The sequence below is a fragment of the Actinomadura sp. 6N118 genome (assembly GCF_044326415.1).
GTDB lineage: Bacteria > Actinomycetota > Actinomycetes > Streptosporangiales > Streptosporangiaceae > Spirillospora.
The window spans coordinates 114,413-170,424 of sequence record NZ_JBIRAZ010000011.1; the positions used below are offsets into that span (position 1 = coordinate 114,413).

A 56,012-nucleotide genomic window follows, 5' to 3' on the forward strand; every position below is an offset into this window, starting at 1 on the left:
GGTCACGAGTCTGCCACGCGCCCTGCAGGCTGGTTAGACGACGGCGTGCAGGTAGCTGGCCATGTGCTCGCACTGAGCTAGCACTCGTTCGGCTGGGTAGGTGTCGGGGTCGCGGAGGTGCAGGCGGAGCAGCTCGTCACCGACCATGTGCAGCAGATGGATGGTCAGCTCGGGGTCGGGCCCGGTGGGTACGGCGTTCCCGTCGTCCGCGCCCTTGACGAGCTCGATGATCCGGGCACGGCCGACCGCGCGGCCTTGCTCGATGCGTTCGTACAGCTCGGGCGGGCCGCCTTCGGAGGGCATGAGGAACATCCGCCAGGTCGCCGGGTCGGCCGAGGCGGCTTCGATGAGCCCGGCGAGCGCGGCGGTGAACGGGTCGCGGTCGCCGGACGGGCGTTGCGTGATCACCTTGATCAGTCCCGCCATGGCGCGTTCGGCCTCGCGGTCGACCAGTGCGGTGAGCAGGCCGGACAGTCCCTGGAACTGGTGGTAGACCAGGGTGCGGGTGATCCCGGCGGCCTCGGCCACGCGACCGATGGTGACCGCGGCGAACCCCTCCGCGTCCACGATCGCCCTGGTGGCGTCCAGGATCTGGTCCCGCCGCCGTTCGGCGCTCATCCTTGCCATGAGGTCAGTGCACCACAGGCTCAGCCGCCCGACGACCTGGGGCGTACGTCGCGCAGCACCTCGACGGCGCGGGCCGCACTTTGCGCCGCGCCCTCCATCGTGGTCGGCCAGTCGTTGCGGGTCCAGTCGCCAGCGAGCGCCAGCCCCTCGACCTCGGTGCGCTGGCCCGGCCGGATCGTGCCGGTGCCGGGACGGGAGGAGAAGGTGGCGCGTCGCCAGGGCACCACGTGCGCGTGGACGACGTTCGCCTCCCGCGCCTCCGGATAGACCGAACGGAGCGAGGCCATGCAGCGTTCGACCACCTCGGGACTGCGGAGTTCGATCAGGTCGTACGAGGCGCACGTGGTCAGCGCGTAGAGCCAGCCCGCCTCGCTGCGCCGACCGTGCATGAGCGTCCGGTCGAAGACCCAGTGCACGTCGGTGTCGAGCAGGGTCTCCCAGGGATGCTCGGTGCCGATCGGACGGTCGAGATAGAGGTTGACCGACATGATCGGGATCGGTACCAGCTCGCGGGTGGCGGCGACGATCGGCTCCGCGCCCGGCACGTCGTCGAGCAGCCCGCCGACATCCCAGGCCGGGACCGCCATCACGACGGCGTCCGCTTCGATCAGCTCCCCGTCGGCCATCCGCACTCCGTGCACGCGCTGGCCTGTCACTTCGCGGAGGTGCTGGCCGGTCACCTCGCGGACGTGCCCGCCCGTCACCTCGCGGACGTGCTGGCCGGTCACCTCGATGCGGGTGGCCTTCGCGCGGAGCCGCACGTCCACGCCGTGCTTGGCGAACACTTTCTCCGCACCCGCGAGATACAGGGTGTGGAGATCGACCGTAGGCCAACCGATGCTCATGGCACGCCGCCGATACTTCCGGGCGTTACGCGATCCCGTCTGGATGGCAGAGGCGAGCGCGTGGGCTGAGGCGAGGTGTGGGAGTTCGTTGAGGACGCCGATGGTGACCGGGTGCCAGAGGATCCGGCGCACGGAGGGCGGCATGCCGACACGGTCGAGCCATTCGTCGACGGTGATCTGGTCGAGTTCGTCGTCCGGGCGGCGGGACGCGGCGAACAGCTTCGCCTGCGCGGGGATGCTCTTGAACGCGTCGCGGACGCTGATCCCGGGAGCCTTGCCCGCGAGGACCTTCAGCTGGTCGCGGGCACGGATGCCGAGGCTGCCCGCCGTGCCGTCCGGCGCTCGCACACCCCACTGATCGGGGAACCGGACGAACTCCCGGGTGCCCACCGAGTCGAGGTACCGGAAGATGTACGTGTACGAACCCGCGATCACGTGCTGCCCGTTGTCGACCATCTCGCCGCCGACCGCGTCGAGCGGGAAGCCGAGCGTCCGGCCGCCGAGGCGCCCGCGCCGTTCCAGCAGCGTCACCTGGTCGCCCGCCTCGGCCAGCCAGACCGCCGAGGCCAGCCCTGCCAGGCCACCGCCGATCACGACCACCTTGCGTCCGCTGCGCTCGGCCATGTCGCTGCTCCCTGGGCGCTCGAAGTTACACCTTGTAAGTTTCATACTGTAACTTCGACGGCGAACTGGGCAAGAGGGTCAGGCAGACTTCTCCTGGCCACCCTGGCCACCCTGGCCACCCTGGCTGCCCCGGCCACCCCGGCCGCCCTGGCCGTCGCGATCGGTGGGGCGTCCGCGGGGCACGAGGGTGGGATTGACGTTGTCGAGGACGGTCTCCCGGGTGATCACTACGCGGGCGACGTCGTTCCGGCTCGGTACCTCGTACATCATCTGGAGCAGGACCTCTTCGAGGATCGCGCGGGTGGCGCGGGCTCCGGTCAGTCGCAGCAGTGCCTGGTCGGCGATCGCCTCGATCGCGGCGGCCGTGAACTCCAGCTCGACGCCGTCCAGCGCGAAGAGCCTCTGGTATTGCTTGATCAGCGCGTTCCGGGGTTCGGTGAGGATCCGCGCCAGCGCCGTCCGGTCCAGTTGCCGGAAGGTCGTCACCACCGGGAGCCGGCCGATCAGCTCGGGGATCAGCCCGAACGTCCGCAGGTCCGCGGGCATGACCGCGGCGAGCACGTCCGCGTCCTTGGTGGTCGGGAAGGTGGCACCGAAACCGGCGCCAAAGTCAGCGCCGAGGCTTGCGCCAAAGCCGACGCCGCGCCGGTCGGTCCGTTCCTCGATGATCCGCTCCAGGCCACTGAACGCGCCGCCGACGATGAAGAGCACGTTGGTGGTGTCGAGCTGGATGAACTCCTGGCCGGGATGCTTGCGCCCGCCCTGCGGCGGCACGTTGGCGACGGTGCCTTCAAGGATCTTCAGCAGCGCCTGCTGGACGCCCTCGCCGGAGACATCGCGGGTGATCGACGTGTTCTCGCCCTTGCGGCCGACCTTGTCGATCTCGTCGATGTAGACGATGCCGGTCTCGGCTCTCGCCACGTCGTACTCGGCGACTTGGAGCAGTTTGAGCAGAACGTTCTCCACGTCCTCCCCGACGTAACCGGCCTCGGTAAGGGCGGTCGCGTCGGCGATGGCGAACGGGACGTCCAGCATCCGGGCGAGTGTCTGGACGAGGTAGGTCTTGCCGGAGCCGGTCGGGCCGATGAGCAGGATGTTGGACTTGCCCAGCTCGACTTCTCCCCCAGTCCCTTTCAAACTTGCGGCGGCACGGAGGCGTTTGTAGTGGTTGTAGACGGCGACCGAAAGCGTCCGCTTGGCGTGCTCCTGGCCCACGACGTACTGATCGAGATAGCTGCGGATCTCTCTCGGCTTGGGGAGATCGTGCGGGGTGGCGCCGGACGTGTGGTCGCTCAGCTCTTCCTCAAGGAGCTCCTTGCAGAGCCCCACGCACTCGTCACAGATGAAGAGCTGGTCGGGGCCTGCGATGAGACGCCTTACCTGTTCCTGGCTCTTGCCGCAGAACGTGCACCTCAACAGACCGCTCCCGCCGGCATTCGTACGCGCCACTCCGAAGCCACTCCTTTATGAAACGTGGTCAGAACGACACGGGGAGCGCGGTCACGCGCCAGGTGCCCGGATCGAGGGCACGCAGCTCTACCGGATCGGTGCCGGAGGCGAGCGCGAGATCGGGGAAGCGTCGCAGGAGTGAGCCGAGGGCCACCTGCGTTTGCACGCGTCCGATGGACGCGCCGAGACAGAAGTGCGGGCCGTGCGCGAAGCCCAAGTGCGCCGGTGTCCCCTGAGGCCGCGTGATGTCCAGACGTTCCGGATCGGTGAAGACGCGGGGATCCCGATTGGCGGCGGCCACCGAGACGGTCACCGCGTCGCCCTTGCGTACCGGCACGCCGGAGATCTCGGTGTCCTCGTTCGCGTACCGAGGGACGGTCAGGAGCGTCGAGCCGCACCAGCGCGTCAGTTCTTCGACGGCGAGTGGCATGAGGCTCTCGGAGTCCGCCCGCAACGCGGCGAGCTGCTCGGGATGGGCGAGCAAAGCCGTCATGGCGTTGGCGATGAGGTTGATAGGTGTCTGGCCTGCCATCACGAGATGCCAGATCAGCGTGACGAGCTCGGTGTCGGTGAGCCGGTCGCCGTCTTCGACCTGGGTGTTGATGAGGTCGGAGACCAGGTCGTCGGCGGGCTCGTCGCGGCGCCGCGCGATGGCGGCTTTGGCGCCTTCCATGATCCCGGGGATGGCCCTGGCGAAGTCCTCCCCGGCTGCCGCGGCGACGGTCGCCCCGTACGCCCGCCACATCAGCCGATCGGATTCGGGGATGCCGACCAGGTCGCAGATCACGTCCATCGGCAATGGGCGGGCGAAGTGCGGCAGGAGGTCGAGGACGCCGTCCTGGGCATGCTCCATCGCCTCGTCGAGGAGCCTCTCGACGATCACCTCGATCCGCGGCCGGAACGCGGCGGCACGGCGCGGGCTGAAGGCCGGTGAGACGAGTTTGCGCAGCCGGGCATGCTCGTGCCCGTTCATCTCGGACATCGTGCGCATGTAGGGCACGCAGTCGTCGGGCACGTCGGGGCGCATGAAGCTGGCCTCGTTGATTTCGAACCGCGGGTCGCTCAGCATCTCCCGCGCCTGCTCGTACCGCGTCACCACCCACCACGGCCCCTGCCCCGGCACCTGGAGGCGCGCGAGTGGCGAGCGTTCCCGGGCACGTCCGTACGCGGCGAACGGATCGCGGATCACCTCGACGTCGGTGAGGTCGATCTCGGGAATCTCAGGAAGCTCGGAAACGTCCGTGCCGGTCATATGCCCTCCTCGCAGATTCGGATGATGACACCATATGATCTCGTCATCTGGATGGCGACGTTATCTTGGATCGCACAGTGCGGCAAACAAGTGCGGCAAACGGTCCGGCAACCAGCGGCAATCTGAGCGGGGGATGATGGGACGGCTGACGCGGGCGGAGACGCAGGAGCGCAACCGCGCCAAGGTGCTGGAGGCCGCCCGCGAGGAGTTCGCCGAACGGGGATTCCGCGACGCCAAGATCGACAGCATCGCCGATCGTGCGGGACTGACCCGGGGCGCCGTGTACTCCAACTTCCCGGGCAAGCGGGCCCTCTACTTCGCCGTGCTCGCCGACCTCGCCCACCAGGTCCAGCCACCGCTCTCCACCCCGGCAGCCCGGGACACCCTGGAGGCCCCGCCGAAAGCCCCGGCGGCCCCGAATGGCCCGGCCACCCCGGCGGCTCCGGGCCCGGATCGCACGGCACGCGAGGCGTTGGGGGCCTTCGCTCGCGCCTGGGTCGCCCGTCTGCCGCTCACCACGGACGATCCGCACGGGAACGCCCGGCTCGGCAAGGACCTCATGCCGGAGATCGCCGCCGAAGAACGCCTGCAGTTGCCGTTCGCACAGTTCATGAGGCTGAACGCGATCCTGCTCGGGCTCTCCTTGGAGGCACTCGCTCGCACCGACCAGCGCATGGTCAAGGTCGCCGAGACCGTCCTGACGACCCTGCACGGGGTGAGCCAGATGGTCGCCACCGCACCCGGTTTCGTCGAGCCGTTCGACGCGATCAGCGTGTGCGAGCAGCTGGCGGACCTTGAGCTGAGCGGCGGATGGCCGCCTCCGCACATGCCCTGGATCGCTCCGGCACGCCCCGTGGACGAGCCACTGCCATGGGCCCCCCAGCCCGCCACGACCGCAGTGGACGCCGTCCGGGCTGAGCCTGCGCGGCTTGCCGGTGACGGTGTGGTGGCGGTTCTTGGGCTTCACCGTCTGGAGGCGATCGAGGAGGCGGTACGCGCCGTACCGCCCGGCGGGGAAGTCACGGCCGTCCTGGTGACAAGCGATCCCGACGAGCTTGGACCACTCGCCCGACTGGCCATTGCCGACCTCCGCAGCTGCCTGTGGCAGGCGTTCCCGCCCTCAGCCTGGCCTCGGCTCCAGATCGTGCACGACCCGTCCGGGTCCTTGGCTGCCGCTGCCGGGGTGGCCGCCGTCAGCGACGCGACCGAGGTCGCCGTGCGCGTCGAATCGGGCCGGATCATCGCCCGGGCGGACGGCCGGGGCGCCTGCCATGCCGCCGCTTCGTTCGTTCAAGAAAATCGCAGGTCACCCCGCCTTTCGACGCCTCCGCCACGGCGGTGACAATGGACCATGGCCCCGTGGGTGCTCCACGTCGACCTCGACCAGTTCGTCGCCGCGGTCGAGATCCTGCGGCGCCCGGAGCTGCGCGGCCTGCCCGTCGTGGTGGGCGGTGACGGTGATCCGACCGCGCGGCGGGCGGTGGTCAGCACGGCGTCGTACGAGGCGCGCGCGTACGGCGTCCATTCCGGCCTGCCACTCCGGATGGCCGCCAGGCGATGCCCCGAAGCGGTGTTTCTGCCTGTCGACGCCCCCGCGTATGAGGCCGCTTCGGCACAGGTGATGGACGCCCTCCGGACGTTCGACGCGGTGGTCGAGGTCTGGGGCTGGGACGAGGCGTTCCTCGCCGCCGAGACCGACGACCCGGAGGCCATGGCCCGCGAGATCCAGCGCCGCGTACGCGATGCCACCGATCTTGAATGCACGGTCGGCATCGGCCAGAACAAGCTGCAAGCCAAAATCGCCGTCGGCTACGGCAAGCCCGCGGGCGTCTTCCGGCTGACCGGCGAGACGTGGTTCGAGCTGCTCGGGGACCGGCCCGTGGACGCTCTCTGGGGCATCGGCGGCAAGACCGCCAAGCGGCTCGCCGAACTGGGCATCACCACCGTCCGGGAACTCGCCGGCACCGACCCCCAAGTGCTCGCCGCCGCGTTCGGCCCTACCAACGGACCTCGGCTCGTCCAGGTCGGCCAGGGCCGCGACGACTCCGCCGTAGTCGGCGAACCTTACGTTCCGCGCTCCCGGGGTCGCGAAACGACGTTCCAGAACGATCTGGACGACTGGGCAGACGTGCGGCGTGAGGTGGCCAGGCTGGCGCGTGAACTGGCCACCGAAGTCGCAGCCGAGCAACGCGTCACTCAGCGGGTCGCCGTCAAGGTGCGCTTCGTCCCGTTCAACACCTACACCCGGCAGTACAAGCTGAAGGCGCCCACCACCGACCCGGCCGAGATCGAACGCGCCGCCCTGGCCGCCCTCGACCGCTTCACCGAGCCTCGAGCGGTGCGCCTTCTCGGCGTTCGGACCGAGTTCGTACGCGATCCGGAACCGAAACCGAAACCGAAATCGGAACCGAAACCGAAACCGAACCCGGAACCGGCACCGAAACCGGAGCAACCGTGACTCCACGACGGATCAGATAGGCGCGCCAGACCATGTAGACGAGGAAGGCCAGCCCCGCCACCAGATAACAGTTGGCGACCAGCGTCATCAGCCCATGGAAGCCGTACTCCCGCGGGCCGCCATCGTGCGGCGTCCACCAGAACGGCGCCAGCACAAAGATGATGTAGGCGGCACCGGCGGCGCCCTGGACGGCATCACCGACCGCGAACACGAGGTCCTCACCCTGGTCGGACGCGGCCTGGCCAACGCCGAGATCGCCGCCGAATTCTCCATCAGCATGGCCACCGTCAAGGCCCATGTGGCCCGGCTCTTCACCAAGCTGGACGCCCGCGACCGCGTCCACCTGGTCATCATCGCCTACGAATCTGGCTTGGTCTCCCCACCTCGCCCTTGACGTACAAGATCAGGCAGGCACACTGATTCAGTGGTCAAGACGCTGCACCCCACGACCTACAACGAGGTCTATTACGTCGGGCACTTCTTCCGGCAGGGCATCGCCGTGATCATGGACCTGACCGCGATGACCGACGCCGACGCCCAGCCTCTCGTCGACTTCGCCGCCGGCCTGATCATCGGCCGAGGCGGCGCGATGGAACGTGTAACCCCGAAAGTCTTCCTCCTGACCCCCGTCCGCTCCTCACCTCTGACTCCGCCCACCACTGACTCTGATTGACGGCCCACCACTGACTCTGATTGACGGGCGACTCTGATTGACGGGCGCTGGCGGACGGCACGCTCAGGAGGGATGAGGCTCGCCGCCGCCTTTGGCGGCCCACCACTCCGACGCCCGTGCGTCTGACCAGGTGAGGACGTCGCGGGCCGCTTCGGTGATGCCTTGGGCCGTCATGTCCAGGGCGCGTTCGTCGCAGCGGCGGGCAAGGAGGCGGAGGACGACTTGGGACTCGATGGACGGCCACGGTGAGCGTAGGAGCCAGATGCGCCCTGGGGGCGGGGCGGGCAGACCGCACTCGGCTGCGAGCCCGGCGGTAAAGGCGCCCACGTCCTGGTGGGTTTTGTCGTCCCAAGGCTCCAGCCATGATTGCTCGCCGCAGTACGCCCGGCTGAACTTCGGCAGGCGGTCAGCGACCCAGCAGCGGTGAGAGACGGGCCATACGGCTGGGAGGCAGCAGTACAACGGCGCGTCGTCCAGCGGCTGCCACTCCTCGCCTGCCAGTGCCTGCACTTCCGGGAGCTCCTCGGGCTTGGCGAAAGGCCAGCGCTCACCTGGCTCAATGAACCGTTTGCCATTCAGGGCGGCCAGCTCGGCAAGGCGCGGCGGCAGCGGCTCGACGGCTTCACCGTCGTTCGCTGCTGGTGTCGCCACGCCCCAGGGATCGTTCATAGCTGACACCCTTCCATCCTCTCCGGCCCATCCTCTCCGGCCTCCGCTGCCCGCCGGTTCCTCGGAATTGGGGGTTTTGGTCAGGCCTTTCGTCCGCGACAGGGCTGGTCTAGCCTGTCCACCAGGCCAAACGGGAGGATTGTGGATGAACAAGAGCGAACTGATCGAGGCAGTGGCGGCCCGCGCCGGTAGCGACCCCGCCGCCGCCCGCCGTCATGTGGACGCGATCTTCGAGACCATCATGGAGAACGTGGCGGCCGGCGAACGGGTGCTGGTCACGGGATTCGGCACGTTCGACAGCCTTGACCGGCCCGCACGCCAGGCGCGCAATCCCCGTACAGGCCTGCCGGTCGAGGTGGCGGCCGCGCAGGTGCCGCGGTTCCGCATCGGGCAGACGTTCAAGAACCGAGTCGCCAACGGCTCCGTGGCCGAGGCCGAGGCCGAAGAGGTCGCCGAAGCCGCCGAGGCCGAGGTGGTCGCCGAGCCCAAGAGCTCCAAGCCGAAGAAGAACAAGACTGAGAAGGCGAAGGAGAAGGAGAAGGCGAAGAAGGTTAAGGACTCCGACAGCAAGAAGGCTTCCGCTAAGAAGGACGCGGACGCCAAGGCGGACGTCAAGGCGGACGTCAAGGCGGGCACTAAGGCTGACGCCAAGGCGGACGCCAAGAAGGCTTCCGCTAAGAAGTCGAAGAAGGCCAAGAAGGCATAGGTCCGCAGGTGGAACGCCCGGGGACGAGTGCGGTCGCACTCGCCCGCCGAGCGCGGCCAGGTCCTCAGAGTTCGTTCAGGTCTACGGCGGTCGCGATGGCCTTGGCTCCGGCGTCGTTCGGGTGGATGTGGTCGCCCGAGTCGTAGGCGGGACGCAGGGCGTCGGGGTCATCCGGGTTCGAGAGTGCCTATCCGGTCCATCTCTCCGCGGCGGCGGCTGATTCCGCCGGGAGAGCGAACGTCGCGAACAAGATTGTCGCAGCGACCGAAGTTGCCAGAGCCTTCATGGTGGCCTCCCATGCTCAGCCCGCTTCGGTCTCCGCGGGCTTCCCTACCGCTGTTGCGGTTCATGGGGTCAGACCGGGCACGGCGAAAAAGGCCATCGACCGGCGGCCGGACGCGAGCGGCGGATGCCGGATGCCAGCGGCCGGATGTCGGATGCCAGCTGTCGGATGCCAGCTGTCGGATGCCAGCTGTCGGATGCCAGCTGTCGGATGCCAGCTGTCGGATGTCGGATGCCGACGGCCGGATGCCGGATCTCACAGGTGATTCGTTGACGATCAAGGATTGACCTTTCGGCGCCCACGATTCACGCTGGGCTCAGCCGACCGGTTGGCTTTCCTGTTCCTCTCGTTCCCCTCATCTCCCCTCAATCACCCTCCGCATCACAGGAGACCGGATGCTGCCGCGGCGTACCGCCCGCGCGCTGGCCGCCGTGTTGACCATCGGAGTGCTCGTCGGCGTGCCCTTGCACGCTGACGCGTCCCGAGCGGTCGGTACGGCTGTGCGCACGGCGCAGGGCAAGACGATTCCCGCTCCCAAGGACTACTTCGGCTTCGCGATGGGCACGACCGGCAGGCTCGCCGGATTCAACAAGATCAAGCAGTACTTCCGGCTGATCGGTGAACGGTCAGACCGGGTCGACTACCAGATCGCCGACCGGACCACCCTGGGCAACGAATATCCGGTGATGTTCGTCAGCTCTCCCAAGAACCTCCGGAACCTCGGCCAGATCGTGCGCGACAACCAGCGACTGGCCGAGCCGCGCGGGATCTCCGAGCAGGAGGCACGCAGGCTGGCGCACCGGAGCAAGCCGATCTACCTGATCGAGGGCACGCTGCACTCGACCGAGGTCGGCAACACGCAGGCGCTCGTCGACATCGTGCACCGGTTCGCGACGGAAGACTCCGACTACACCGACGCCGTGCTCGACAACGCCGTGCTGATGGTGATCCCGTCGGCGAATCCGGACGGCCAGCACCTGGTGGTCGACCACTTCGACAAGACGGCAGGCACCGCGTACAACCGCGTCTATCCGGACCTCTACCACCGGTACGCCGGGCACGACAACAACCGCGACTGGTTCATGTTCACGCAGCGGGAGACGCGGACGCGCGTCAGGCTGGAGCAGACATACCGGCCGGTCGTCGGGCACTACATGCACCAGGCCGGAACGGGCGGACCGCGATTGTGGGCCCCTCCGTACGACGAGCCGCTGGGTCACGGGGTCGACCCGATCACGCTGCAGTCGGCGACGCTTCAGGGAGGGCATGCCGTCCGTGCGCTGACGGCCGAGGGCAAGAAGGGCGTCGGGACGGACGACGCGTACGGGATCTTCTGGAACGCCGACGTCATGGGCTTCTCGACGTTCCTCGGCACGTCGTTGTTCCTGACGGAGATCGCCTCCGCGAAGGACCTCGCGTACCCGTTCACCAGCCCGGACGGCAAGCCGCTCGGCCCGCAGAACATGACGGTGCGCATGATGCAGCCGTACGACCAGTCGACGTGGACGCTCGAGCAGATCGTGGCGTACGCGAAGACCGCCGCGTACGCGGGCATCGAGAACGTGGCGAAGAACGGCGAGTCGTGGCTGTTCAACAACCTGTACCAGGTCGCGCGCAATGGCGTGGCGCTGCCGGACGTGGTGCCGGGCACTCCGTACGCGTACGTCGTGCCGGCGGGTCAGCGTGACCCCTTCGCGGTGCTGGAGATGATGCGGCTGTTCGAGTTCGGGCGGGTCGAGATCGAGCAGGCGGCGGCGCCGTTCACGGCGGGCGGCAAGAGCTATGCGGCCGGGTCGTACGTGCTGCGGACGCGGCAGCCGCTGGGCCGGTGGATCGACCAGTTGCTCAAGATCGACAAGTATCCGGAGAAGGCGGCGCGCAAGTGCGCCGACTGCCCGCTGATCATGCCGTACAGCGAGACGACCGACAACGTCGGGCTGCTGCTCGGCGTGGACGTCGACGCGGTGGACAAGGCGTTCACGGCGCAACTGCGACGGGTGCAGCGGGTCGTCCCGCAGGCTGTGCGGATGCCGAACGTGCCGCGCGGGGCCTATCTGGTCCCGCCCGAGTCGTACGGCGTGGCGCATGTGTTGCCGCGGCTGCAAAAGGCGAACGTGCCGGTCTTCCGGACGGCCGAGAAGTTCGAGGCCGGTGGGCGTACGTTCGCGCCGGGGACCGTGATGGTCCCGCCGTCGGCAGCGGCGCGCCAGACGCTGGAGGCGATCTCGGCCACGACCGGCCTCCAGGTGTACGGGACCGACGCGCTGCCCAAGGTGGAGGGCTTCAAGCTGAAGGCCGGCACGCGGGTCGGGCTCGTCCGCGGCGCGAACAACATGCCCGGCGGCTGGATGATGTGGATGCTCGACCAGTACGGCATCAACTACAAGGTCGTGAGCGCCGACGACTACGCGGACCTGCCGGGGCGGTACGACACGATCGTGCTGGCCGACGGGGTCTCCAAGACCACGATCGTCGACGGGCTCGATCCGGCCAAGAACCCGCCGGAGTTCGCGTGGGCGCGCGGTGTGGGCGAGAAGGGCTGGTCCGCGCTGGCGGACTTCGTCTCCGGCGGCGGCAACCTGGTCGCGATCGGCAGCTCCTCGCTGACCGCGCGCGAACTGCTCAAACTGCCGGTCGAGAACGCCGCGCCCGGGTCGGTCAACGCCCCGGGCGCCCTGTTGCGCGCCTCGTACAAGCCGACGGTCCCGGCCGCCTGGGGCATGCCGGAGAGCTGGCCGGTCTGGTTCAACCGGGACGCCGCGTTCAGGATCCAGGGTGACGCCGACGTCGCCTCCACCTATCCGGGCGATGGCGATCTGCTGGCCAGCGGGTATGCCGCTGGGACATCGGCGCTGGGCGGCCTGGCCAACATCGCGACCTTCGAGGTCGGCAAGGGCCACGCCACCATCGCCGGAAGCGAGATCACCTTCCGCAGCTGGCCCCGTGTGACCTGGCCGATCGTCATCAACTCCATCTACCACGGCCCATCCACGCCTGGTCGGCCGTAACTAGACAGTCGGTCTAATTGTGATGGAGCCCACATACATGCAGGCTTGCTTGCATGTATGTGGGCTTCGTAGCGTCGAGGTGTCTCCGGACCTCACTGGAGGGCACCATGAGCAAGGCTGCCTCCCGTCCACGACCTGCGGTAAGGCGCGAGGCCGTGCTCCGCCGTGCGATCACCCCTCGCAACGTGCGGACGCGCCGGATCGCGTTCGAGTATCCGCCCGAGAAGCTGCCCCGCCACTACGTGAACGGTGACCTGGTGATGAGCCACATCGTCACGGTCCTGTCCTCGCTCTTTCCCGAAGGCGAGGACTACTTCGTCCGTACGGTGCGCAACTACCGCGACCGGATCGACGACCCCGAGCTCAAGCGCCAGGTGGCCGGCTTCATCGGCCAGGAGGTGACGCACGGGCGCGAACACCGCCAGTTCAACGAGCGGCTCGCCTCGTACGGCTATCCGACCCGGCTCATCGACCGCATGACCAAGTACGGCCTCGGCTTCAACGAGAAAGTCCTGCCCAAGAGCGTGCAACTCGCCATCACCGCGGCGCTGGAGCACTACACCGCGACGCTGGCGGAGGTCCTGCTCAAGGATCCCGAGGCGCAGGCGATGTTCGACGTGGACGAGGTCCGCTCGATGTTCCAGTGGCACGCACTGGAGGAGAACGAGCACAAATCCGTGGCGTTCGACGTGTACGAGACCGTCAGCGGCAACCACCGGATCCGAACGTGGGTCATGCACTTCACGACCCTCGGCCTGCTGGGCGCGATCATCGCCGGCACCGTCCTGTCGCTGCTGCTCGACCGCTCGACCTACAACCCGCTCCGTCTCTTCCCGAGCCTGCGCAAGCTGCCGCGGTCACCGTGGCTCCGTCGCGAGGTCATCCGGCATCTGCGCGACTACCACCGGCGTGGCTTCCACCCCGACGACCATGACACCTCCGAACTGATCGCCGAATGGAAGACCCGGCTCTTCGGAACGGACGGAGCCCTGGCCGACCGCATGAAGGGACCCGGACCCGGCCAGCTCGCGGACGAACCCGGACCCGGCCAGCTCGCGGGCGAGCCCGGACCCGGCCCCGGCAGCGCGGCAGCCGTCTGACCTGTGCTTTCCTCAAATTCCAAGAAATTCGCCGTCGAGCGATGAGTTCACGCGGGGTGCTGTCTCTCTTCCTACTGACAGACACGACCTCCGAACGGGAGTTGAGGAAGATGCGCAAGCTGATCGTCTGCAACCTGATGTCGCTCGACGGCTGCTTCACGGGCCCGGGCGACGACGTCATGGTGATGCCGTTCGACGATGGATTCAGCGAATACAACGCCGAACGCCTCCGCGCCGCCGACACGATGTTGCTGGGCCGCACGAGCTTCGAGGGTTTCCGGGACTACTGGCCGCCGGTCGCCGACTCCGACGCCCCGCCGGTGGAACGTGAGATCTCGCGCCTCACCATGGACATCGACAAGGTCGTCGTGTCCGACACCCTGACCGCCGACCAGACCGGCGCATGGCGCAACACCCAGATCGTTCCTCGCGCCGACGCCCACAAGCAGATCGCCGAGCTCAAGAACGGGCCGGGCCGCGACATCCTGGTCTTCGGCAGCCACATCCTGTGGAACGACCTCCTGGCCCACGGTCTGGTCGACGAACTCCATCTGCTGATCGGCCCCGGCATCGTGGGCGACGGCGTCCGCTCGTTCGAGACCCGCTCGACCGCCTCGTTCCAGCTCGTCGAGACCCGCACCTGGGAGGGCTCCAGTCTCCTCCTCACCCGCTACGCCATTTCCTCCTGACGGGCCGTCGTTGTCCCGGCTGCCAGGTCGTCGGCCAGCACGCCCTGGCCGACGGCCTGGCCCGGCCAGCACGCCCTGGCCGACGGCCTGGCCCAGCCAGCACGCTCCGGCCCGGCCAGCACGACCTGGCCCGGGCAATGCGATCAGCCCGCAGCAATGACAGCGCGCCTACCTTGGTGGCGCCTGCTGACCCGCCGAAAGCACCGTCCAGAACGAACTCCGGTGCACGATCACCCATGTCCGACGCCAGTCGTTCCAGCACAGAAACAAAGACCGACGACAAGCTCCGCTGACGGCTCCCCGAGACCGTCTCTGCCCTTCCAGGGACACCCCCGGCAGGCCCCGCCCTACGACCAAGATCGACCTCGGCGGCCCCGGCGGCCTTGTCCGGCGGGGGGCTGCCAGGGAGTGGCCGATCGGCCTTCAAGCGCTACGCCCGGCGAACGCATCGACGCGATCCAGCCCGGCTCCACACCCGCCATCCGGGGGCCGGGTGAACTAGGCACCCACCACTATGTGAGGTCGCGGACCGCCGCTATCACCCAAGGGAACGAGCCGCAGATTGGCTGCTGCCCTTTGGCTGGCTCGACTCTCGCAACACTCTGACCTGCACAGTGCCCCGCAGTGCCCCCGCAAGCGGAGCTAGGAACCCTTGGAGTCCCTGGCCAGGCCACGCTCACGGAGCTCGGCCAGGGAGTCGACGTACTTGAGCATCAGGCGGGCGAACTCCAGCCGTTCCTTCTCGGGCCAGTCGGCCGTGATGTATTCGAACGCCGAACGCTGGTGCCGGCGGAAGCGGTCCATGAGTTCGGCGCCCTGGGGGCTGAGCTGGAGGACCGTACGCCGACCGTCCTGCTGGGATGCGGCACGGATGAGGTAACCGGCCTTGATGTTGTCGGTGACCATGCGACTGGCGACCGAGGGGTCCACAGCCAGGAGATCTGCCACCGCACCGACGGTGATCTCCTGGTCCGAGTCCCTGGTGTGCTCAAGAACGAGGTTGAGGACGAGGGTCCGGCTGAGGTCCTTGGCCGAGATCGGATTCTCTACCTCCAGCAGCGAGGTGCGCCGGAGCTTGGAGAACGCCGGGCCGACGGCGTCCAGCAGTTCGTCTGACGTCCTTGGCTCACTCGTCATGTCCTCATCGTATGTCCATGACCTTCAGAAGACATGTGTTGACACGAAAATATGTGCATGTAAGCATGCACATGTCTAACCATCCACATGGAGACCTACATGACCATCCTCATCACCGGTGCCCGTGGCAAGGTCGGCCAAGGTGTGGCCGGCCGCCTCAAGTCCGCCGGACACCCCGTTCGCGTCGCGAGTGCCGAGCCTTCCGGCGACGACGTCATCGAGCTCAAGCTCAACCGGCCCGAGACCTTCGATGCCGCGCTGGACGGAGTCGACCAGGTATTCCTCTATCCCGAGCCAGACGGCATCGACGCCTTCGTCAAGACTGCCGAGGCCGCGGGCGTCAGCCACATCGTCCTTCTGTCGTCCTCCTCGGTGCTCGGCCCCAACGCCGACAACGACCCGTTGGCCTCGCACAGCCTCGCCGTAGAGCGCGCCCTGACTGCGTCCAACCTCACCTGCACGTTCCTGCGTCCCGACGCATTCGCCAGCAATGCCCTCGGCTGGGCCTACTTCATCGGCCAGAACATGCCGATCCAGCTCGCCTACCCGGACGCGAACATCGCGCCCATCCACCCCGACGACATCGCCGACATCGCCGCCGAGGCGCTGACCGGCGAAGCGCTCAAGGGCCGTTCCATCACCCTCACCGGCGCCCACCCGCTCACCTTCCGGGAGCAGCTCGCCGTCATCTCCAACGTCCTCGACCGCGAGATCCCTGTCGAGAAGATCAGCCACGCGGAGGCCGAGCGGCAGATGAGCCGCTACATGCCCGCCCCGGCAGTCAGCTCCCTGCTCGCCCTCTGGGCCGCTGCCTCCGCCGAGCCCGCCGTCATCGCCGACACCACCGAGACCCTCCTCCGCAAGCCTGCCCGCACCTTCGAACAATGGGCTCGCGAGAACGCCGCCGCCTTCTCAGGATGAAGCCCATCGGATACTGGCTCAACCGCACCGACAGCGCGATCACCCACTACATGGACGACATGCTGGACGGCTTCGGCCTCACCCGGGTCGTCTGGCAGGTCCTCAACGTCATCAAGGACGAGAGCTCCGACACCGAAGTCTTTTCGCTCCTCCAAGCGAACGCAGACGTCCCGACCCTGCGGGCAGCCATCGAGACCGCGCTGACCAATCATTGGGCGACGCGTCCCCACCCTGGCTGGCTGAGCCTCACCCCAGAAGGCCGCACGCACATGGCCCAGGTAGCCGAACGTGTCGAAGCGTTCCGTGAACGCTCCATGGCGGGCATCTCTCAAGCCGACTACCGCACCACGATCAGCGTCCTCGAACGAATGACGCACAACCTCGAATCAGGAGCCGCCCAATGAACTCGCACCCGTGATCCTGCCGGCGAGCATCCAGACGGATCCGCATAGCTCGCCCCACGATCACCAGGAGGCTCCTTTTCACCCCTGGCGATGTCACTTCCAGCCGCTCCAGGTTTGTTTGGTCTTGAGGCCAACGTCCACCCAGAGCTTTGGTGTGTGGTCGCCGACCTACTGAAGCCTCCAGACAAAAATTGCGCGACTTACCGACCGGCTTGAGGAGGAAGTCATGCCGCTGGCCGTGCACTATGGACTCCTGGAACCAGCCAGGAAGCCGTCGGGTGTCCTACGAATGCCCCAGGACCGCCTGCGAGTGCAATCATGCCACGCAGCACCCCGAACCTTGGCGAGCTCTTCCTTGCCCCGCAACCGCGTCCACCTTCCGCGACGCTCCTCCGGGCCCTGCCGTAAGCACCGTTCCATTGGCGACCGCCACCACCCAAGCGCACATTGTAAGCGTCTTCATATCATTCATCCATTCCGTCCGTAGACCGTCGTGGATGGAACTAGTGGGTACGAAGGATCGCGAGCCAGGGCCAACGACCCAATAGAGGGCCCTGGCTTGGCATCACGGCTGTTCCGAAATCATGATGCGAGGGCGGGTGTTGAGTCTGTTTGGGAACGTGTGCGGGCTCGGATGAACCAGTGCGCGGCGACCAATGGAATGACGCCGACGGGGTACCAGGCAACATCAATGAGGTCGAACTGGGCGCCTAGCAGTTGGCGCGCGAGCCAGCTGCGTTCGGAGAGTGCCCCGGGTATGGGGGTGAGCTGTGCAAACTCGATGAACCAGCAGTATGCGATCGCGGTGCTGCCGACGGCTAGTGGGGAAATCAGCGGCCTTATGAAGATCACTAGCGTGTAGACGATAGCCCCAGACAAGGCGGCGCCTGAGTACTGTTCGATGGGCCCGTCCATCGTGGCGCGGATTGCGTAGGCCGCGCCTGCAAAGCCGGCTGCCAATACCACCATCAGCAGTCGAGTCCAGCGCACTGTGAGCGACATCGCGCAATCATAGGTGGTAGCGCAGCTAAGGTGGCGGCCGGTCTGCTGAGCTGGACGGGCCGCAGCTTCACCGCTGCCACGCGGTGGACTTCCAGCTCTTCAGCGAGTCGCGCTGACGCTGGTCATCGAGGCAGCATCTGCATATAGAGCGACTCGGACACCAGTCGGCAGCGCAGGAATCCGGGATCCCGCAATGGTCACCGAGACCCCGCCCGGCGGCCGTTGCTGGCAGTTCATCCACCATGCCGGAGGCGACCGCGCTACAAGGCACGGTGAGCAGTGACGGCCACGGTCCTCCCTTAGCTGGCGCAGTCATCCGACTACAGATTGGCGCATCGCCGCTTCAAACTTGGCGGCGAAGAAAGAAGATTGCTGGGGCTTGCGGCTTGCGCCCACCTGCGAGTTGGCGCCTCCGTAGGTTCCTGCTTTGCCGCTTCGCGGTTGCGGCAGCGGTCACCTTCCCCTCAACTCCACACCGGGCCACCAGCTTGGATACCCCCTGGGACCCCTGGTTCTGCGGACGGGAAGTGGCTCCACCTCCAGGGCGCGCGAGTTGCGGCCCCACTTGTTGATCTTCAGCTCTTGGTCACCAGTGAGACCTGGCTCTACCTCGGCGCCGAGGATGGCCGCCGCTCCCCGCCCGGCATCGTCGTACTCGCGTCGCTCCGGGCGCTCCAGGTTGACCTGCGACTCGACGTCGGCAGGTTAGTGCCGACGAGGCAAGGCTGGGATGCTCAGTCTTACCGATACACCGGCTACTCCCGGAGAGAGATCTTGGCGGCTATCTCGGGGACCGGCTTCCAGTGCGGGCCCCGTCGCTTCTCCCAAGTCTCACGGAGGACGCGGACCTCCTTCTCGGCGTCGACCTCGCTGCCGTTCAGGTGCGGTAGAACGATTTCCCGGCCTCGATGGTCGTAGGTCGCAACGTAGGTCCGTGCCCCCGGCAGAAACTCGATGCCTTGGATTCCCTGCCATGGGATCGCGACGGTCCGGAAAACCCCGCGCTTGACGATGCGGTCCCGCGAGACGAACGTTCGCCTCCAGATCTCGCACCCCACGTACAGAACCAATGCCCCGACCAACAGCCCAGGCACGAGCACGTCGACCGCGGAACGGTCATCACGTGCCGCCGAGATGACCAGCAGGCACAGGAAAAGGAAACCGAACACGTAGGCCAGGGCGAACGTCCCGAGGTCTGCCCGGTACTCGCGTTCGTACGGGTCAGCAGCCATCCTCACCTCTGAGGCCAACGCACACCACCCGAAGACCGCAGGGCAGATGGTGATCCACGATCGACTCTAGCGATCGTTCGTGGGCCGAACCAGACAAAGCAAGCAGGGGATTCCGCGCGTATCCGCGCCGGCGAGACCCCGATGGCGAGCTGACGACGACGGCCGGTCGGTTGGGGCTGAAGACCTAAAAGCGGCAGCGACAAGAAGGGAAGCGGCAGGCGCGGCACGTGCGTACGCACCGGTTTTCCGGACGGCATACCTTCGTGCCGCTTCGCGGTTGGCGGCAGCGGTCACCCCTTTAGCTCCGCACTCCGCCCGGCCACCGGGCGGTTGGGACTGAAGACCTAAAGCGCAGCGACAAGAAGGCAGACGGCGGGCGCGGCACGTGCATACGCACCGGTTTCCGGGCGGCAGCCTACTTCGTGCCGCTGCGCGGTTGGCGGCAGCGGTCACCCCTCTAGCTCCGCACCCCGCCCGGCAGGCGGGTGGGGCGGGGCTGAAGACCCAAAAGCGGCGGCGACAAGAAGGCAGGCGGCGGTCGCGGCACGTGCATACGCACCGGTTTCCGAGCGGCAGCCTACTTCGTGCCGCTGCGCGGTTGGCGGCAGCGGTCACCCCTCTGGCTCCGCACCCGTCCGGCCAGCGGGTAGGCGGGGCTAAAGACCCAAAAAGCAGCAGCGACAAGAAGGCAGGCGGCGGTCGCGGCAAGTGCGTACGCACCGGTTTCCGAGCGGCAGGCTACTTCGTGCCGCTGCGCGGTTGGCGGCAGCGGTCTCCCCTTTGGCTTCGCGCTCCGTCCGGCTGTCGGGTAGTGCGAGGTGAAGGTCTAAAAGCGCGGCGACAAGAAGGCAGTGGGCAGGGCGGCAGGTGCGTAGGCACAGGATTCCGGGCGGCAGCTTTCTTCGTGCCGCTGCGCGGTTGGCGGCAGCGGTCTCCCCTTTGGCTCGCGCCCCGCCCGGCAGGCGGGTGAGGCGGGCTAATGACCCAAAAGCGGCGGCGACGAGAAGGTAGGCGGCGGGTGCGGCTGGTTGGTGATGTGCGGGTTTGCTGGTGGCTGATGCTCGACCTTAGCCGCGCGAAGCGCGGGATGTGCCACAACCCCAGATAGCGGCCCGCCATTACCTTGTGCGCAGACCAGAATCCCGCAACCGCAACCAACGTGACCGCACCCACGACAAAGCCGCACCAACCCGCAAACGGTCATTTCGGCACCGCTCAACCACCCACCCAAACCAGCCGACCTAATCCCCAATCCACCCGCCCGCAACCGACAACGACCGTGGGACGACACCCCCACCCCAGCCACCCATAAAAACGGCCACAAACCTACACGCTGATCCTGCCGAATGGCGTCGATATAACCTTCCGGCTCGCTGCTCCTGATCAACAGAAATCGTAGGACGGTCACCTGTCGCACCGGTCACAAAAAGGTGGCCGGATACCGCTGGCAATCGGCACTCAACACCTTGCGATATCACCGAATGTGACGATAGAATAACAGCATGGATTCGATCGTGGCGGGACTAGATTCCGCTTCCACCGCTGACTTGGTGGAAGCGGCCGCCGCGATCACCACCCAACTCGCCCAACGGTCGGCGCCCGACTCCGGGACCGCCTGCATGGAGTTGGCCGAGCGGTTCGCTGCCGCGTTGGATCAGGGTGAGCAGGTGCTGGCGGGGTTGGTCGCGGTGGTGGACCGGACCGGGGAACCCAAGCGGTGGGGGTTGGCGTCGACTCAGGCGTGGTTGCGGTGCCGGCTGGGCATGCGCGAGGGCCGCGCCCAAGAACGCCTCACCCTGGCCCGCCAACTCCCCCGCCTGCAGCACGTGAACCAGCAACTGGCCACCGGCGCCCTGTCCTACGGCTACGCCGCCACCATCGCCGACGCCGTACAACGCCTCAACGATGACGACTGTACGGCCGCCGAAGGCATTTTGCTGGAGGCGGTGGCGGGCGGGGTGTCGGCGCGGAACCTGGCGCGGCTGGGCCGCAGAGTCCATGACCTGGTCGCCGAACTCACCGGCGAAGACCAGCCGCCCGCCGACGCGCAGCGGGGGTATCAGCGGTCGTGGATGACCGTCAGCCGGTCGCTGGATGGCGGCTGTTACCTGCACGGGTGGCTCAACCCCGAAGACACCGCCATCCTGGACGGCACCCTGGCACCGCTCGCCAAACCCGCGGGCACCGACGACCGCCGCGATCTGGCCGAGCGGACGGCGGCGGCGTTGTCGACGGTGCTGGCGGGCGGGCACCGGGACACCCGGGTCACCGTCATCGCCGACCTGCAGACCCTGACCGGCGACGACACCCCCGGGCGGCTGCGGGATGGCACTCCGATTCCGGCGGCGCAGGTGCGGCGCATCGCCCTCAACGCCGCAATCTCCCCACTGATTATGAGCGCCGATCATGTGCCGCTGTATTTGGGGCATGCGGTGCGGATCGCCACCGCGGGCCAGCGTCGGGTGCTGGAGACCCTGTATGACACGTGTGCGGTGCAGGGGTGTGAGGTGCCGGGGCTGTTGTGCGAGGTCGATCATGTCGATGGGTGGGCGCTGGGCAACAGCCCCACCGACATCGACAAACTCGCCCTGTGCTGCGGCTGGCACAACCGCTGGAAACACACCCACCCCCACCAGATACACATCACCACCACCGACGACGGCCGCTTTGTCTACCGGGCGCTTCCTCCCGACGGGGTCGCCAGATCCAGACGCGGCAGACCTGTCGATCAGGCCGACAATCCCTGGCACGACCACGCGGCCTGACCACTCACACACCCCAGCCCTGTAGTAGCCCGGCGCCTTCCTGCACCGGGCCTACAGGCACGCCCCCACCCCGGCCCAACCGCCTTCCTCCAGCCGGTCCCGCTCGGCGGGGTCGCCGCACAGGAGCGGGCAACGGACGCAGGCGTGTTCGTGCTGGCAGCTGGTGCCATAGGCGCGTCCGCACTCACCCAGGGCGACCTTTCGCCGCTCGGAGTTTCTCTGCACTTGTCAACCGGGCTTCCCACTTCCTTGGAGCGAGGAGCCTGGGATCTACTGGTTGTGCGGTTGTTCAATGGCTCGCCTGACCTGGTGCGTGCGAACTCCGGGGCGTTCGAGATTCAGCAGAATGCCCTTGTGCATGTCGAGTGGGAAGAGGCCTGGCTGGGGTTGGCCAAGCGGTCTCTGCGGGTGATGGATAGTCAGTCGGGCTGGTCGGAGGTGTATGAGCAGCTTGCGTCGGCGCTGCGTCCTGCTCTGGGCGCTCTGGCGATAGCCATTGAGCACGTCGGATCGACTTCGGTGCCAGGACTTCCGGCCAAGCCGATCGTGGACATCGCGGTCGGCCTAGCGGCCGATGCGCAACTGGTCGACGTTGTGGACGCAGTGACCGCGCTCGGTTATGAGTTCCGTGGCGATAAGGGAGAAGAGATCGGGTGGTTGTTCGTTCTGGAGACCCGCCCGCTCTATCGTGTCGCGCACGTTCATGCGGTGCGGCATGGTGGTCTGCAGTGGCGCGAGTATCTCGCGTTCCGGGACCGGCTTCGTGCCGACCCGGCTGCGCATCACGCCTATGCCCAACTCAAGCGTCAGCTCGCCGTGAGCTATGGCGATGATCGTCAAGCCTATACGGCGGCGAAGACGTCCCTGGTCAGAGAGTTGTTGTCCGGCGCGTAGTTGTCACCTGATCGATCATGCTCGCCCTCCAGCGGCGTGGGCATGCCGAGGTCGAGCGACGCGGCGGGGCTGGTCCCGCTTATGGGGCAGGAAAGTGGGGGAGGTCGATTCCTTCGATCTCACCGGGCCGGTTCTCGGGCCCGGCGGACTCGGAGGTCGGCCTCGATCTCGTCCAGGCGGGGCAGCATTTATGTTTATCATGTCTCACGCAGGCTTTTTATGCGGGGCGGGGTTTCCCGTGAGGCTGAGCGCATCTTCCCAGTTCGACTTTGCGCTGGTCGAAGTGTTCTTCGAACCCGAGCCATTCGGTCTCGGTGACCGGACGTTACTCATCAGCGGGACGCGCCTGGTGGACGATGTCCTCGTTGAACTCGCGTACGTCCTTGAGGAAAAAGCATCCCGTTCGAAGAACGATCTGATGAGCAGAACACTCGCTGCTTCTTCGGGGCCGAATCGAGCGGAAACTCCGGAGCTTCGTCCGCGCCGCACCGTGATGCTTACAGAACGTGTCCGAATGGTGGAACTGGGCTGAGTCGGGTCTCCCGATAAAATAGCCGTGTGATCTTGAGTCTTCCCCCCGGCGAGTTCGACGCCTACCTCTTCGACTGCGACGGGACCATCGCTGATTCCATGCCGCTGCGCTTTCTCGCTTGGCAGCAGGCGTTGAGCGAGTGGGGATGTGAGCTCTCCGAGGAACTGTTCTACGCGTGGGGCGGTCGGACGGTGGTCGACATCATCACCGACCTCAATGCACGCCAGGGGCTGGCCATGCCGGTGCTGGCCGTCGCTCGCCGTGGTGAGGAGCTCTGCCAGGAGATGCTGCCCAAGCTCACCGCAGTGCCCGGCGTGCTCGAGCACATCGAGGCTGAATACGGACGCATCCCGTTCGCTGTCGTATCTGGCAGCAGTCGTGAGTCAGTGACGGCTTCGCTAACCGCCCTGGCACTGCTCGACAAGTTCGAGGTGATGGTCTGCGCCGGCGAGTATCCGCGGCCTAAGCCCGCACCGGACCCATTTCTGCTGGCAGCCCAGCAGTTGGGCGTCGACCCGAAGCACTGCTTGGTCTTTGAGGACGCCGACAACGGGATCCAGGCTGCTCAGGCCGCTGGCATGGCCTGGGTTCGTGTTCCGACGCTGAGCCGATGATCATATCCGACGGGAAGCAGCGCCTTAGCAATCCTTAGTACGGCGCGCACTGCTGTCTGGACCCGCCCAATTAAGCGCGTGCGCTGGCTGGCGGCGGGGCAGCGGTACGGTCGTCATCATGGCCGCTTGCGATCGGCGACGGTTTCTGGCTGGGGCGGCGCTTGTCGGAGTTCCGGCTAGGGGCTCGGCTTTGAAGGCTCCGGAGTTGGTCAGTGCGCACAGGCTCTTTCGCTGGGTCGAAGAGATGTCTGGCGTCGGGCCGCGTTTCACTGGGAGCCAGTCCCACCGCCGCTATCTGCGCCAGGTTGAGCGGCAGTTGGAGTCGTACGGGTTGAACGTGCGACGCCATCCCGTTCCCCTTGATCAGTGGGAAGCCCGTTCGTGGTCCCTCGAGGTGACGGGGGCCGGTGGCACTCACAAGATCCCTGTGGCCTACTACCGCCCGTACTCCGGGGAGACGCCGTCACGGGGTGTGCGGGGCGTGCTTGTCGATGTCAAGGGCGGTCAGGCGGCCGATTATCAGGGGAAAGATGTTCGCGGCCGGATTGTGGTGGCCGACTATCCGATCAGGCCGGGCGCGATCTCTGCTTTTGCCGACTACATCCCGCCGGAGCTCGGCGAGGAGAACTACACGCGCGTCTGGCAGGCGGTGCCGGCGCAGCTCAGTCTCGAGCTCGCCAAGCGGAACGGCGCGATCGCGATGGTCGACATCATGGATCTGGCGCCCGAACACGCCCGTGGGCAGTACTCGCCGCATCAGCAGCCGCAGGCCGGCTTGCCCACGCTTCACCTCGACCGTGTCCAGGGGCGCCGCCTCCGCGATCTGATGAACGCCGGGTCGGTCACGGCGACTCTGACGCTTACCGCTTCGAAGCGGAGGAGCACGATCGACTACCTGACCGCCGAGCTCAAGGGTGGTGGTGCGCTGCCCGGGGCCGTCATGGTCGGCACGCACACCGACGGGCAGAACGCGATCGAGGAGAACGGCGTACCCGCCATCCTGGCGCTCGCGCAGTACTTCACGCGTGTGGCCGATCGTCCGCGCGACATCATCTTTGTCTTCTCGCCCAACCACATGAACTCGCCCGACCTGGGCGCGTGGCTGGAGCGGAACGCGGCGATCCGGAGCCGGGTCGTGGCGGCCCTCGTGCCCGAGCACCTCGGCGCGCTCGGCTGGGTGGAGGATCCGGCGACCGGGGAGTACGGCCCGACGGGACGCTCCGAGCCCGCCGTCATCGGGACCGGCAACAGCGCCGCCCTGACGTCTCTCGTCATCGACCAGGTCAAGCGGGATGATTTGGAGCGGACGGCGGTGCTCAGGCCCTTCAACAACGGCCTCTACGGTGAGGCCACCTACCCGTACCGGCTCGGCATCCCCACCGCGACGCTGATCAGCGGGCCGGCCTACCTCGTCCAGGTCGCCCGCGACGGCCATCTCGACAAGATCGATCCCGCCCTCATGCACCGCCAGACGGTCTTCCTCTCGCACCTGCTGGCCCGGATGCTCGCACTCCCCGCCTACTGAGCGCCGGTGAGTTCGGGAATGCGGTGCCGGTAGCGCTCCAGCAGGCCGCGGTTGACCGCGTCACCGCCCGGGACGTTGGCGCTCACCCAGCGAGGCGGCTCGACGCCGCGTTCTGTGGCGAGGTCGTCGAGGTCGGCCAGCAGCCGCGACCAGGCGTACGACGCCAGGATCGTGGAGACCGCGGCGGTCCGCGGGGCGCCGGCGGGATGGACGACATCGCCCGGCGGCACGGTCGTGTCGATCACGACTGTGGCGTGGTCGGCCAGCATGGTCTCCGTACGCGCGGCGGCTTGGACGGACGCCTGGAGCGATGTCACCGCGATCACTGGCACGCCCAGCGCCGCGCATTCCTGGGCGATCTCGACCGGGTAGGGGTTGCGGCCGCTCGTCGAGAAGACCACGGCCACGTCCGGCGGGGCGAGGGCCGCGGCCTGGACGACCGTGCGGCCGAGCCCCTCCTGCCGTTCGGCCCGGGTGCTGCGCAGGGCGTCCAGCAGCGGGAGCACCGCCGGATCCCACATCGGGCGCACCGGGGCCAGCCCGCCCGCCCGGTAGAACGTCTCGAAGACGAGCGCGAGTGAATGCCCGGCGCCGGCCACGTGCACGATGCCGTCGGCCTCGATGGTGTCGAGGAGCAGGGCCGCCGCCGTGGAGATCGCCTTCGCGGACCGCGCGTCGAGCTCGTCGAGCAGCGTGCGTACCCGCTCAGGGAAGATCTCAGGCATCAGGAAGGGCCTCCTTCAGCTCGGTGGCCAGGGCGTCGTGGTCGGCCGCCTCGCGGAGCCGGTCGGCCAGCCCGGACGAAAGCGCCCGGGCCAGCCGGGACAGCGAGGCGACGTGCGCGTCAGGATCGGGGGTGCAGAACGCAAGCAGCAGATCGACCGGGTCGTTGTCCGGGTGGCCGAACTCAACCGGTGTGACCAAACGTGTCACCGCGACGCCCACTGCTAGCCCGCCGTCCTCGGGACGGGCGTGCACCAGCGCCAGCCCCTTGGTGAGGACGATGTACGGGCCGTTCTGCTCGACGACCTTGACGCACGCGTCCGGATAGCCCGGTCCCGCGACGCCGAGCTCGACCAGCGCCACGGCCGCCTCGCGGACCGCCGCCTGCCAGTCGGCGGCCACCACGGCGTCGCGTGCACCGACCTCCGTCATCCCAGCCATCCCTTCTCGCTGAGCGCCACCCGCAGTTGCTCCTCCAGGCCCTCCTTGTCGAGGAAGTCGCTGATCGTGATGACGATGGGGGCCAGGTCGGTGATGTCGCTGGTGTGCATGCCCTGGCCGATGATGACGTCGGCGGTCATGCCGCGCGCGCTCGAGACGTCGGTGTTCTCCACGCGGGCATCCACGCCGAGCGCGCTCAGCGCGTCCTCCGCCGTCATCTTCAGCATGAGGCTGGACCCCATGCCGACGCCACAGACGGCGAGTACGTCGAGTCTCCGGTCCAGTGCCATTCTTCACTCCTCGCTGTACGGATGGGCCAGGCGGAGACGGCGAATGGTAAATACCTCTTCGGGCGGCAAGAGGGACCCAGATGCCGACGGCTGCGAGGGTACGTGGCGCTTCCCAAACTGGTCAATACCACTTGCATGCATGGTCGATTACTCCAAACCGCCGACCTCGGACACCCCCTGATCAGATCAGCGATCATCGGGTAGACCGGTATACGTGGTGAACGTCCTATGAGCATTTTGAGCGCCTGATGGGTTCATGGAGCGCGCTCAGTCCCCGGCGACGCGTGCTCGTGGGGGGGGTGGCGCTCACGGTGCTCGTGGTCGCGGTCGTGATGGGCGTCCGGGCTCTGCTCCCCGGGGCCGACGACCGCGAGGTCGCCCAGGACAGGCCGGGCCCTGTGCTGCTCATTCCCGGCTACGGCGGCGGCGTGGGCGGCATGCGGATCCTTGCCGAGCGGCTGCGCCAGGCGGGACGCCAAGCCGAGCTCGTGCAGCTTCCCGGGGACGCACGCGGCGATCTGCGGGAGCAGGCTCGGACGGTCGATTCTTATGTCGCGGACGCACTGCGCAGAGGGGCCCCCTCCGTTGATCTGGTGGGGCACTCCGCGGGCGGAGTCGTGGCGCGGCTCTGGGCCCGGGAGCACGGCGGTGCGGGGAAGGCCCGCCGCATCATCACGCTGGGGTCGCCACACCACGGGGCCGAGCTGGCCACGGCCGGGTCCGCGTTGGGAGTGGCGTGTCCGGCGGCCTGCCAGCAACTCGTGCCGGGAAGCTCGTTGCTGCAGAGGCTCGGCGACGAGGCACCCGAACGGCCCGCGCTCATGTCCCTCTGGACGACACAGGACGAGACCGTGACACCCCCTGAGTCATCGCGGCTGAACGGCGACGCCGTCAACGTGGAGCTCCAGGCGATATGTCCCAGTGCGCGAACCGACCACGGCCAGCTGCCGTCGGACCCTCAGGTCGTTGGGATCGTGTTGCGCGCGCTCGGCTCCGGCCCGTTCGAGGCCCCGAAGAGCTGCGGCACCCTCAACTCGTAACGCGGCATCCTCGGCTCGTCACGCGGCACCCTCAGCTCGTGATGCGGCACCCTCGGCTCGTGACGCGGCACCCTCGGCTCGTGATGCGGCACCCTCAGCTCGTGACGTCGCGGGTCGCGAAGTTGGCCCAGGCGGCCGCCAGCAGGACGCCCACATAGACCGCCTGCAGCGCCAGGCCACGTTCGATGTCCCGCCACAGGATCGGGTCGCGGAAGAAGTCGACCCAGGCCAGCCAGTAGCGAGTCAGAAGATACGGCTGAACGGACGCCGCCGCGTCCAGGGTGACGAGGACCTGGCTGGTCACCAGGGCGGCGAGCGAGCCCAGGGCGGCTGCCAGAGGCGAGTCGGTGAACGTGGAGAGGAAGAGGGCCAGGGCACCGACGCCGAGCATGGAGACCCCGATGTAGAGCACGGCGTAGGTGATGCGGAGGGCCACCTGAACGTCCGAGAGCCCCGTCCCCGAGACCGAGGTGATCAGTTCGGACCCGGCGAGCGCGGACGCCGGCTCGGTGCCGAAGATCGCGACGCCGATGACGTACGAGGTGGCGGCGACGGCCACGACCGCGAGCATCACGTACGCGGTGAGCGCGACGAGCTTGGCCACCAGCAGCCGGGTGCGCCCCACCGGCCGCAGCAGCAGGTAGCGCAGCATGCCGGAGCCCGCTTCACCTGCGATGGAGTCGCCGCCGACCACCGCGACCGACACCGGGAGGAACAGCGGCAGCACCATGGCGAGCGCGGCCGCCGGATAGAGCGAGCCGTTCGACAGGACGGCGGACAGGAAGGTCGGCCCCTCCCCCGGCGGCGGCGCGACCTCGGTGACGCCGAGGAAGATCGCGACGATGGCCGGCAGGCCGCACAGCAGGGCCAGCGACACCCAGGTACGCGGGCGGCGCACGAGCTTGGCCAGTTCGGTGACGATCATTCAAGGAACTCCCGCGACGTGCCCTGCCAGGCGTCCGGTTCCGAGCCCGGGCTGAGGCTCGTACTCGCGCTCGGGCTCGTGCTGTTGTTCGTGCCGGGGCTCGGGCGGGCCTCGACCTTGCGCACCCCGTCCACGCGCACGCCGGGCTCGTCCAGCTCGGCGGGCTCCGAGTCCAGCCGGTCGGAGCCGGGGCCGGTGGCCTCCAGCACGACGTCTTCGAGTGATCTGCGCTGTACGTGGATCTCGTCGATCCGCAGGCCCTCACGGACGAGGCGGGCGTTGAGCTCGGCGGCGTCGGCAGTCCGGACCAGCAGCCGCGCGCCGTCCCGGTGCTCCACCCCGCCATCGAGCAGCGCCACCGCCCGGTCCGCGTCCGGGGTGTGGACGACGACCCGGCCGGTCGGCGACCGGATCTCGCTCATCTTCTCTTCGAGCACCAGGTGGCCGCGGTCCATCACCCCGACGCGGGTGCACAGCTGCTCGACCTCGCTGAGGAGATGGCTGCACAGGAAGATCGTCGTGCCGTTCGCGTTGAGTTCCTCCAGCAGGTCGCGTATTTCACGGATGCCCTGCGGGTCGAGGCCGTTGGTGGGCTCGTCCAGCACGAGCAGCCGGGGTTGGTGCAGGAGCGCGGCGGCGAGGCCGAGGCGTTGCCGCATCCCGAGCGAGTACGTCTTGACCGGCCGGTCATCAACGCCGGAGAGCCCGACCCGGGTCAACGCCTCCTCGACCCGGATCCGCCGGGCCTTGCGCGATCCGCCGCCCCCGGGCCCGGCGGCGTCGAGGAAGGTGAGGTTGGCGCGACCGGAGAGATGCCCGTACGCACCAGGTCCCTCGACCAGCGCGCCGACTTCGCGCAGCACCTCGTTGGTCCGGCGCGGGATGGGCCGTCCCATCACCTCGATCTCCCCGGACGTCGCGTACACCAGTCCGAGGATCATCCGCACGAGCGTCGTCTTGCCCGAGCCGTTCGGACCGAGCAGCCCGTAGCGGTCGCCCTCCCGCACGTTCAGGTCGACCTCGTTCACGGCGGTGATGCGGCCGAACCTCTTGGTCAGCGTCCGTGTGACGATCATGAGATCAGCTCGTTGGCGGCGGTGCGCAGCAGGTCCGGCCGTACCGGCCCGGCCAGCAGGAACGTCCGTCCGATCGCCTCATCGCGGACCAGGACGGCGGTCAGGACCGAGGTCTGCAGCGCGAGCGCCTCGCCTCGCGACACCGCGAGCGAGCCCGCGCCGGCCGTGCGCGCCGCCTCGAAGACCCGGCGCCCGTAGCGGCCGGGCAGCGGCGCCACGACGAACGACGAGAAGCCGCCCGAGTAGGCGCGCACGCTGGCGATGGACGGCGTGGAGTCCAGCGCGGGACGGCCGGCCAGCGAAGCCGGCATGCGCTCCGTCGTCCGCGAGGCCAGCCGCGCGAGCAGGTCGAAGGTGTCGACCTCCGACGTCCGCACCCCGGCCGAGAACCGCGGCGCCACGGCGGACGCGGCGGGCCGCGCGAAGCGCACGTCGAGGAGCCGGGTGGTCAGCACAGGCCGGCTCCCTCCGCGCGGAACGATCCGTACTTCAAGCGGAACCCCCGTCTCAGGGTCGGCCCAGATGTCCACTGAGCCGATCGTCGTCGCGGAATCGGCGGGCGTCACGCGCAGCCCGGCGGCCGAACGGCCCGCGACGCGGCGCGTGTCCAGGCCGGTCAGGCGGTCGGCCGGGCTGCTCAGGCGCAGCAGCCTGCGGCCGAGATCGGGCGGCATGAGATCGGCGGCGTTCGGCAGCCGGACCGTCTGCGCCCCCTGGATCTTGGTCAGCTGCTCGCTCTCGTAGTCCCAGATCGCCAGGCCGGTCTTCGACCGCAGGAAGTCCCGTTCACCGGTGGCGGTGATGAGGGCGACCCGCCAGTTCTCCGGCGCGTCGTACCAGACCCGCATGCGCGACGTGCCGCCCAGCAGGCCGGTCGCGTCGTCCAGGCCCGGCAGGTCGGGTATGCCCAGCGAGCCGCTGCTCTCCGCGAGGCCCTGGTAGGGCCGCTCGGCCGAGCCGAGGATCATCCCGCGCAGCCGCTGCGGATCGACGTCCGCCCCGGCGACCGGGAACGCGGCGATCGCGAACGGGATCGAGCACAGCGCGGCCACGAGCGCCGTGACCAGAAGCCACCGGCGCCGCGCCTCACCGCGAACCACGCTCATCTTTGCCACCGTACGTCGAGGTTCCCGAAATGCACCGATCTGCGAAGTACTTCCATAGAAGCACCCCCGGAGCACTGATCCCGTCTTGCACCTAACGAGGCGAGGCCTAAAAGCAGCCTAAAGAGCCGCCTGGCCACTGGACGAGCGGAGACTGAACGAGCGGAGGACGTCGAGCAGTGCGGCACGGAGTTCGGCGGCGGTGAGGTCGAGGGCGCCGGCACCCGCGAGGTGGTCGAAGATGAGGCCGTCGAGGTAGGCGACCAGCACCGGCGCCTGCCGGGACGGGTCAGGCACGCCGATGGCAGCGAGCATGTGCTCGGCGAGCAGGCGGGGCCGGGAGCCGGCCGTCACGAAGACCGACCGGAGCTCCGGCCTGCGGGTCGCCTCCAGCGCCAGCTCGTAGCGGGCGAGCATCCGGGCACGTCCGTTGGTCGTCCAGTACTCGACCAGCCCGGCCGCCGCCTCCGCGACATCGGCGAGATCAGCCTTGCCGGAGAGCTCGGGCCGGTCGGCGAGGTCGGTGAGATCGGCGAGATCCACCTCGACGAGCCGGTCGATCGCCGCCCGCAACAGCGCCTGACGGGTCCGGAAGTAGTACGAGCAGGAGCCCTCAGGCAGACCCGCCACCCGGTCGACCGCCCGGTGGGTCAGCCCGCGCATTCCCGCCTCGGCCAGCGTCGTGATCGCCGCATCGGCGAGTTCCTGGCGCCTCGACATGGCCTCGGTCACAGCCCCACATCCCCTCTTGCCTTCGAGCTCTACAACTGTAGAGTACAAGTGTCTACTACAGATGTAGAGGGAGCTCGACGATGAGCGACGACCGGCGGCAAGACGAGCGGCAGGGTGAACAGCAGAGCAGGCGGCAGGGCGGCGAACGGCAGGCTGAGCGGCAAGGCGGCGAGCGAGAGGTTGAGCTGCAAGGCGAGCGGCAGGGCGGCGAGCGGCGGCGTACCGCGATCGTGGCCGGCGGCGGGATCGGCGGGCTGGCCACCGCGATCGCCCTGATCAGCCGGGGCTGGCAGGTTGACGTCTTGGAGAAGGCACCTGCGTTCGGCGAGGTCGGGGCCGGGTTGTCGCTCTGGCCCAACGGCGTGCGGGCCCTGGACGCGCTCGGACTCGGCGACCAGGTCCGGGCTCGGGCGCTGGTCGAGACACAAGGCGGCATACGCAACCCCACGGGCCGCTGGCTGTCGCGCACCGACGTTGAGGAGCTCAACCGCCGCTTCGGCCCGCTCGTGATGATGCACCGCGCCGACCTGCTGGAAGTCCTCCGCAACGCGGTGCCGGCAGGCGCCCTGCATGTGGATACCGAACTCAAGGACATCCGGGTGGACGGCAAGCAGGTCGAGGTCGTGCACAGCAACGGCGTCGCGCGGGCCGATCTCCTGGTCGGCGCCGACGGCATCCACAGCCGGGTACGGCGCTCGGTCTGGCGCGACGCGCCCGAGCCCGCCTACGCCGGCTACACCGCCTGGCGGCTTGTCGCCGACCCGGACCAGAAGATCGACTCCGGCGGCGAGACCTGGGGGCGTGGCCTGCGGGTGGGATTCGCACCCCTGCCGGACGGCCGCGTCTACATGTTCGGAGTGGCGACCGCCCCTGCGGGAGGGCACAGCGCCGACGGCGAGCTCGCCGAACTGCGCCGCATCTTCGCGACATGGCACGACCCGATCCCGGCGCTTCTGCAGGCCGCGGACGCGGATGCCGTCATGCGGCACGACATCTACGAACTACCGCCGCTCGCGTCCTTCGTCTCCGGCCGCGTCGCCCTGGTCGGCGACGCCGCGCACGCGATGACCCCCAACATGGGCCAGGGCGCCAACCAGGCCCTCGAAGACGCCGTCACGCTCGCCGCGTTCCTCGACCGGAACGCCACCGTCGAGGCCGCGCTCACCGCGTACGACGCGAACCGCCGTCCGCGCGCCCAGATGATCGCCAAGCGCTCGCACCTCATCGGCGCGGTCGCCCAATGGAGCTGGGGCCCGGCGGTGAAGCTGCGCGAAACCGCCCTCAGGCTCACTCCGGCGAGCTCCATGTTCCGCGCCCTGACACCCGTCCTCAACTGGCAGCCGCCCACCTGACCATCCGCACACCTGACCGTCCGTCGCAACACCGTCCGTCTCATCCAGAATTTGAGCGGCGTTCACGTTTGGGCCTGGCCGGGTGCGGGGGCCGCTGGGACGCTGGCGCACATGATCTGTTGCAGGCCCAGCCGGCGGGAGTTGTTGCGCTGGAGCGCGGTGGTCGCGGGCGCCTCTCTCCTGCCCGTTGTCGACCCCGAGCGGGTGTACGCGGCGGCGGCGCTGTCCGGGACGGTACGGGCCGTCGACCTGGAACTCGTCACGCTCACCGAGACCAGCGCGATCCTGACCTGGTACACCGGCGTCCCGGGTACCGACGACGGTCTGGGGCGGATGAAGCCCGCCCCTGCCGACGGCGAGGTGGAGTACGGGACGCACCCGGACCGGCTCACCCAACGAGCCGCCGGCCCAGCGGATACGCCGTACCACTATGTGGAAATCACCGGGCTGGAGCCGGGCCGCACCTACTACTACCGGGCTCGTTCCCAAGGCAAGGCCGCGAGCGCCACACCGCTGGCCTTCGGGCAGGCCGCCGGAACGCCCCTCGCGGACGGCGTCTACAGCTTCACGACTCCGCAGCCGCCGCCCGGCTCGTTCCTCTTCTCGGTGGCACTCTGCAACGACCTGCACGTCGGCGAGACCGTGGCGGGCCTTGTGGGCCAGCTGCCCTGGATCAAGGGAATCGAGCAGGTGCCCGGCCACCCGCCGTACCCGGAGGTCATGGCCAGGGCGCTGGTCGAGGACGCACGACGGCGCGGAGCGAGCTATCTGCTGGCCGCCGGTGACGTCACGAGCGAAGCGGTGCCGGTCGATGTCGGGCGAGCCAAGGCCCTGCTCGACGGCTTCGGGTCGTACGGACGGGACTACCTCGTCGCGCGAGGCAACCATGACAGGGCTCACGAAGGCGCCGCCCACGCCTCCTGCAGTCCCGGGCAATGGCAAGGCCGCGACTGTTTCCGCGACGGCTTCTTCCTGGACGACGGGCCGACGTACTTCACGCACGACCTGCATGGCCTGCGGGTCATCGGGTTCGACACGTACGACAAGGCGGGCAACGGCGGGGATGCAGGCGGCCTGGGCAAGGAGCAGTACGCCTGGCTCGAGAGCAGGCTGAAGGAAAGTCCCGACCAGCCCACCATCGTCTTCGGGCACCACCCGCTCTTCGTGGAGAACGCACCGCTGGCCATCACCGGCGGCCAGTCGATCGAGGCCGGTCAGGCGATCTCGATCCTGCGCGCCTACGACCGCTCGCCCGGTGTCTTCCTGCACCACGCCGGGCACACGCACCGCAACCAGCGTTCGGTCTTCCCGCTCGCGCCACGGGTCGTGCAACAGGAGGTCGGCGCGGTCAAGGAGTACCCGGGCGGCTTCACCTTGCTGCGCGTCCACACCGGCGGCTACGCGTTGAACTTCTACAAGACGCGCGGCGACCTCGCCCGGGCGTGGAGTGAACGCAGCAGGCAGGAACTGTCCGGGTTGTGGCCGCAACTCTCGCTGGGGAACCGTGTAACCGACCGCAACAGCGTCGCCCACCGCGACCTCTCCGGAATCACCCGCCCCCTAAAGCCTGCCTCGCACTCTCAAGTCGGCAGATGAATAAAGCACCCTAAAAATGACACGATCACGTGAGGGCGTCGTCAAAGGGAGACCTTCGTGATCGAGTTCTATTCGTCGCAGAGCAAAATCACCGATCCCGGCGAGCTGGGTCCGTGGATCGACGGCGTCCCAGGTGATCTGGAGGGTGTCCGCCGGGCCGCGGCACAGCTGGTCTTCCACTACTGGGCGCACGGCGACATCACCGAGCACGGCTTCACCCCCGAACGCCGAGGGGAGATCAATCTGCGGTACGCCGACGTGATGTTGCGCCGCGCCCGCGAGCTCAACCCGGCCCGGCCGCCCGCCGACCGGTCCCCGACCGAGCAGCTGGTGGGGTGCTGCCGGGACAACACCGTGCTGTTTCTCACGCTCGCCCGCCACCACGGCATCTCGGCCCGCGGCCGGGTCGGCTTCGCCGACTACCTCGTCCCGGACCTGTTCATCGACCACGTGATCCCGGAGGTGTGGGACGCCGCGGAGGCACGCTGGCGGCTGGTCGAGCCGGAGTTCCCGGACGGCTACACGCCGCCCGGCGAGGACGCGCCGCTCGACCTGACGGACATTCCCCGGGATCGTTTCCTGGTCGGGCCGGAGGCGTGGGAGTTGTGCCGGGCGGGCAAGGTCGATCCGGAGCGCGTCTCGGTCGGCCCGGGGTTCGACCTGCCGTTCCTGAAGTCATGGCCGTATCTGGTCCACAACCTCGTCTTCGACCTCGCCGCGCTCAACAAGGACGAGATGCTCCTGTGGGACAGCTGGGGCATGATCGACACGACCGACGCACCGGACGATCCCACGTTCGAGCGGATGGACAGGCTCGCCGCGCTCGTCAACGACCCCGCCGTGACGCTCGACCGCATCCAGGCCGCCTACGCAGACCCCGATCTGCGGGTGCCCCCGGTGGTCGCCAGCCACCCGCCGCCCGACAACCAGCGGATCCAAGTAGAGCTGCGCTGAGCTGGCGCGCACCGCGATCATTCGAACGCATGTTTGACTGACCCGGATATATTGGGAGGCATGGACGGAGCCATCCAGGGCCTTCTGCTCGACTGCACCGAGGAGACGGCTGTCGGCGTGCTCGGCACGTCCGTTCGGCGGACCAGCCTTGAGCACGGTGCCTGGATCGACGTCCGGCCCGGCTGGATCTCCGGTTCGGATGCCCTCTTCGAGCGGCTGCTGACGGAGGTGCCATGGCGTGGCGAGCAGCGGCGGATGTACGACCGGGTGGTCGACGTCCCCCGGCTGCTGAGCTTCTACGACGAGGACGCCCCGCTCCCCGATCCGGTGCTCGACGAGGCCAAGGCCGCCCTCAGCGCCCACTACGCGGACGAGCTCGGCGAGCCGTTCCGGACGGCGGGGCTTTGCCTCTATCGCGACGAGCACGACAGCGTCGCCTGGCACGGCGACCGGACCGGGCGCGGCCGGGCCGAGGACACCATGGTCGCGATCATCTCGTTCGGCGCGCCGCGTTCGTTGTCGCTGCGGCCGCGCGGCGGAGGCGCGGCGCGGCGATTTGGCATGGGCCCGGGCGATCTGCTGGTGATGGGCGGCAGTTGTCAGCGGACTTGGGAGCACGCGATCCCCAAGAGCACAAAGGCGACCGGGCCACGGATCAGCGTGCAGTTCCGCCCGCGCGGCGTACGTTGAACGGCGGCGAATGGGTCACGCTTACCCCAAGCGCTACTTGTGTGATCTAAGGTGCCCTTGGGTCAATTGACAATTCCAAGGACAGGGGGCCGGTAGGCATGCGCCTGAAGATCGCCGGACTTGCGTTGGTCGCCGGGGCCGTGATGGCACCGTTCATCTCATCACCGGCCGAGGCCGCCGCATTCTCCGCGAGCGCTCCGAGCACCGCGGCCGCGGCGGCGGCGAGAGCCGCTGCGCCGCCCACGCTCTACTACGGCTCCAAGGGCAAGTACGTCACCTACCTGCAGAAGCGCCTGCGGGCACTCCGCTACGACCCGGGTTCGATCAACGGGAAGTACGGCAAGGACACGCTCTACGCCGTCTGGGCGTTCCAGAAGGTGAACGGCCTCAAGCCCGGCAGCAAGGGCACTGTCGGCAGGGGGACCTGGGCGGCGCTGGCGAAGCCCAAGTCGCCCGTGCGGATCGTCAAGAAGCCGGCCGCCAGCCGCGTGGAGATCTCCAAGAAGCGCCAGCTCATCGTGGTCTACAAGAACAACAAGGTCTACCTGATCACGCACACCTCGACCGGCAACAACAAGCGCTACTGCTACAAGGGCGAGTGCGACGTCGCGCGCACACCGGTCGGCAACTTCAAGGTCACCCGCAAGATCAACGGCTGGCGCCACGCCAAGCTCGGCGACCTCTACAAGCCGATCTACTTCTACCAGGGCTACGCGCTGCACGGCTCGCCGAGCGTGCCGCTCTACCCGGCCTCGCACGGTTGCGCGCGCCTGCCGATGAAGCACACCGCCGACCTGATGTTCAAGATCCTCCCGGTCGGCTTCCGCGTCTACGTGCGCTGACCCGGGACACGACGAACAGAGTCCCGAACAGAGCCATGACAAAGGCCCGTGACCGTCCCACCGGACGGCCACGGGCCTTTCGCGTGGGCCACGGCTACTGGCCCTCCTGCCCCTCTTGCGCCATGGCGGCCATGTCCATGTACATGACCTCCCAGTGGTGGCCGTCGGGGTCCTGGAAGCTGCGCCCGTACATCGGCCCCATGTCCATGGTGTCGCCGGCGGCCGAGCCGCCCGACGCCAGCGCGGTGTCGACGAGCCGGTCGACCTCCTCGCGGCTGTCCGCGGACAGAGCGATCATGGTTTCGGTGGTCGTCGCGGCGTCGGCGGTCGCCTTTCCCTTGGACAGGAACCCGGCGAAGAACTGCTCGGTGAGCAGCATGGCGTAGTTGTGCCCCTCGGCGAGCACCAGACAGGCCGCGTTGTCGTCGGTGAACATCGGGTCGAACGAGTAGCCGAGCTTGCCCCAGAAGGCTTTGGTCTGCTCGAGGTCTCGTACGGCGAGGTTCACGAAAATCATGTTGCCGGCCATGGTCATCTCCTTCGCGGCTGCGCTGAGCCGAACGTGGAACGTGGTGTCGTGGGAGTAGACCACGGCCGTTTCGAAAACTCATCGGGGATCTGGCGTCAGATCTGGCGTCGGATCGGTTTCGCGCGGCAGCGCGCGTTCGACGGCGGCGGCCACCAGTGCGTCGATCTCCTTCTCCGGAAAGACGTCCGGCAGCGTGAGCCGCTCCAAGATCAGCCAGTTCAGCGCCAGGTGCAACAGGACGACCATGGTCTCGTCACCTGGCAGGCCCGAGTCGCGGTGATGCGAGATGTTGGCCTCGACGTCGCGCCGGATCGTTCGCGTGAGGACCTCGCGCAACCCTGGCCGGCGGGTGGCCTCAAGGCGAAGCTCCAGTAGCGCGATATATCCGGAGCGGAACGCGGCGACGTTCTCCACGGTCGTGCGCATGACCTCGATGAGACGTTCCCTGGTCCGCGGACCCGCCAGTTGCCGGGCGACCGTGGCCTCATCCGGCTGGTAGAGCTCGTAGATGCGGCCGCCGACCTGGTTGAACAGGTCGTCCCGGTTGGCGAAGTAGTTCGAGGCCGTACCGATCGGGCAGCCCGCCTCGGCGTCGATGGCCCGGAACGTCAGGCCGCGCGCACCTTCCCTGGCCAGGACCTCGATGGCCGCGTCGATCAGCACCGCACGCCGCTCCGGATTCTGCCGCATTGAACCCTCCACAACATTCGGGGTTGACACCACTACGCATATAGTACTACGTTCAGACCACTACATTCGAAGCACTTCGAACGGAGTAGCCAGATGCGAAGGCTGACCTACTACGTGGCGAGCACGATCGACGGCTTCATCGGGGGGCCGGACGGGACGTCGGGCTTCTTCCCCTGGTCGGCGGACATGATGGAGTACCTCAACAACCGCATGCCGGAGACCCTCCCGACCGCCTTCCGTTCGCAGGCGGGCTTGGACGACGCGGCGAACCAGACCTTCGACACGGTCCTGATGGGCGCCGGCACCTACCGCATGGGCCTGAAGGACGGGATCACCAGCCCCTGGCAGCACCTGCGGCAGTATGTGGTCTCCACCAGCATCACGGCGATCGACGAACCCGGGGTCACACTCGTTCCGGGCGACCCCGCCGGACTGGTACGGCGGCTGAAGAACGAGGCGGACGGGCTCGGCATCTGGCTGTCAGGCGGCGGGAAACTCGCGGGCTCCCTGCTCCCGGAGATCGACGAGCTCATCATCAAGCGCTACCCGGTCGTCATCGGCACGGGCATCCCGGTCTTCGCCACGACGGAGCTCCAGGCCACCCACTTCGACCTGACCGGCACGCGTACGTTCGGCAACGGAGCGGCCGTTCTCACCTACACCCGGAAGTGAGAAAGCCTTCATGCGAAAGCTCGTCTACTTCATCGGGTCAACCATCGACGGTTTCATCGCCGCCCCGGACGGCGACCTGGCCTTCTTCCCGATCACCGAGGACGTCATCGCGTTCCTGAGCTCGGACTATCCGGAGACACTGCCCGTCCAGGTCCGCGAGCAACTCGGGATCGGCGACGCCGCGAACCGGCGCTTCGACACCGTCATCCAGGGCCGCGCCACGTACGCCCCGGCGATCGAGGCCGGGCTGACCAGCCCGTACCCGCACCTGCGCCAATACGTGGTCTCGGAGACGCTCACCGCGAGTCCCGACCCGGCCGTGGACATCATCTCCGGCGACGTCACCGGCAAGGTCCGGGCGTTGAAGGCCGAGGAAGGCATGGACATCTTCCTGCTCGGCGGCGCGCGGCTCGCGGGATCGTTGCTGCCCGAGATCGACGAGCTCGTGGTCAAGGTCTACCCGGTCGTCGCCGGTGCCGGGATCCCGCTGTTCGGCATGGGATTCTCGCCGCTCTCGTTCCGGCTCACCGGCACGCACACGCTCGACGGCGGCATGGCCGTCCTCTCGTACGAACGCTGACCACCCGGAACCCCCGGCGGCAGTGCGAGAGTTGATCAGACCGGGGGGAAGTTGATCGGATAGGGAGAGATCGATCGAGCAGGGCGAGGCGGAGGCTGCGACCATGTCGGACGACGGTTATGGATGGAACGGCGGCGAGCTCGACCTCGACGCGTATCTCGCCCGGATCGGGTTCGGCGGTGAACGGGCCCCCACACTGGAGACACTGCGGGCCCTGCAGCGCGGGCACACCACGGCGTTCCCGTTCGAGAACCTGGAGATCATGCTGGGCCGCCCGATCCTCCTGGACCTGGAGGCCCTCCAGGACAAACTGGTCAGGCGCCGGCGCGGCGGCTACTGCTACGAGCACACCATCCTGTTCGCCGCCGCGCTGGAACGGCTCGGCTACGGGCTGACCGCACTGTCGGCTCGCACGACCTTGGGTGCGGAAGGGATCCGGCCCGCGACCCACGCCATTCTGCGGGTGACGACGGCCGATGACGACCGGGCGTGGTTGTGCGACGTCGGTTTCGGACGAGGCCCGCTGGAGCCGATCGAGTTCGCGGACGGCGCCGAAGCGGTGCAGGACGGCTGGCGCTTCCGGCTGGAACGGAGGACCGGTGCGTTGGACACCGATCTGTGGGGGCTCCACCAGTACGGCGCGGAAGGCTGGGTCGAACGCCACACCTTCACGCTCAATCCGCAGTACAGGCTGGACTACGCGGTGGGCAACCACTACGTCTCCACGAGCCCGCGCTCACCGTTCACCACCCGGGTGTTCGCCCAGTGGTTCAGCGCGGAGATCCTCCACGTGCTGGACGGGACCACCTGGACGACCACCCGGCCGGACGGCTCAACGGAGACTCGCGAGGTCGAGCAGTCCGAGGTCCCGAAGCTGCTCGACGAGGTCTTCGGCGTGACCCTCGACCCCGCCGACGCGGCGAAGCTCGGTCAGCCGTCCTTGCAGGCCCGGTAGCGGGCCCAGACGACCTTGCCGCCCATGGGCTCCTGCCGGGTCCCCCACTCCTCGACGAGCAGGTCCACGATCTCCAGTCCCCGGCCGCCGATCTCCTCGGGGGCCGCGGGCCGGAGCGCCGGCAGGTCCGAGGCCGGATCCTCCACTTCGATGCCGACCACACCCTCTTCCTCGGTCCACAACCGCAGATCGATCTGCGCGCCCGGGGCCGCGTTCACCGCGTTGGTCGCCAGCTCGCTGACGATCAGCACGAGATCGAGGGTGTGCGCCGCCATCCCCCACATCGACAGATGAAACTCGGTGAGGTCACGCAGCAGGCCGACCGCAGCCGGCACCGCACGCACCCGCTGCTCGAACCGCTGTCCGTCGAGCCCCCGCCGTCCGGTCATGATCGCCATCTCTCCGCCCTCGCGGTCGAGATCGAGAGGCCACGTCGCTCTCGGCGCCTCCCCAACGAGGTGTTGTGACGCGATCGGCCCCGATGGTCTGTTCAGTCCGCAGTACGGACACCACCACGGCCAGGGTTCAACGATTCCGGGACTCGCCGATGACCTCGGACGACGACCATCGGCCCGCCGACGGCGAAGTGCCCCCCGGCTGGGCGGACGGCTCCGTGTGGACAGACGCCTCCACACGGAGCGACGGCTGGGTGACAGACGAGGTGACGACGGGCGGCGGCGGACCGGACGGCGGCCTCATCGGGAACGACGGAAGCTGAACATGCAGGACGAGGCCGCCCTCGGGGCGGGGCGAAGCGGTCACGGTGCCGCCGTGGGCGGTGGCGGTGGCACGGACGATGGACAGGCCGAGGCCGGTGCCGCGGTCGGAGCGCACCCGGTCGTTGCCCAGCCGGCGGAACGGCTCGAAGATCGTCTCTGTCTCGTACGGCGGGACCACGGGGCCGGTGTTGGCCACGGTCAGCTCGACCTCGCCGTTGTTGCGCGCGGTCGTGACCCACAACTCGCCGCCCTCGGTGTTGTGCCGGACGGCGTTCTCCACCAGGTTCTGGACGAGCCGTTCGACCAGGACGGGATCACCGGCGGTGGGCGCGGGGCCGAGGCGGCGGTGGGTGGTCACACCGCGTTCGGTTGCCTCGGCGGAGGCCTGGTCCAGGACGTGCCCGGCCACCACGGCCAGGTCGAGCGGCAACCTGTCGACCACGGCGTTCTCCGTGCCCGCGAGCGTGAGGAGGCCGTCGATGAGCCGTTCGTGCCTGGTGTTGACGACCAGCAGCGACTCGCCCAGCCGTTTGACGTCGTCGGTCGCGTCCGAGCGGCGCACCGCCACGTCCACCAGCGTCCGGTTGATCGCCAGCGGGGTGCGCAGCTCGTGCGAGGCGTTGGCGACGAACCTGCGCTGGCCGTCGAACGCCCGCGCCAGCCGTTCCAGCATCGCGTCGAAGGTGTCGGCCAGCTCCTTCACGTCGTCGTGCGGGCCCGTGTAGGCGATGCGTTCGCCCAGATGCTGGCTGCGCGTCACGCGCCGCGCGGTCTCGGTGATCGAGTGCAGCGGGCGCAGTGCCCGGTCCGCGAAGATCCAGCCCAGCCCCAGAGCGACCGCACCGACCAGGCCGAGGGCGATGGAGCCGTAGGTGAGCAACGCGTTCAGCGTCGCCTGCTGGGTCTTGCCCCGGGTCTCGACCAGGAGCTCGCCGACCTGTTCGGATCGGAACACGGTTCCCGGTGGCGCCTCCCTGAATTCCCTGACGAACGCGCCTTCGGGTGGGGGAACCCCCGAGTCGGTCACCCGGGAGGTGCTGCCGGAGGCGACCTTCTCGGATCCTCCAGGAAGGCTGCCCCTGACCAGGAAGTAGGTCAGGGCGAGCAGGACGATGCCGCCGACCAGGAACAGGCCGCCGTACACCAGTGCCAGCCGGACCCTGATCGTGGGCCGGAGTGCCGCGGTGAGCGTCGTCATGGAATTCGGTACCCCACTCCCGGAACGGTCTCGATGACAGGCGGGTCACCGAGCTTGCGGCGCAGCTTCATCAGCGTCACCCGGACGGTGTTGGTGAACGGGTCGGTGTGCGCGTCCCAGACCTTCTCAAGGAGGTGTTCGGCCGAGACGACCTCGCCGTCGGCGCGCATCAGCTCAGTGAGCAGCCCGAACTCCTTGCGCGCGAGCTGTACGTACCGGCCCTCCCGGTAGACCTCGCGACGGGCCGGATCGAGCTTGATGCCCGCCCGCTCCAGCGTGGGCGGCGCCGCCGGGCGGGCGCGGCGGCCGAGGGCGTGGACGCGGGCGACCAGTTCCTCGAACGCGAACGGCTTGGTCAGGTAGTCGTCGGCGCCCAGTCGGAGCCCCTCGACCCGGGCGGGCACCGTGACGGACGCGGTCAGCATGATCACCCGGACGTGCGCGCCGGACTCCACCACCGCCCGGCACACGTCGTCGCCGTGGACCACGGGCAGGTCCCGGTCGAGCACCAGCACGTCGTAGTCGTTGACGCCGAGGTATTCGAGCGCGGCGTCCCCGTCGTACACCACGTCCACGGCCAGTGCCTCAGCCCGCAGGCCCTCGGCTATCGAATCCGCGAGCATGCGCTCGTCCTCGGCGATCAGTACACGCACGGTCCCCGTCCCTCATGCCACCGGTGTCCGCAGCACAGCCTGCGGCAATGGGCGTAACGCGGGCATAACGCGAAATGGTTACGAGGGGTTTAACGGCCGCCCGCTGAACTTCGATTCGTCCGTCCGTCCATGAAAGTCGACAAGGAGACGAATCGATGCGGCGACAACTGTTCGCGATACCGGCCCTGTTGCCGGTACTCGCACTTGGCCTGGCGGCCTGCGGAGGCGACGGCAAGGGCGCGAGCACCTCGCCCACCGCCAAGCAGACCGACGAACTGTCGGCGATGCGGAACTTCGCCAAATGCATGCGCGACAACGGCATCAACATGGCGGACCCGCAGCAGGGCTCGGGCGGCGGCATGGTCACCAAGGTGGAGGGCAAGAAGGGCGACGACAACCCCGAGAAGATGAAGGCCGCCGAGGCCAAGTGCAAGCACCTCATGCCGAACGGCGGGAAGCCTCCCAAGCTCAGCCCGGAGGAGGTCACCAAGATGCGGGCCTTCGCCAAGTGCATGCGCCAGCACGGCATCAACATGCCCGATCCGGGTGAAGACGGCAGGATCGAGCACAAGGGCACCACCAAGGGCGGCGCCGGCGCTCCCAAGCAGGAGTCGATCGGCGAGAACCCGGAGAGCCCGAAGTTCCAGGCTGCCGACAAGGCCTGTGGTCACCTGCGTCCGGAGCGTCCCGGTAAGAAGGGGAACTGACCTTGAACGGGAAGCGGACGGCCTTCCTGAGCGCCGCCTGCGTCATCGTGATCGCCGGCGCCGGCCTCGCGACGGTCGGGCTGGGCGGAGGCGGCGGAACCCCTGTGGCGCACAGCGGGCTGCCGCCCGCGACCGCCGAGATCGAACGCACCACCCTCACCGAGACCGAGTCGGTGGGCGGGACTCTCTCGTACGGCGCCACGAGCACCGCCTCCACCGCGGGCGGCGGGACGCTGACGTGGCTGCCCTCGCCCGGCTCGTTGATCACCAGGGGCCGGACCGTCTACCGGATCGACAACAAGCCGGTACCGCTGCTGTACGGGAAGCTGCCGATCTACCGGACGCTGGGCACCGGTTCCGAAGGCCCCGACGTGACGCAGCTCGAACGCAACCTGAGCGCCCTCGGCTACAGCGGCTTCACGGTGGACGACGAGTTCAGCTCCGCCACCGCCACCGCGGTGAAGGAATGGCAGGAGGACCTCGGGCTGAAGGAGACGGGCAAGATCGCCCCCGGCTCGGCGATGGTCGCCCGGAACTCGATCCGGGTGGCCGAGCGCAAGGCGAACGTCGGCGACCGGGCGGGCGGCCCGGCGTTCACCTACACCGGCACGACCCGGGTGGTGACCGTGGACCTGGACCTGAAGTACCAGCGGCTCGTCAAGAAGGGCGCGCCGGTGACGATCGAGCTGACCGAGGAGGAGACCACCAAGGGCAGGGTCTCCAAGATCGGCAAGGTCGCCAAGGAGGGCAGCGGGGAGAACCCGCCGACGATTGAGATCACCATCGCGGTGTCGAAGCAGAAGGCGCTCGGTTCCTACGACAAGGCCCCGGTGGACGTCGCGTTCACCTCCGCCGAGCACGACGACGTGCTCGTCGTGCCGGTCGGCGCGCTCGTCGCGCAGCCCGGCGGCGGCTACGGCGTCCAGGTCGTTCAGGGCTCGACCGTCCGCACGGTGAAGGTCGAGACCCAGGCGTTCGCCGAGGGCCGGGTCGCGATCACCGGCCCGGGCCTCGCCGAGGGCATGAAGGTGGGGATCCCGAAATGACCCCGGTCGTGGAACTGCGGGAGGTCACCAAGACCTATCCGGGCGACGTCACCGCGCTGGACCACGTCTCGGTGGCGATCGAGTCCGGCGAGCTCGTGGCGGTCGTGGGCCCGTCGGGCTCGGGCAAGTCGACCATGCTCCACCTGCTCGGCACACTCGACCGACCCAGTTCGGGCACCGTGCTGATCCAGGGCCGCGACGTCTCCCGGCTCACCGACAGGAAGTTGTCGGCGCTGCGCTCACGGCGGATCGGGTTCGTGTTCCAGCAGTTCCACCTGGCTGCCGGGGTGAGCGCGCTCGACAACGTCGCCGACGGCCTGCTGTACGGGGGCGTCCCGCCGGCGGAGCGGCGCCGGCGGGCGCGCAGGGCGCTGGAACGCGTCGGGCTCGGGCACCGCCTCGGGCACCGGCCGCATCAGCTCTCCGGCGGAGAGAAACAGCGGGTCGCGATCGCGCGGGCGGTGGTCGGCGAACCGGCGATGTTGCTCGCCGACGAGCCGACGGGCGCGCTGGACTCCGCCACGGGGACCGGGGTGATCGACCTGCTGCGGGAACTGGCGGCGGGTGGGACCACCGTCATCCTGATCACCCACGACCGCGACATCGCCGACCTCCTGCCCCGGCAGGTGCGGATGCGGGACGGGCGGATCGAACGGGACGACGCCTGGGCGGAGGTGGCGCGATGAGCCGCAGACGGTCCAGACGCGCCTCCAAGGAAGGGGGCGTCACCATCGAGGGTGGCCGCGACAAGGTGGAGGGAAGCCGCATCAAGGTCGAGGGCGACGACGTCCCGGCCCGTCTCGGCCCCCGGGACGTGCTCAAGGTCGGCGGTGCCGGCCTGCGCGCCCGGCCGCTGCGGGTGTTCCTCTCCGCACTCGGCATCGCGATCGGCATCGCGGCCATGATCGGCGTGGTCGGCATCTCGACGTCCAGCCGGGCCCAACTCCAGGACATGCTGGACAAGCTCGGGACCAACCTGCTGACGGTGGGGCCGGGCAACGACTTCTTCGGCGACGCCGCCAAGCTGCCCAAGGAGTCGGACGGCATGATCGCACGGATCCCCGACGTGCTGTCCGCGTCCGCGACCGGCAAGATCGACAACACCAAGGTCTATCGCAACGATCACATCGACGAGGGCGAGAGCGGCGGCATCAGCGTGCAGGCGGCCCGCCTCGGCCTGCCGTCCACGATCGGGCTGAAGCTGGCCGCCGGCAACTGGCTGAACGAGGGCACGAGCCGGTACCCGGCCGTCGTGCTGGGCTCCGCGGCGGCCGAACGTCTCGGGGTCGGCTCGCCCAACCAGCAGGTCTGGCTCGGCGCCAAGTGGTTCACGGTCGTGGGGATCCTGAGCCCGAACCAGCTCGCGCCCGAACTGGACAGCGCGGCGCTGGTCGGCTGGGAGGCGGCGCAGACCCATCTCGGCTTCGACGGCCACCCGACCAACATCTACACGCGGGTGGAGAAGAAGTCGATCGAGACCGTGGGAGGCCTGCTGGCCCAGACCGCCAACCCCGAGTCGCCGAACGAGATCAAGGTGGCCCGGCCGTCGGACGCGCTGGCGGCCGAGCAGGCCACCGACAAGGCGTTCACCGGACTGCTCCTCGGGCTGGGCGGGGTCGCGTTGCTGGTCGGCGGCGTCGGTATCGCCAACACCATGGTCATCTCGGTGCTGGAACGCCGGGCGGAGATCGGCTTGCGGCGGTCGCTGGGCGCCACCCGGGGTCAGATCAGGCTGCAGTTCCTCACCGAATCGCAGCTGCTCGCCGCCCTGGGCGGAGTGGGCGGAGTGGCGCTCGGCATCGTCGTCACGGCGATCTACGCGCTGAGCCAGGGCTGGCCGACCGTGGTACCGACCTGGGCCATGGCCGGCGGCATCGCCGCGACCCTGCTGATCGGCGGGATCGCCGGTCTCTACCCGGCGATCCGCGCCGCCCGCCTCGCCCCGACCGAGGCGCTCGCCACTCCCTGAAACCACGTGCGAGAACCACGGGCACGAGAACCACATGCACGAGAACCACGTGCACCCGGCCCGCCCACGCCGGGTGCGCCCGGCGCCCGATGTCCGGCGAACACCCTCCCCGCCGGCATCAGGCGCCCCAGCACCCCGGTCCCGCCGGCTGGACACGCGGCGGGACCGGGGCGGCTGAGTCACGAGACCACGTCTCCAGGGCACGTCTCTACGGCACGTCTCTAGGACACGGCTGGGCAGTGGGTGCCTCGGGCGGGCACCTTCAGGTCGGTCAGGTAGCCGTCGACGGCCTTCTCCATACAGGGAGTGTCGTTGGCGCTGCCATGCCCCCAGCCGTCGTACGTGACAAGCACGCCCTTGCGGCCGAACTGCCGGGTGACCGACACGGCCCACTTGTGCGGCGTGGCCGGGTCGTGCGCCGAGTTCACCAGCAGGACCGTCGGGGCCTTGCGCGCCGTCGGCTTGAGCCGGTGCTGCGGGTTGGCCGTGGGAGCACCGAGGCACGCGGCCGCCAGACGGAGGGGCAGCAGGTACGGCATGTCAGGCGCGGTCCTGTTCATCGTCCGCACCAACGACGCGTACTCCCGGTAGTTGCGCACCGGCAACTGCCAATCCGCGCAGAACACCGGCACGGCAGGCGGAAGCGGCGACAGCCTCGGGGGTGGGCCGGACGCCTCACGTGTCTCCATGTCGACGATGTCGTCCGCGAGCATCTTGAAGCCGGCCTGATAGAACGCCCGGAAAGCGACCATGTTGACCAGATCGTTCGAGGTCAGCCGCGATCCGAGCCTGCCCGCCAGCCTCGGCGGAGTGGCCAGTTCGCCACGTTCGGCCTTGGCCAGCAGCTTCTTCCAGACAGCGCGCACGTCACGGTCTCGCAGTGCGCAGTCCGCATTGCCCTCACACCACTTCACGAACTCGTTGAACAGGTCCTGGCCGGCAGCCGCGCCGTCCTTGAGGAGGGCGCGCGTGGTGGGAACGCTGTGGTCCATCACGCTCTCCAGCACCATCGCCCGCACGTTGCGGGGATAGGTCTCGGCGTACTGCGCGCCGAGCATCGTGCCGTACGAGCTGCCGTGGAACGTCAGCTTCTTCTCGCCGAGCGCGACGCGGATGGCCTCCAGGTCGCGAACGGTCTGGCCCGAGTCGAGATGGTCGAAGATGCCTGCGGGCTTGGTGTTCGCCCGGCAGTCGTCGCGCAGGCGCCTGTTGTACGCGACGGTGGCCTCGAAGTCGGCCTGGCTCGTCATCTTCGGCGACGGCCGTTCGGCGAGCAGCGCGGGCGTGCAGGTCACCGGGCTGCTGAGGCCCACACCACGCGGGTCGAAACTGACGATGTCGAACCGGCGGCGGACCTCAGGACTGAACCGGGACACGCCCGTCCCGACCCGTTCGACGCCGGAGTCACCCGGACCGCCGGGGCCGAACACGAGGGTGCCGGTGCGCGCCGCGGGATCGGCCTGACGGCGGGCGATCGCCAGGTCGAACGTCGGGCCGTCCGGGCGGGCCCAGTCGATGGGCAGCCGCAGGGTCGCGCACTCGGAACCCTTCCATGCCGCCCACTTGGGGTCGTCCGGCGGCTTGCACGGGGACCACTGGACGCCATTGGCGGCCACGGCCGTCGCGTTCACCTCGGGAGCGGTGCCGAAGGCCGGGCTGACGACGGCCCCTGTGGTGGCCAATGCGGCGGCGCCTGTGCTCCAGATGACGGCACGGCGCAAGGCTGGTCTGGCCTTGAGCATGAACGGTTCCTCCTGAAATGGATCTTGGGGCGTTCGTCACGCTAGGCCCGGGATCCGGCGCTGAGAACCGTTCTCAGGGGAGGTTCAGGGTCGCCTCAGGGGAGGATCAGGGGAGGGCCGGTGAGAGCCCAGTGAGGGCTCCGCGAGGGCCCGGCGCAGGACTTCGGCCAGGTGAAGCCCGCGACGATCAGTCCCCTGGGTCACCTGCGTACGGCAGGAGAAGCCGTCGGCGAGGATGAGCGCGTCGGCCCCGGCCTCGCGGACCTTGGGGTACAGCTCGCGTTCGGCGCACGCCTGGGAGACCTCCCAGTGGCCGGGCTCGAAGCCGAAATTGCCCGCCAGACCGCAGCATCCGGCGCCGATGACGTCGGTCTCGACACCGAGCCGCTCCAGCACCGCACGGTCAGGGTCGTACGACCCCTTGGCCTCCTGGTGGCAGTGCACCTGCGACACCGCGGCCACGTCAAGGCGTTCGAACGGCCAGTCGCCCTCGTGCGCTGCGACATGCCCCGCGACGACCTCGGCAAGCGTCACCATGCTCTCGGCAAGGAGCTTGGCCCGCGGATCGCCTGGCAGGAGCTCGGCCGCCTCGTCGCGCAACATCACGGTGCAGGACGGTTCGAGGCCGATGACGGGCAGCCCGGCTTCCAGCGCCGGCTCCAGCACGTCCAGGGTGTGGACGAGGACACGCTTGGTGATCTTGAGCTGGCCGGTCGAGTGCCAGGTCAGCCCGCAGCAGACCCGCCCGGGCGGCATCAGTACCTGGTATCCCAGGGCCTCCAGCACCTCGACCGCCGCCTGTCCGACCTCCGGCGAGTGAAAGGCGGTGAACGTGTCGGGCCACAACACCACCTTGGGGCAGTGCTCGCGCTTGCCGTTCTCGCGGCTGCCGTGCTCGCGATTGCCGTGCCGCCGGGGACGCCTGCGGAACCACTCCTTCAGCGTCTCCTCCGCAAAGGAGATCATCTCGCGCCGCGGCTCGACACCCGCGAGCCGCTTCGCCAGCGCGGCCACGGGTCCCCGCTGCAGGGCCGCATTGGCGACCCGGGCCGCGCCGGGGAGAGCTGTCACGGCCCGCGACCACAACGGCAGCCAGCCCATCGAATAGTGCGCCAAGGGCCGGACCCGTCCGCCGTAGTGCCGGTGCAGGAACTCCGCCTTGTAGGTCGCCATGTCGACATTGACCGGGCAGTCGTTCGCGCATGCCTTGCAGGACAGGCACAGGTCGAGCGCCTCCCGCACCTCCTCCGACCGCCATCCGTCCGCGATCGTCTCGCCGCGCAACATCTCCGCGAGCACGCGGGCGCGGCCACGCGTCGAGTGGACCTCGTCCCTGGTGACCTTGAACGAGGGGCACATCGCACCGGTCTCCAGGTTCCGGCAGGCACCGACGCCCACGCATCGGTGCACCGCCGCCGCGAACGACCCGCGGTCACGGGAGAGGGCGTGCACCGGCTCGATCGGCAGCTTGATCAGCAGGGCGTCGCGGCCGGGGCCGGGCCGCAGATCCGCGTCCATGGGCGCCGGGTCGGTGATCACTCCGGGGTTGAGCCGCCCTGCCGGGTCGAAGACGCCCTTGAACACCGAGAACGCGGTCATCAGCTCCGGCGAGTACATCTTGGGCAGCAGCTCAGACCGAGCCCGGCCGTCCCCGTGCTCGCCGGAGACCGTTCCGCCGTACGAGAGCACCAGATCGGCGGCGGCCTCCATGAACTCCCGGTAGGCCGCCACACCACCCGGCGCGTCCAAGCCGAAGTCGAGGCGCAGGTGCAGGCAGCCCTCCCCGAAGTGCCCGTAGGGAACGCCTCTGAGACCTCGCCTCTGCATGAGTCCGTACAGATCCCGCAGGTAATCGCCGAGCCGTTCAGGAGGAACGGCCGAGTCTTCCCAGCCGGGCCACGCCTCGCCGCCGTCCGGCAGGCGGGTCACGATTCCCGAGCCCGCCTCGCGGATCCACCACAGCGCCCGCATCTCGGCGGGCTCGTCCACCACGACCGCGTTCGTCTCGGGAACGATCCCGCGTACGGCCGTGACCAGCGCGTGGGCCGCCTCCCGCGCCTCCGCGAGCGACTCGCCACCGACCTCGCAGTAGAGCCAGCCGCCTCCCGGTGGCAACGCCGATCCGGCGGCACCCCGGCCGGGTTGCGCCCGGAGCGCCGTCAGCAGATCAGCTGCCATCCCCTCCACGGTCAGCGCACCGGAACGGGCCGCGAATGGCGCGACCTCGGCCGCCGTGTAGACGTCGGGGAAGCCGAGCACGGCCAGCGCCCGCACGGCCGGCACTGGAACGAGCCGTACCGTCGCCTCCGTGATCAGTCCGCACGTGCCCTCGCTGCCCACCAGCGCCTTGGCCACGTCGAAGCCGTTCTCAGGCAGCAGATGGTGCAGGCCGTAGCCCGAGACCTGGCGGCTGAACCTGCCGAGCTCGGTCCGGAGCGGCCCCAGATGAGCGTCACGCAGCCGCGTCAGCTCGGCGTCGATCCGAGCGTCTCCGCTCGTGCCCTTGCCCGCCGCGAGTTCGCGCCCGTCCGGGAGCAGCAGCCGGAGTGCCTCGACGTTGTCGGCCGTGATGCCCCACGCCACCGAATGCGACCCGCACGCGTTGTTGCCGATCATCCCGCCCAGCGTGCACCGCGAATGGCTTGACGGGTCAGGGCCGAACGTGAGCCCGTACGCCCCGGCCGCCGCCCGCAGGTCGTCGAGCACCACCCCCGGCTCGACAACAGCGGTTCGGGCGTCCGGATCGATCGACGTGATCCGGTTGAGGTGCCGGGACGTGTCCACCACGATCCCGCGTCCGATGGAGTTGCCCGCGATCGACGTACCGCCGCCCCGCATCGTCACCGGCAGCCCCGCGTCGGCCGCCAGCTCCAGCGTCAGGGCGAGGTCGGCCTCCGTCCGCGGCTCCGCGACCGCCACCGGGACCTGCCGGTAGATCGAGGCGTCCGAGGAGTACGCCGCCCGGGCCGTCAGGTCCGTACGGAAGAACCCGGCCCCCGACAACCGCCGCCGGATCGTGTCGAGGTCATGTGCAGCCGACATTGATCCAGGCTAGTGCCGAATGGATCCAGGCTAATACCGCATGTCAGCGCGGCTCGCAGGGGCTGTGGTTGATCGTGCAGCCGACAGGCGATCCAGTCTGGCCCCGCGCGAGGAACGTCACGGTGTGGCTGGCACCGTTCGCCAGCGCGCCGCCGTTGACCACGATGGTCCAGCCTTCGTGATGCCACGGGAACGGCCACAGAGCCCGCAATCTGGTGTGCCACGGAAGATTGAACGCGAGACGCCAGGGCGGGAGCGTGGCGCCGCTCCTGTTGGTGACCGTGAAGGTGCCGCGGTACTCCCAGTAGCCGCTGTCGGCGCCCGTGTAGCTGACGGTGACCGGTGGTCCCGGAGGGGCGGTCCTCGGCGCGTGCTCGGGTGGTGTCGGGGCAGGGGCCGGGGCTGGGCGCGAGGGCGGGCCCGAACTCTGCGGCTTCACGGTCGGCGGCGATGTCGGCGAGGGCGTGGTGCTCGGGCGCTTTGTCGACTTGGCGGTCTTGGGCTGTACGTCCTCCTCCGACGAGGGAGTGGCCGTGGTCGGCAGGACCTCCGGCGCCACGCATCCGGGCGCGTCGCAGGCCTTCAGCGCTTGGGCCGTCGGAGGCCCGTCCTCGTCGCCGAAGACGGCGTTCATCCCCACCAGCGTGGCCGCGAAGGTCACGACTCCCGCCGCGCCGGCCGCTACGAAACGCCACTGAGGCTGGCGCCGGTCCTTGGCCCTCCTCCGGCTCCTCCGGCCTCCGCCCTGCCGTCCAGGCGTGCCGCCCGGCCCGGCAGACCCCTGCGCGGCCAGCACACCACCCGGGGCAGCGCTCGGGACGGCGCCCGGCATGACGCCCGGGGCAGCGCTCGGGACGGCGCTCGGGAGGGCGCCCGGCATACCGCTCGGGGCAGCGCTCGGGACGGCGCTCGGGAGGGCGCCCGGCATACCGCTCGGGACGGCGGTCGCACCGGCGGCAGTCCCAGGGCGGGCGACGACCAGGAGGTCGGGCCAGACGACGCCCTGGGGATCACGGCCATAGGGCCGCGTGCCTTGCTCTGACATGAAGCCACCCGTTCATGTAGGCCCGCGATCGTGCCGACCCCGCAGCGGCTTCGATCCTCATGGAAGTCAGCGCCACCCGGGGCCAGGACGTTACACACCGGGCTGAACATATCGTGGCCTGGCGATTCCTTGATCCAGGTCTGGACGAAAAGGCCCCGGACCAGCAAAAGTAGGCATTCACGGCCACCCGGGAGCGACATGATCAGTCCGCTGCACATCCAGACCGTGCGTGAGGTCGTGCGGACGGGTTCGTTCGCGGACGCGGCCCGAAACCTGGGCTACACGGCGTCCGCCGTCTCGCAGCAGATCGCCGCGCTGGAACGGACCAGCGGGGTCCTGCTCTTCGAGCGCAGGGCCCGCAGCGTCCACCCCACATACGCCGCGTTCATGCTGGTCAAGAAGGGCGACGACGTACTGGACGCGCTCGACTCGCTGGAGCGCGAGCTGCGCACGATGGCGAGCGGCCAGAAGGGCTCGGTGCAGCTGGGGAGCTTCCCGACGGCCAGTGCGCGGATCCTGCCGCGGGCGCTGGCGGGGCTGACCCGCGACAGGCCCGGCACCAAGATCACACTGTCCGAGGGCGAGCCCGACGAGCTGCTGCCGGAGCTGCTGGACGGGGATCTCGACCTCCAGCTCGTCTACCGGTACGACCTGTTCCCGCGCACCTGGCCGGAGCAGATCGTCGAGACCTCGCTGATGGACGAGAACCTGGTGTTGTGCCTGCCCGCGACCCATCCCCTCGCGCGGAACGGAGCGCGGACGGTGCCGCTGCGCGACCTGAACGGCGAGACCTGGATCGCCAGCCGCCCGGAGACGTCCGGCGCCCAGGCACTGGTGCGGCTCTGCAAGAGCGCCGGGTTCACGCCGGACATCGCGTTCCGCAGCAACGACTACGCGGTGGTGTGCGGGCTCGTGGCCCGCGGCCTGGGCATCGCGCTCGTCCCGGCGCTGGGCCTTGTGCCGGATCCGGGCCTGCGGACGCTGCGGCTCAGCCGGCGCTCGCCGCAACGCCATGTCACCGTGCTGTGCCGCACCACCAATACCAATCCCCTCGTCAAGGTCACGATGCGCGAGCTCATGGCGGCGGCCACCGCCCTGGAGGACGAGCTGACGGCCCAAGCCTCCTAGGCCGCCGGGCCCCTCAACCGCCGCGACCCTCAAGCCCGCCGCGTCCTAGGCCGTCAGCGCCATGCGGCCCTTGAGCTCCATCGCGGTGCGGACGCGGTGCTGGGCCAGTGCGACGGCCGCCTCGTGCGTGGTGGTGTCGCGCCGGGCGGCCTCGGCCAGGACGGTGGAGGTGTTGTCGCGCAGCTTGGCGGCGACCGTGGCGAAGACGGCCTCGGACTCGGGGCGGAACGCGGAGTAGCGGGCGTCCATCGCGAAGCCCGCCGCGACCACGCCGCCCGCGTTGGCGACGAAGTCTGGGACGACCGTGATGCCCCGACCGGCCAGGACGTTCCGCGCGGCGGGAGTGGTCGGGAGGTTGGCGCCCTCGATGACGATCCGGGCGTCGAGCCGGGCCGCGACCTGCTCGTCGATGACGTCCTGGAGTGCCGCCGGGATGAGGATCTCGGCGGGCGTCAACAGCTCGGCCCCCGGTTCGAGATAGGTACCGGAGCCGTACTCGCGGATCAGTTCGTCGCCGGCCTCGGCCCGGAGCTTGAGGAGGCGCGCCACGTCCAAGCCGTTCGGGTCGTACAGCCCGCCCCGGACCGTGGAGACGGCGACCACGATCGCGCCCAGCTCGACCAGCCGCCGGGCCGCCGCGTGTCCCACGGCACCGAAGCCCTGGATGACGACGCGTGCCCCCTCCAACGGGAGGCCGATCTCCTGCGCGGCAGCGTCGGTCACCTCGGCAACGCCGAAACCGGTCACGCCCAGCTCGTCGTACGGCATGCCGCCGAGTGCGTGCGGCGTGCCCACGGCCGCGCCGCGGTCACCGAGCTCGTCCTGGACGATCGCCGCGTCACGTTCGGTCAGGCCCATGTCGAGGCCGACCACGTACTGGTGCGGGATCTCCTTCGACAACGCCCGGACGAACGCCCGCAAGATCGCTTCCTTGTCCGGCGACGCGGGATCGGCCACGATGCCCGCCTTGGCGCCGCCGAAGAAGAGATCGACACCGGCCCACTTGTACGTCATCACCCGGGCGAGCCTCGCCACCTCGGTCACGGTGACGGTGGGGCTCATGCGCATGCCGCCCTTGCCCATCCCGCGCGCGGTGTTGTCGATGACGAGCACGCCCTTCATCCCGGTGCGGGTGTCGGAGACGCAGACGACCCGTTCGGGGCCCCACTCGTCCATCAGCGAGAAGACGTCAGACACAGTTGATCTCCGGTCGCAGCAGATCGCCCTCCAGGCGGCGGGCATCAAGGGGTGACACGTCCACGAACGGCTCGCGGCCGAGATAGAGATCGCGGATGATCTCGCCGATCGCCGGGCCCTGCAGGAACCCGTGCCCGGAGAAACCGGTCGCGTAGAGGAAACGGCTGACGCCGGGAGCCTCTCCGATGAGGGCGTTGTGATCCGGGCTTACCTCGTACAGCCCGGCCCATCCCGTCGTGACGCCCACCTCCAGCAGGCTCGGCGCCCGCGTGGCCATCGCCTCGCCCAGCCTGGGCAGCCAGGCGTCGTCACGCTCCAGCCGAAACCCCGGGCGTTCGTCCGGATCGGACATACCGAGCATCAGCCCATGGCCCTCGCCGTGGAAGTAGAACGTCGTCGCGAAGTCGATCGTCATCGGTACCGGCCGCGGCAGGTCCGGCATCGGCTCGGTGAACACAATCTGCCTACGCAACGGGGTGACCGGGAGGTTCACCCCCACCATGTCGCCGATGGCCGCCGACCATGCCCCGGCGGCGCAGACCACCGCCGACGTCTCGATGTGCCCGCGAGACGTGCGCACGGCCCTGATGCCGTCGCCCATCTCGACGTCCAGCAGCTCGCAGTGGGGCAATACCCGTGCGCCATGACGCCGAGCGCCCGTCGCGTACCCCAGCACGACCGACTCAGGCGTGCAGTGCCCGTCATCAGGAGAGAACGTGGCGGCCAGCAGACCGTCCGTCTCGATCAGCGGCGACAGCCGTTTCGCCTCGTTCACTGAGATCATCCGGCTGGGCACGCCCAGCTCGTTCTGCAGCGCGACGCTCTGCTCGAACGCCGCAACGTCCTCGGCCGTCGACAGCAGGAACAGGTAGCCGACCCGATGCAGGTCGATCTCCTGCCCCGGCCGCTGCCCGAACCGCCCGAACGCCTCCAGGCTGCGCGCCCCGAGCTGGATGTTGACCTCGTC

The 56,012-nt window shown here is 68.8% G+C and carries 53 protein-coding genes and 1 pseudogene (1 of these 54 cut by a window edge); 29 read left to right on the forward strand and 25 right to left on the reverse strand.

Going from position 1 to position 56,012, the window contains the following annotated elements:
- Window positions 1-33: 33 nt before the first annotated feature.
- The 4 genes from ACH34W_RS27740 to ACH34W_RS27755 all read right to left on the reverse strand — a co-directional run bounded on the left by ACH34W_RS27740 (window position 34) and on the right by ACH34W_RS27755 (window position 4,797).
- Window positions 34-627, reverse strand: a complete 594-nt coding sequence (locus ACH34W_RS27740) for a TetR/AcrR family transcriptional regulator (RefSeq protein WP_395964024.1) — start codon at window positions 625-627, stop codon at window positions 34-36.
- Window positions 628-647: 20 nt separating this feature from the next.
- Window positions 648-2,096: a hydroxysqualene dehydroxylase HpnE gene (gene hpnE / locus ACH34W_RS27745; protein ID WP_395964025.1), complete on the reverse strand. Its 1,449-nt coding sequence runs from the start codon at window positions 2,094-2,096 to the stop codon at window positions 648-650.
- A gap of 78 nt (window positions 2,097-2,174) precedes the next feature.
- The gene (gene clpX, locus ACH34W_RS27750) at window positions 2,175-3,545 is read right to left on the reverse strand and encodes an ATP-dependent Clp protease ATP-binding subunit ClpX (protein ID WP_395964026.1); all 1,371 of its coding nucleotides are present in this window, start codon (window positions 3,543-3,545) and stop codon (window positions 2,175-2,177) included.
- A gap of 28 nt (window positions 3,546-3,573) precedes the next feature.
- A complete protein-coding gene (locus ACH34W_RS27755; RefSeq protein WP_395964027.1) occupies window positions 3,574-4,797 on the reverse strand; it encodes a cytochrome P450 in 1,224 nt (407 codons plus the stop codon).
- A gap of 136 nt (window positions 4,798-4,933) precedes the next feature.
- Here ACH34W_RS27755 and ACH34W_RS27760 point away from each other — a divergent pair, with 136 nt between their 5' ends.
- The 4 genes and pseudogenes from ACH34W_RS27760 to ACH34W_RS27775 all read left to right on the forward strand — a co-directional run.
- Window positions 4,934-6,139 (forward strand): TetR/AcrR family transcriptional regulator, encoded by a 1,206-nt coding sequence (locus ACH34W_RS27760; RefSeq protein WP_395964252.1) that lies wholly within the window; start codon window positions 4,934-4,936, stop codon window positions 6,137-6,139.
- 9 nt (window positions 6,140-6,148) lie between these two features.
- Window positions 6,149-7,255: a DNA polymerase IV gene (locus tag ACH34W_RS27765; protein ID WP_395964028.1), complete on the forward strand. Its 1,107-nt coding sequence runs from the start codon at window positions 6,149-6,151 to the stop codon at window positions 7,253-7,255.
- A gap of 94 nt (window positions 7,256-7,349) precedes the next feature.
- Window positions 7,350-7,649 (forward strand): response regulator transcription factor, encoded by a 300-nt coding sequence (locus ACH34W_RS27770; protein ID WP_395964029.1) that lies wholly within the window; start codon window positions 7,350-7,352, stop codon window positions 7,647-7,649.
- 33 nt (window positions 7,650-7,682) lie between these two features.
- A pseudogene (locus tag ACH34W_RS27775) lies at window positions 7,683-7,883 on the forward strand (cell division protein SepF); the annotation flags it as partial.
- A 108-nt stretch (window positions 7,884-7,991) separates the two neighbouring features.
- Here ACH34W_RS27775 and ACH34W_RS27780 read toward each other — a convergent pair.
- Window positions 7,992-8,597, reverse strand: coding sequence for a hypothetical protein (locus ACH34W_RS27780; protein WP_395964030.1), 606 nt, complete (start codon window positions 8,595-8,597; stop codon window positions 7,992-7,994).
- Window positions 8,598-8,742: 145 nt separating this feature from the next.
- On the opposite strand from ACH34W_RS27780, the gene ACH34W_RS27785 reads away from it, so the two are divergent.
- From ACH34W_RS27785 to ACH34W_RS27800, 4 genes are all read left to right on the forward strand, one after another.
- Window positions 8,743-9,303, forward strand: coding sequence for an HU family DNA-binding protein (locus tag ACH34W_RS27785; protein WP_395964031.1), 561 nt, complete (start codon window positions 8,743-8,745; stop codon window positions 9,301-9,303).
- 678 nt (window positions 9,304-9,981) lie between these two features.
- A complete protein-coding gene (locus ACH34W_RS27790; protein WP_395964032.1) occupies window positions 9,982-12,594 on the forward strand; it encodes a M14 family zinc carboxypeptidase in 2,613 nt (870 codons plus the stop codon).
- A gap of 107 nt (window positions 12,595-12,701) precedes the next feature.
- Window positions 12,702-13,694, forward strand: a complete 993-nt coding sequence (locus ACH34W_RS27795; RefSeq protein ID WP_395964033.1) for a metal-dependent hydrolase — start codon at window positions 12,702-12,704, stop codon at window positions 13,692-13,694.
- Between the two features lie 110 nt (window positions 13,695-13,804).
- Complete coding sequence (locus tag ACH34W_RS27800; protein WP_395964034.1) at window positions 13,805-14,383, forward strand: dihydrofolate reductase family protein; 579 nt, start codon at window positions 13,805-13,807, stop codon at window positions 14,381-14,383.
- Window positions 14,384-15,025: 642 nt separating this feature from the next.
- Here the strand turns inward: ACH34W_RS27800 and ACH34W_RS27805 are convergent.
- On the reverse strand, window positions 15,026-15,520 hold the full coding sequence (locus ACH34W_RS27805; RefSeq protein WP_395964035.1) for a MarR family winged helix-turn-helix transcriptional regulator: 495 nt from the start codon (window positions 15,518-15,520) through the stop codon (window positions 15,026-15,028).
- A gap of 99 nt (window positions 15,521-15,619) precedes the next feature.
- Between ACH34W_RS27805 and ACH34W_RS27810 the strand changes: the two genes are divergently transcribed.
- Window positions 15,620-16,441, forward strand: coding sequence for an SDR family oxidoreductase (locus ACH34W_RS27810; RefSeq protein ID WP_395964036.1), 822 nt, complete (start codon window positions 15,620-15,622; stop codon window positions 16,439-16,441).
- Window positions 16,438-16,845, forward strand: coding sequence for a MarR family winged helix-turn-helix transcriptional regulator (locus ACH34W_RS27815; protein WP_395964037.1), 408 nt, complete (start codon window positions 16,438-16,440; stop codon window positions 16,843-16,845). Before ACH34W_RS27810 ends, ACH34W_RS27815 begins: the two co-directional genes overlap by 4 nt.
- Before the next feature lie 582 nt (window positions 16,846-17,427).
- Here the strand turns inward: ACH34W_RS27815 and ACH34W_RS27820 are convergent.
- Window positions 17,428-17,847: a DUF2809 domain-containing protein gene (locus tag ACH34W_RS27820; RefSeq protein ID WP_395964038.1), complete on the reverse strand. Its 420-nt coding sequence runs from the start codon at window positions 17,845-17,847 to the stop codon at window positions 17,428-17,430.
- 755 nt (window positions 17,848-18,602) lie between these two features.
- A complete protein-coding gene (locus ACH34W_RS27825; RefSeq protein WP_395964039.1) occupies window positions 18,603-19,097 on the reverse strand; it encodes a PH domain-containing protein in 495 nt (164 codons plus the stop codon).
- Between the two features lie 1,484 nt (window positions 19,098-20,581).
- Between ACH34W_RS27825 and ACH34W_RS27830 the strand changes: the two genes are divergently transcribed.
- From ACH34W_RS27830 to ACH34W_RS27850, 5 genes are all read left to right on the forward strand, one after another.
- A complete protein-coding gene (locus ACH34W_RS27830; RefSeq protein ID WP_395964040.1) occupies window positions 20,582-21,844 on the forward strand; it encodes a DUF222 domain-containing protein in 1,263 nt (420 codons plus the stop codon).
- A 144-nt stretch (window positions 21,845-21,988) separates the two neighbouring features.
- Window positions 21,989-22,738 carry a GrpB family protein gene (locus ACH34W_RS27835; RefSeq protein ID WP_395964041.1) on the forward strand — a complete coding sequence of 250 codons (750 nt, stop codon included), beginning with the start codon at window positions 21,989-21,991 and terminating at the stop codon, window positions 22,736-22,738.
- A gap of 238 nt (window positions 22,739-22,976) precedes the next feature.
- Window positions 22,977-23,270 (forward strand): hypothetical protein, encoded by a 294-nt coding sequence (locus ACH34W_RS27840; protein WP_395964042.1) that lies wholly within the window; start codon window positions 22,977-22,979, stop codon window positions 23,268-23,270.
- A gap of 26 nt (window positions 23,271-23,296) precedes the next feature.
- The gene (locus tag ACH34W_RS27845) at window positions 23,297-23,884 is read left to right on the forward strand and encodes an HAD family hydrolase (protein ID WP_395964043.1); all 588 of its coding nucleotides are present in this window, start codon (window positions 23,297-23,299) and stop codon (window positions 23,882-23,884) included.
- Between the two features lie 244 nt (window positions 23,885-24,128).
- Window positions 24,129-25,409, forward strand: a complete 1,281-nt coding sequence (locus ACH34W_RS27850) for a hypothetical protein (protein WP_395964044.1) — start codon at window positions 24,129-24,131, stop codon at window positions 25,407-25,409.
- Here ACH34W_RS27850 and ACH34W_RS27855 read toward each other — a convergent pair.
- Genes ACH34W_RS27855 through ACH34W_RS27865 form a run of 3 tightly spaced genes read right to left on the reverse strand, consistent with a single transcriptional unit; the run spans window position 25,403 to window position 26,863 of the window.
- Window positions 25,403-26,134 (reverse strand): SIS domain-containing protein, encoded by a 732-nt coding sequence (locus tag ACH34W_RS27855; RefSeq protein WP_395964045.1) that lies wholly within the window; start codon window positions 26,132-26,134, stop codon window positions 25,403-25,405. The two genes, ACH34W_RS27850 and ACH34W_RS27855, sit on opposite strands and share 7 nt — an antisense overlap.
- On the reverse strand, window positions 26,127-26,564 hold the full coding sequence (locus tag ACH34W_RS27860; protein ID WP_395964046.1) for a PTS sugar transporter subunit IIA: 438 nt from the start codon (window positions 26,562-26,564) through the stop codon (window positions 26,127-26,129). Before ACH34W_RS27860 ends, ACH34W_RS27855 begins: the two co-directional genes overlap by 8 nt.
- Window positions 26,561-26,863, reverse strand: a complete 303-nt coding sequence (locus ACH34W_RS27865; RefSeq protein WP_395964047.1) for a PTS sugar transporter subunit IIB — start codon at window positions 26,861-26,863, stop codon at window positions 26,561-26,563. The genes ACH34W_RS27860 and ACH34W_RS27865 overlap by 4 nt, the downstream gene beginning before the upstream one ends.
- A gap of 299 nt (window positions 26,864-27,162) precedes the next feature.
- On the opposite strand from ACH34W_RS27865, the gene ACH34W_RS27870 reads away from it, so the two are divergent.
- Window positions 27,163-27,903 carry an esterase/lipase family protein gene (locus ACH34W_RS27870; protein ID WP_395964048.1) on the forward strand — a complete coding sequence of 247 codons (741 nt, stop codon included), beginning with the start codon at window positions 27,163-27,165 and terminating at the stop codon, window positions 27,901-27,903.
- A gap of 94 nt (window positions 27,904-27,997) precedes the next feature.
- Here the strand turns inward: ACH34W_RS27870 and ACH34W_RS27875 are convergent, their stop codons facing one another.
- From ACH34W_RS27875 to ACH34W_RS27890, 4 genes are all read right to left on the reverse strand, one after another.
- Window positions 27,998-28,828, reverse strand: a complete 831-nt coding sequence (locus ACH34W_RS27875; RefSeq protein ID WP_395964049.1) for an ABC transporter permease — start codon at window positions 28,826-28,828, stop codon at window positions 27,998-28,000.
- On the reverse strand, window positions 28,825-29,904 hold the full coding sequence (locus ACH34W_RS27880; RefSeq protein ID WP_395964050.1) for an ABC transporter ATP-binding protein: 1,080 nt from the start codon (window positions 29,902-29,904) through the stop codon (window positions 28,825-28,827). The genes ACH34W_RS27875 and ACH34W_RS27880 overlap by 4 nt, the downstream gene beginning before the upstream one ends.
- A complete protein-coding gene (locus ACH34W_RS27885; RefSeq protein ID WP_395964051.1) occupies window positions 29,901-31,010 on the reverse strand; it encodes a hypothetical protein in 1,110 nt (369 codons plus the stop codon). Before ACH34W_RS27885 ends, ACH34W_RS27880 begins: the two co-directional genes overlap by 4 nt.
- Window positions 31,011-31,127: 117 nt before the next feature.
- A complete protein-coding gene (locus ACH34W_RS27890) occupies window positions 31,128-31,739 on the reverse strand; it encodes a TetR/AcrR family transcriptional regulator (RefSeq protein WP_395964052.1) in 612 nt (203 codons plus the stop codon).
- A gap of 80 nt (window positions 31,740-31,819) precedes the next feature.
- On the opposite strand from ACH34W_RS27890, the gene ACH34W_RS27895 reads away from it, so the two are divergent.
- The 5 genes from ACH34W_RS27895 to ACH34W_RS27915 all read left to right on the forward strand — a co-directional run bounded on the left by ACH34W_RS27895 (window position 31,820) and on the right by ACH34W_RS27915 (window position 37,173).
- A complete protein-coding gene (locus ACH34W_RS27895; protein ID WP_395964053.1) occupies window positions 31,820-33,091 on the forward strand; it encodes an FAD-dependent monooxygenase in 1,272 nt (423 codons plus the stop codon).
- A 111-nt stretch (window positions 33,092-33,202) separates the two neighbouring features.
- A complete protein-coding gene (locus ACH34W_RS27900; protein ID WP_395964054.1) occupies window positions 33,203-34,687 on the forward strand; it encodes a metallophosphoesterase in 1,485 nt (494 codons plus the stop codon).
- Between the two features lie 57 nt (window positions 34,688-34,744).
- Window positions 34,745-35,641: a transglutaminase domain-containing protein gene (locus ACH34W_RS27905; protein WP_395964055.1), complete on the forward strand. Its 897-nt coding sequence runs from the start codon at window positions 34,745-34,747 to the stop codon at window positions 35,639-35,641.
- 60 nt (window positions 35,642-35,701) lie between these two features.
- Complete coding sequence (locus ACH34W_RS27910; protein WP_395964056.1) at window positions 35,702-36,331, forward strand: alpha-ketoglutarate-dependent dioxygenase AlkB; 630 nt, start codon at window positions 35,702-35,704, stop codon at window positions 36,329-36,331.
- A gap of 98 nt (window positions 36,332-36,429) precedes the next feature.
- The gene (locus tag ACH34W_RS27915; protein WP_395964057.1) at window positions 36,430-37,173 is read left to right on the forward strand and encodes a L,D-transpeptidase family protein; all 744 of its coding nucleotides are present in this window, start codon (window positions 36,430-36,432) and stop codon (window positions 37,171-37,173) included.
- A gap of 94 nt (window positions 37,174-37,267) precedes the next feature.
- Here the strand turns inward: ACH34W_RS27915 and ACH34W_RS27920 are convergent, their stop codons facing one another.
- Window positions 37,268-37,702 (reverse strand): VOC family protein, encoded by a 435-nt coding sequence (locus tag ACH34W_RS27920; RefSeq protein WP_395964058.1) that lies wholly within the window; start codon window positions 37,700-37,702, stop codon window positions 37,268-37,270.
- Between the two features lie 78 nt (window positions 37,703-37,780).
- On the reverse strand, window positions 37,781-38,392 hold the full coding sequence (locus tag ACH34W_RS27925) for a TetR/AcrR family transcriptional regulator (protein ID WP_395964059.1): 612 nt from the start codon (window positions 38,390-38,392) through the stop codon (window positions 37,781-37,783).
- Window positions 38,393-38,485: 93 nt separating this feature from the next.
- Between ACH34W_RS27925 and ACH34W_RS27930 the strand changes: the two genes are divergently transcribed.
- The 3 genes from ACH34W_RS27930 to ACH34W_RS27940 all read left to right on the forward strand — a co-directional run bounded on the left by ACH34W_RS27930 (window position 38,486) and on the right by ACH34W_RS27940 (window position 40,599).
- Complete coding sequence (locus tag ACH34W_RS27930) at window positions 38,486-39,064, forward strand: dihydrofolate reductase family protein (protein WP_395964060.1); 579 nt, start codon at window positions 38,486-38,488, stop codon at window positions 39,062-39,064.
- Between the two features lie 10 nt (window positions 39,065-39,074).
- Entirely contained in the window at window positions 39,075-39,644 is a 570-nt protein-coding gene (locus ACH34W_RS27935) for a dihydrofolate reductase family protein (RefSeq protein WP_395964061.1), read from the forward strand.
- Between the two features lie 103 nt (window positions 39,645-39,747).
- On the forward strand, window positions 39,748-40,599 hold the full coding sequence (locus ACH34W_RS27940) for an arylamine N-acetyltransferase (RefSeq protein ID WP_395964062.1): 852 nt from the start codon (window positions 39,748-39,750) through the stop codon (window positions 40,597-40,599).
- Here ACH34W_RS27940 and ACH34W_RS27945 read toward each other — a convergent pair.
- The 3 genes from ACH34W_RS27945 to ACH34W_RS27955 all read right to left on the reverse strand — a co-directional run bounded on the left by ACH34W_RS27945 (window position 40,575) and on the right by ACH34W_RS27955 (window position 43,169).
- The gene (locus tag ACH34W_RS27945; RefSeq protein ID WP_395964063.1) at window positions 40,575-40,988 is read right to left on the reverse strand and encodes an ATP-binding protein; all 414 of its coding nucleotides are present in this window, start codon (window positions 40,986-40,988) and stop codon (window positions 40,575-40,577) included. The two genes, ACH34W_RS27940 and ACH34W_RS27945, sit on opposite strands and share 25 nt — an antisense overlap.
- A 136-nt stretch (window positions 40,989-41,124) precedes the next feature.
- A complete protein-coding gene (locus tag ACH34W_RS27950) occupies window positions 41,125-42,516 on the reverse strand; it encodes a sensor histidine kinase (protein ID WP_395964064.1) in 1,392 nt (463 codons plus the stop codon).
- Window positions 42,513-43,169: a response regulator transcription factor gene (locus tag ACH34W_RS27955; RefSeq protein ID WP_395964065.1), complete on the reverse strand. Its 657-nt coding sequence runs from the start codon at window positions 43,167-43,169 to the stop codon at window positions 42,513-42,515. The genes ACH34W_RS27950 and ACH34W_RS27955 overlap by 4 nt, the downstream gene beginning before the upstream one ends.
- A gap of 155 nt (window positions 43,170-43,324) precedes the next feature.
- Between ACH34W_RS27955 and ACH34W_RS27960 the strand changes: the two genes are divergently transcribed.
- The 4 genes from ACH34W_RS27960 to ACH34W_RS27975 are packed head-to-tail and all read left to right on the forward strand — an operon-like array spanning window position 43,325 to window position 46,891.
- Window positions 43,325-43,876 carry a hypothetical protein gene (locus ACH34W_RS27960; protein ID WP_395964066.1) on the forward strand — a complete coding sequence of 184 codons (552 nt, stop codon included), beginning with the start codon at window positions 43,325-43,327 and terminating at the stop codon, window positions 43,874-43,876.
- A gap of 2 nt (window positions 43,877-43,878) precedes the next feature.
- Window positions 43,879-44,922 carry a peptidoglycan-binding protein gene (locus ACH34W_RS27965; protein WP_395964067.1) on the forward strand — a complete coding sequence of 348 codons (1,044 nt, stop codon included), beginning with the start codon at window positions 43,879-43,881 and terminating at the stop codon, window positions 44,920-44,922.
- Window positions 44,919-45,608 (forward strand): ABC transporter ATP-binding protein, encoded by a 690-nt coding sequence (locus ACH34W_RS27970; RefSeq protein ID WP_395964068.1) that lies wholly within the window; start codon window positions 44,919-44,921, stop codon window positions 45,606-45,608. Before ACH34W_RS27965 ends, ACH34W_RS27970 begins: the two co-directional genes overlap by 4 nt.
- Entirely contained in the window at window positions 45,605-46,891 is a 1,287-nt protein-coding gene (locus ACH34W_RS27975; protein WP_395964069.1) for an ABC transporter permease, read from the forward strand. The genes ACH34W_RS27970 and ACH34W_RS27975 overlap by 4 nt, the downstream gene beginning before the upstream one ends.
- A 221-nt stretch (window positions 46,892-47,112) precedes the next feature.
- On the opposite strand, the gene ACH34W_RS27980 is transcribed toward ACH34W_RS27975, so the two are convergent.
- The 3 genes from ACH34W_RS27980 to ACH34W_RS27990 form a co-directional block, all read right to left on the reverse strand.
- A complete protein-coding gene (locus tag ACH34W_RS27980) occupies window positions 47,113-48,633 on the reverse strand; it encodes an alpha/beta hydrolase (RefSeq protein ID WP_395964070.1) in 1,521 nt (506 codons plus the stop codon).
- A gap of 84 nt (window positions 48,634-48,717) precedes the next feature.
- A complete protein-coding gene (locus tag ACH34W_RS27985; protein ID WP_395964071.1) occupies window positions 48,718-51,675 on the reverse strand; it encodes an FAD-binding and (Fe-S)-binding domain-containing protein in 2,958 nt (985 codons plus the stop codon).
- Window positions 51,676-51,718: 43 nt separating this feature from the next.
- Window positions 51,719-52,720, reverse strand: a complete 1,002-nt coding sequence (locus ACH34W_RS27990) for a hypothetical protein (protein ID WP_395964072.1) — start codon at window positions 52,718-52,720, stop codon at window positions 51,719-51,721.
- A 198-nt stretch (window positions 52,721-52,918) separates the two neighbouring features.
- Between ACH34W_RS27990 and ACH34W_RS27995 the strand changes: the two genes are divergently transcribed.
- Window positions 52,919-53,848: a LysR family transcriptional regulator gene (locus ACH34W_RS27995; protein WP_395964073.1), complete on the forward strand. Its 930-nt coding sequence runs from the start codon at window positions 52,919-52,921 to the stop codon at window positions 53,846-53,848.
- 45 nt (window positions 53,849-53,893) lie between these two features.
- Here ACH34W_RS27995 and ACH34W_RS28000 read toward each other — a convergent pair whose 3' ends face one another.
- Window positions 53,894-55,045 (reverse strand): Glu/Leu/Phe/Val dehydrogenase, encoded by a 1,152-nt coding sequence (locus ACH34W_RS28000; protein WP_395964074.1) that lies wholly within the window; start codon window positions 55,043-55,045, stop codon window positions 53,894-53,896.
- Window positions 55,038-56,012: the 3' portion of an NAD(P)/FAD-dependent oxidoreductase gene (locus tag ACH34W_RS28005; RefSeq protein ID WP_395964075.1), read on the reverse strand. The gene runs 171 nt beyond the window's last position; 975 of the gene's 1,146 nt are visible here — the last part of the coding sequence; its start codon lies beyond the right edge, outside the window; its stop codon occupies window positions 55,038-55,040. The genes ACH34W_RS28000 and ACH34W_RS28005 overlap by 8 nt, the downstream gene beginning before the upstream one ends.

Excerpts from the sequence above, each read along its gene's own strand:
- ACH34W_RS27815 (WP_395964037.1), top strand. The coding sequence starts at position 16,438 with ATGAAGCCCATCGGATACTGGCTCAACCGCACCGACAGCGCGATCACC.
- ACH34W_RS27800 (WP_395964034.1), top strand. The coding sequence starts at position 13,805 with ATGCGCAAGCTGATCGTCTGCAACCTGATGTCGCTCGACGGCTGCTTC.
- ACH34W_RS27945 (WP_395964063.1), bottom strand. The coding sequence starts at position 40,988 with ATGACCGGACGGCGGGGGCTCGACGGACAGCGGTTCGAGCAGCGGGTG.
- ACH34W_RS27795 (WP_395964033.1), top strand. The coding sequence starts at position 12,702 with ATGAGCAAGGCTGCCTCCCGTCCACGACCTGCGGTAAGGCGCGAGGCC.
- ACH34W_RS27755 (WP_395964027.1), bottom strand. The coding sequence starts at position 4,797 with ATGACCGGCACGGACGTTTCCGAGCTTCCTGAGATTCCCGAGATCGAC.
- ACH34W_RS27765 (WP_395964028.1), top strand. The coding sequence starts at position 6,149 with ATGGCCCCGTGGGTGCTCCACGTCGACCTCGACCAGTTCGTCGCCGCG.
- ACH34W_RS27995 (WP_395964073.1), top strand. The coding sequence starts at position 52,919 with ATGATCAGTCCGCTGCACATCCAGACCGTGCGTGAGGTCGTGCGGACG.
- ACH34W_RS27820 (WP_395964038.1), bottom strand. The coding sequence starts at position 17,847 with ATGTCGCTCACAGTGCGCTGGACTCGACTGCTGATGGTGGTATTGGCA.
- hpnE (WP_395964025.1), bottom strand. The coding sequence starts at position 2,096 with ATGGCCGAGCGCAGCGGACGCAAGGTGGTCGTGATCGGCGGTGGCCTG.
- ACH34W_RS27880 (WP_395964050.1), bottom strand. The coding sequence starts at position 29,904 with ATGATCGTCACACGGACGCTGACCAAGAGGTTCGGCCGCATCACCGCC.
- ACH34W_RS27920 (WP_395964058.1), bottom strand. The coding sequence starts at position 37,702 with ATGGCCGGCAACATGATTTTCGTGAACCTCGCCGTACGAGACCTCGAG.
- ACH34W_RS27760 (WP_395964252.1), top strand. The coding sequence starts at position 4,934 with ATGGGACGGCTGACGCGGGCGGAGACGCAGGAGCGCAACCGCGCCAAG.
- ACH34W_RS27790 (WP_395964032.1), top strand. The coding sequence starts at position 9,982 with ATGCTGCCGCGGCGTACCGCCCGCGCGCTGGCCGCCGTGTTGACCATC.
- ACH34W_RS27850 (WP_395964044.1), top strand. The coding sequence starts at position 24,129 with ATGTCTGGCGTCGGGCCGCGTTTCACTGGGAGCCAGTCCCACCGCCGC.
- ACH34W_RS27865 (WP_395964047.1), bottom strand. The coding sequence starts at position 26,863 with ATGGCACTGGACCGGAGACTCGACGTACTCGCCGTCTGTGGCGTCGGC.
- ACH34W_RS27785 (WP_395964031.1), top strand. The coding sequence starts at position 8,743 with ATGAACAAGAGCGAACTGATCGAGGCAGTGGCGGCCCGCGCCGGTAGC.
- ACH34W_RS27885 (WP_395964051.1), bottom strand. The coding sequence starts at position 31,010 with ATGAGCGTGGTTCGCGGTGAGGCGCGGCGCCGGTGGCTTCTGGTCACG.
- ACH34W_RS27925 (WP_395964059.1), bottom strand. The coding sequence starts at position 38,392 with ATGCGGCAGAATCCGGAGCGGCGTGCGGTGCTGATCGACGCGGCCATC.
- ACH34W_RS27830 (WP_395964040.1), top strand. The coding sequence starts at position 20,582 with ATGGATTCGATCGTGGCGGGACTAGATTCCGCTTCCACCGCTGACTTG.
- ACH34W_RS27780 (WP_395964030.1), bottom strand. The coding sequence starts at position 8,597 with ATGAACGATCCCTGGGGCGTGGCGACACCAGCAGCGAACGACGGTGAA.
- ACH34W_RS27875 (WP_395964049.1), bottom strand. The coding sequence starts at position 28,828 with ATGATCGTCACCGAACTGGCCAAGCTCGTGCGCCGCCCGCGTACCTGG.
- ACH34W_RS27860 (WP_395964046.1), bottom strand. The coding sequence starts at position 26,564 with ATGACGGAGGTCGGTGCACGCGACGCCGTGGTGGCCGCCGACTGGCAG.
- ACH34W_RS27770 (WP_395964029.1), top strand. The coding sequence starts at position 7,350 with ATGGAAGCCGTACTCCCGCGGGCCGCCATCGTGCGGCGTCCACCAGAA.
- ACH34W_RS27975 (WP_395964069.1), top strand. The coding sequence starts at position 45,605 with ATGAGCCGCAGACGGTCCAGACGCGCCTCCAAGGAAGGGGGCGTCACC.
- ACH34W_RS27740 (WP_395964024.1), bottom strand. The coding sequence starts at position 627 with ATGGCAAGGATGAGCGCCGAACGGCGGCGGGACCAGATCCTGGACGCC.
- ACH34W_RS27930 (WP_395964060.1), top strand. The coding sequence starts at position 38,486 with ATGCGAAGGCTGACCTACTACGTGGCGAGCACGATCGACGGCTTCATC.
- ACH34W_RS27985 (WP_395964071.1), bottom strand. The coding sequence starts at position 51,675 with ATGTCGGCTGCACATGACCTCGACACGATCCGGCGGCGGTTGTCGGGG.
- ACH34W_RS27910 (WP_395964056.1), top strand. The coding sequence starts at position 35,702 with ATGGACGGAGCCATCCAGGGCCTTCTGCTCGACTGCACCGAGGAGACG.
- ACH34W_RS27900 (WP_395964054.1), top strand. The coding sequence starts at position 33,203 with ATGATCTGTTGCAGGCCCAGCCGGCGGGAGTTGTTGCGCTGGAGCGCG.
- ACH34W_RS27990 (WP_395964072.1), bottom strand. The coding sequence starts at position 52,720 with ATGTCAGAGCAAGGCACGCGGCCCTATGGCCGTGATCCCCAGGGCGTC.
- ACH34W_RS27895 (WP_395964053.1), top strand. The coding sequence starts at position 31,820 with ATGAGCGACGACCGGCGGCAAGACGAGCGGCAGGGTGAACAGCAGAGC.
- ACH34W_RS27960 (WP_395964066.1), top strand. The coding sequence starts at position 43,325 with ATGCGGCGACAACTGTTCGCGATACCGGCCCTGTTGCCGGTACTCGCA.
- ACH34W_RS27970 (WP_395964068.1), top strand. The coding sequence starts at position 44,919 with ATGACCCCGGTCGTGGAACTGCGGGAGGTCACCAAGACCTATCCGGGC.
- ACH34W_RS27805 (WP_395964035.1), bottom strand. The coding sequence starts at position 15,520 with ATGACGAGTGAGCCAAGGACGTCAGACGAACTGCTGGACGCCGTCGGC.
- ACH34W_RS27915 (WP_395964057.1), top strand. The coding sequence starts at position 36,430 with ATGCGCCTGAAGATCGCCGGACTTGCGTTGGTCGCCGGGGCCGTGATG.
- ACH34W_RS27810 (WP_395964036.1), top strand. The coding sequence starts at position 15,620 with ATGACCATCCTCATCACCGGTGCCCGTGGCAAGGTCGGCCAAGGTGTG.
- ACH34W_RS27980 (WP_395964070.1), bottom strand. The coding sequence starts at position 48,633 with ATGCTCAAGGCCAGACCAGCCTTGCGCCGTGCCGTCATCTGGAGCACA.
- ACH34W_RS27855 (WP_395964045.1), bottom strand. The coding sequence starts at position 26,134 with ATGCCTGAGATCTTCCCTGAGCGGGTACGCACGCTGCTCGACGAGCTC.
- ACH34W_RS27950 (WP_395964064.1), bottom strand. The coding sequence starts at position 42,516 with ATGACGACGCTCACCGCGGCACTCCGGCCCACGATCAGGGTCCGGCTG.
- ACH34W_RS27940 (WP_395964062.1), top strand. The coding sequence starts at position 39,748 with ATGTCGGACGACGGTTATGGATGGAACGGCGGCGAGCTCGACCTCGAC.
- ACH34W_RS27935 (WP_395964061.1), top strand. The coding sequence starts at position 39,075 with ATGCGAAAGCTCGTCTACTTCATCGGGTCAACCATCGACGGTTTCATC.